Source organism: Candidatus Dormiibacterota bacterium (assembly GCA_036495095.1).
Taxonomy (GTDB): domain Bacteria; phylum Chloroflexota; class Dormibacteria; order Aeolococcales; family Aeolococcaceae; genus CF-96.
Map to the genome: position 1 here is coordinate 54,974 of DASXNK010000194.1, position 45,719 is coordinate 100,692.

The window sequence follows — 45,719 nt, forward strand, 5'->3', positions numbered from 1 at the left end:
GCGCTTGACCTCGCCCTCGAACGCCTTCTTGATCTCGGCCTCGCGATCGACGAAGCGCGGCGCCAGCTGCTCGACGGTCTGCTTCTTGAGCTCGTCGAGGGCCCGCTCCCGGGCCGCCTTGTCGGCGTTGCGGGCGGCCTCGCCGATGCTGCCGGCGATCGCCTCGGCCACCGCGGCCTTGACCTCGGGGTCGACCGCGTTGGAGGGATAGGTCATCGGCGCCTTGCCGACCTTCGCCTTGATCTCGTTCTGGAAGGCGACCAGGCGGCGGATCTCGTCGTGGGCGAGGTGGAGCGCCTGGAGCATGACCGCCTCGGGCACCTGCATGGCCCCCGCCTCGACCATGCCGATGGCGTCGTCGGTGCCGGCCACGATCAGGTCGAGGTCGGACTCCTGGAGTTCCTGCAGGGTGGGATTCAGCACCAGCCGGCCGTCGATGAGGCCGACCCGGACGCAGCCCACCGGGCCCGCGTGGGGGACGTCGCTGATCGCCAGGGCGAGCGATGCGCCGGTGACAGCGAGCGTGACCGGGTCGTTCTCCTGGTCGGCGCTGACCACGGTGGCGACCACCTGGACGTCGTTGCGGAAGTCCTTGGGGAAGAGCGGCCGCAGCGGCCGGTCCATCAGCCGGCAGGCGAGCGTCGCCGCCTCGGTGGGACGGCCCTCACGGCGGGGGAAGCTGCCGGGGATGCGACCCGCGGCGTAGAGCTTCTCCTCGTAGTCGCAGGTGAGCGGGAAGAAGTCGATGCCCTCTCGGGGCTGGTGCGCGCCCACCGCGGTGACCAGCACCATGGTGTCGCCGGAGCGGATGAGCACGGCGCCGCTGGCCTGCTCTGCGATGTGGCCGGTCTCGACGGTGAGCTTTCGGCCGGTGTAGTCCATTTCGAATTTCTGGTAGGGCATGGGAACCTCGGATGTCGGGTGATGATCCCGGTCCGGGTATCTCCGCCACGGGCACCTGCGCCACCGAGGGTGAGGTGTTGGGGATGAGAGAGCGACGGTGCGGTCGCGCCGTTGGGCAGCGGTCCGTTGCCGATCTCCGATCGCCAACGTCTCACCGCGTCGGCCGCGCAGCGCGTCCTGTGAAGGGACACCCGCGACCGGGTGGGACGTGGACGGTGTGGGTTACAAAGTGTTGTAGTGGTGATGCCCACGCATCAGCGGGGCGAAACGCCCTCCCCGAGGAGGGCGGCGGCCATTGAGCGCTGGCAGCTCAGCGGCGCAGTCCCAGGCGGGCGATGATGGCACGGTAGCGCGACACATCGGTCCGGGTCAGGTAGTCGAGCATCCGCCGGCGGCGTCCGACCAGCTTCAGCAGACCGCGCCGGGAGGCGTGATCCTGCGGGTGCTCGCGCAGATGCTCGGTGAGCATCCTGATGCGCTCGCTGAGGATCGCGATCTGCACCTCCGCCGAGCCGGTGTCGGTCTCGTGCTGGCGGTGCTCGGCGATGATCTCGGACTTCTCGCGGATGTCGGGCACTGGGTTCTCCTGGGGCCCTGGAGCGGGCAGTCACCGTGCGGAGGGCCGTTCGCCGCGCATCGCTGGACGCGTCACCACGGCGGGGGCTCCCCGCAGGTCGTGAGGGAGTGTACAGGAAGGCGGGGGTCGGCACCCGGCGCCGGGCCTCAGCCGGGGGCGCAGAGGCGGACCGCCCCGGGCAGGATCTCCAGCGTGGCCGGCGCCGGGCCCACCTCCTCCCCCTCCATCTCGAAGCAGAGCGGCGGCTGCTCGAGGGGGGTCACCCGCACCCTGCGGCCGTGGAGGAGGCGGATGCCGGGCTGCCCGATGTGGGTCCCCGCGTAGATGCGGCGGATCCCGGTGAGCGAGCGCAGCCGGGGCAGGTCGCCGAAGAGCACCACGTCGAAGAGACCGTCGGCGGGATCCGCGCCCGGGGCGACGCACATGCCGCCGCCGAAGTAGCGGCCGTTGGCGATCACCACGTTCTGGTAGCGGCCCTCCTCGGCGACGCCGTCGATCTCCACCCGCGCCGCCCTCGGCCGGTAGCTGAGCAGCGAGGCCAGCGAGTGCCAGAGGAACGTCGCCGTGCCCCCGGCCCGCTTGCTGCTGCGGTTGACCCGGCCGACCACCTCGCCGCCGATGCCGCAGTCGGCGATGTTGATGAAATGCCGGGGCGCGGCGCCGTCGAGGGTGATCCGGCCCACGTCGACGGGCCGGCTGGCGCCGGCGGCGAGCACCGCGGCGGCGCCGGCCGCGCTCGCGGGGATCCCGGCGGTGCGGCGGAAGTCGCCGCCGGTGCCGCTGGGGAGCAGCCCGAGCACCGCCAGCGGGGCGATCGCGCTCCCGTCGGCGTCGAGGAACCCGTTGACCACCTCGTTCAGGGTGCCGTCGCCGCCCACCGCCACCACCCGCTCGCAGCCCTCGCGCAGCGCCGCGCGGGTCAGCTCGGTGGCCTCCCGCGGGGCGGTGGTGAGACGCTCCTCGACCTCCACCCCGGCGGCGGCGAGCACCCGGCGCGTCTCCGGCCAGCTCCGGCCGGTGCGCCCGGCGCAGCTCGCGGGGTTGACGACGGCGACGGTGGTCACCGCGGCGCCTCCGCCGTGCCGAGGTGGGCGGCAACCGCCTCGGCCAGCTCGAGCACCGGCACCGTCGCCGCCCCCTCGAGCCGGGCGGCGCAGCGCGCACAACCGGTGACCACCGCGCTGGCGCCGGCCGCGGCCGCGGCGGCGACCTCGGCGGCGAGGCGGTCGCGGTACCCGCCCGCGATCGTCGGGTGGGTGAGTGGCAGCCCGCCGCCGCCTCCGGAGCAGGCGGTGGTGGCGCCCCGGCCGCGCAGCTCGACGACCTCGAGCCCGAGGCCGCTCAGCACGGCCCGCGGCGGGGCGGTGCAGTCGAGGTGGCGGGCGAGGAAGCAGGGGTCGTGGTAGGCGACCCGGCCGGTGGCCCCGGCGGGGCGGCCGGCGAGCGCCGCGCCGAGAACGGCGGCGAGCGGCTCGACGGTCAGGCCGGCGCCGAGCTGCGCCGCCCGGGTCGCCAGCAGGTGGGCGCACGACGGCGACTGCACCGCCACCCGGCGCGCCCCGGTGGCGGCGACGGCGGCGCACAGCCGCTCCAGCATCGCGGTGAGCGCCCCGGTGTCGCCGAAGCTGCGCGCCGGCGCGCCGCAGCAGCGGTGCTCGTCGAGCACGGTGAAGGCGACGCCGAGGGCGTGGAGCGCCCGCCCCGCGGCCAGCGCCGCCGCCGGACGCAGGCCGAGGGCCCCGCAGCCGGGGAGCAGCAGCATCCCGGCACCGGGGGTGGCGAGGCGGCGGAGCCCGGCGAGCGTCCCCGCCGGGTCGGTCCAGGCCGGCGTGCCCGTCTCGGCGGCGGGAACCCGGCCGGCGGCGGCCTCGGCCACCGCGCGCAGCCCCACCGGCGGGGTGGCCCCGGCGGCGAAGACGGCGGCACGCACCGCCCAGCTCAGCTCCGGGGTCTCCACCCCGTCCACCCGGCAGGGTGGCGTGCAGGCGCCGCAGGTGGCGCAGGCGAACGCGGCCTCGGCGGTGGCCGGCGCGGCGAATCCGCCGGGGGTGCGCAGCGCCGCGAGCACGCTGCGGGCGTGGCCCCAGGGCTGGTGGCGCTCGTTGGCGGTCACCGCCAGGGTGGGGCAGGCACTGCGGCACATCTTCGGACAGGCGGCGCAGCGCCCGGCGGCGATCGCCTGCGCCTCCGGCAGGGGGAGGGCGGTCATCGCGCCGGCGATGAGCGGCCGGGGGGAGTCCCCCACGACAGGCCCGCGCTCACAGCCCCCACTTCCCCGGGTTGGCGACCCCGCCGGGGTCGAGCGCCAGCTTCAGCCGGCGGAGCACCTCGAGCCCGCCCTCCCCCAGCTCCGCGGCCATGTGGGGAGCCCGGGCGAGGCCGGCGCCGTGATGGTGGCCGATGCTCGCCCCGGTCTCGGCGGCGGCCGCCATCACCTCCTCCCAGAGCCGCTCGTGGAGGGGGACCGCCGCCTCCTCCTCGGCGGCGACGCCGGCGAAGCTGAAGTACAGGCAGGCCCCGTCGGGGTAGCCGTGGCTGAGGTGGCAGAGCACGATCAGCCGTCCCCCCAGCCGACGGCGCACCGCCTCGTGGAGGGCCACCAGCCGCGACCAGGGAGCGGCGAGCTCGACGGTGTCGATCACCGCGCCGGGCAGGGGCAGGTAGCGCGCCTGGGCGAAGCCGATGTCGTCGCGGCGCGCGTACCAGGCGGCGACCGCGCCGGGGTCGCAGGCACGGGCGCCGTGGGCGGCGCAGATCGCGGCGAGCTCGGCGGCCTCGGCCCCGGCGACCCCGGCGCGGCCCTCGCAGGAGGTGAGCAGGAGCGCATCATCGTCCAGCCCCTCCCCCGCCCCCGCACCCACCCCCAGCTCGGCGGCCTGGAGGGCGGTGTCGGCGGGGTCGTAGAGGCGGAGCAGCGAGGGCCGCAGCCCGGCCTGGAGGAGCTCGCGCACCGCCGCCACCCCGGCCGCGAAGGTGGCGAACACGGCGGCGTGGTCGACCCGCCGCTCCGGCAGCGGACGGAGCCGGAGGGTCACCTCGACCACCACTCCGAAGCCGCCCTCGCTGCCCAGGAACAGGCGGCGCAGATCGGGACCGGCGCCGCTCGCGGGCTGGGCGCGGAGGGAGACGGCGGTGCCGTCGGGGAGCACCGCCTCGAGGCCGGCGACGAGGTCGTCGATGCGCCCGTAGCGGGTGCTCAGCTGCCCCGCCGAACGGGTGGCCACGAAGCCGCCGACGGTGGACAGCGCCAGCGAGGAGGGGTGGTGGCCGGTGGTGCGGCCACGCTCGCGGCAGGCGTCCTCGAGGCGGCTGCCGAGCACCCCGGGCTCGACCACGACCCAGCCGCTCTCCAGATCCCAGTCGAGGATGCGGTCGAGCCGCTTGAGGTCGAGCACCACCCCGCCCCGGACCGGGACCGCGGCGCCGCACACCCCGGTGCCGGCGCCGAAGGGCGTGAAGGGCACCCCGGCACGGTGGCAGGTGGCGCAGACGGCTGCGACCTGTTCGCGGTCGGCGGGCCAGACCACTGCGTCGGGGCCGGGCAGGGGGTGGCCGCCGCGCTCGGCGATCAGCGCCCGCGGCCAGAGGTCGTGGGCGACGGCGTCGCGGTCGGCGGGCTCGGTGCTGAGCCCGCGGTCGCCGACGGCCTCGCGGAGCTCGTCGAGAAACCCCGCAGGCAGAGCGCTCACGCCGCCGCGACGCCGCGCAGGCGCGCCGCGGCCCGGCCGGCGCGCGCCCCCGTCCAGGCGGCGACGCCGAGGCCGCCGCCGCGCAGGGTGGTGTCGAGGCCACCGAGCAGAGCCCCGCAGGCGAGGAGGTTGTCGAGCACCGGGGCGCCGAAGCCGTCGACGGGGCGGCCCTCGGCGTCGGTGCGCACCCCGGCGGCGAGAAACGGCTGGGGCGTGAAGCGGGTTCGCTCGACCAGGTCGCGCGGGCTCTGCGCCTCGAGGGCGAGACCGCCGGCGAAGAGGGGCAGCCCGAGCAGCGGCTCGCGCGGCCGGGGCTCGCCGGTCAGCCCTCCACCGAGGAACTTCCCGGTGGCGAGGATCAGCACCTGGCAGCTCAGGGTGTCGCCGTCGGCGGCCACGACCGCGGTGACCCGGCGCCCGCCGCGGTGCACCCCCGTCACCGTGCCGGTGATCACCTCCACCCCGGCGCGGCGGGCCATCGCCTCGGCGGCGCGGGCGAGCCGCCATCCCGGCGCCGACGGCGGCGGGCTGAGCAGCTCGGCGACCCGCACCCCGGCGGCCGCCTCGACCCGGGCGCGGACCCCGTCGGCGTCCTCGAGGCCGAGCACGGCGGGGAGCAGCGCCAGCTCCACGTCGCCGTCGCCGAGCCCGGCGCGGAGTGCCGCGCCCAGCGCCTCGGCCCCGCCCGGGCCCTCGACGGCGCGGGCGACGGTGGCGTCGTCGAGGTCTCCGGCGAGGCTCTCGTCGATGCCCGGAAGCTCCGGGTCGAGGGTGACGGCGCGGGCGGAGACGGCGTCGCCGAGGCGCTCGGCGATGGCCGCCGCGACCGCCGGGGCGTCGACGCGCAGCAGCCCGCGGATGCCGGCGACCGCGACCCGCCCGCCGCCGTCGAGGTCGCCTGCGCCAATGGTCTCGAGCACCACCCCCGCCCGGCGCAGCTGGCCGGTCACCGCGGCGAGCAGGGCCGGCCGGTCCAGGCCCACCCGCAGCCGGAGGCCGGCCCCGCCGAGCTCGGCGGCGAGGCGGCGGGCCTCGGCCTCGAGCTCGAACCGCGGGGGCGGCGCGGCGCCGCCGGCGACGTAGGGGTGGTCGGGCGCGTCGCGGGCGAGGCGGCCGAGCCAGCCTCCGGGGTCGGCGGCCTCGGCCGGAGGGACGAGGTCGAGGGCACCGGAGGAGACCGCAGTCGCAGCCGGGCCGCGCCGGACCAGGACGACCTGGAGCCCGGCACGGGCGGCGGTCACCGCCGCCCAGGCGCCCGCGAGTCCCCCGCCGACAACGACGACCTCCGGCATGTCGCGGATGCTACCGGGCGCCGGCCCTCGGGCGGCCGCTCCGGCTGGGTGTGATCCGCTACCCGAGCTCGGCGGGCGCGCTCCCCGGACGCAGCCGCAGCCGGGTCTCCACCACATCCCGCCGCATCTGCTCGCTCAGCGCCTCCGGCGTGGCATAGCGGACGTCGTCCCGCAGCCGCGACATGAACGCCACCCGCACCGGCTGGTGGTAGATGTCGCCGGAGAAGTCGAGCAGGTGGGGCTCGACGGTCAGCTTCGTCCCCCCGAAGGTGGGGCGGTAGCCGACGTAGGTCGCCGCCGCGTGCCACTCCCCGCGCACCCTCACCCAGGTGGCGTAGATGCCCCGCGGCGGCAGGCACTTGCCCGGGGTGATCGCCAGGTTGGCGGTCGGAAAGCCGAGCCCGGTGCCGATCCTCTCGCCGTGCTCGACCCGGGAGTCGACGAAGTAGGGGTGTCCGAGCACGCGGTTGGCGCTGTCGAGGTCGCCGTGGGAGAGGGCGGCGCGCACCAGCGAGCTGGAGAACACCTCTCCCCCCTCGCGCTCGGCGTCGACCACGTCGACGTCGAAGCCCCGGGTGGCGCCCCAGGAGCGCAGGAAGGGGATGTCGCCGCTGCGGCGGTGGCCGAGGGCGAAGTCGTGGCCCACCACCATTCGGCGCAGGTTGAAGCCCTGGCTGAGCCGCTCCAGGAACTGCTCGGCGGTCCAGCGGCTGAGCTCGTGGGTGAACTCGAGCACCACCAGCCGGTCGAGCCCGGCGGCGGTGAGCAGGTCGGCCTTCTCGTCGAGGGTGGTCAGCCGCGGCGGGCAGTGATCGGGGTCGAGCACGCAGCGCGGATGGGGGTCGAAGGTGACCAGCACCGACTCGCCGCCGTGCTCGGGAGCGGCGGACACCATCCGGTCGACGATGCGGCGGTGACCCCGGTGAACCCCGTCGAAGTTGCCGATGGTGACGAACGCGAGCGGGTCGCCCTCGCCGGCGCCGTCGGGCAGCCCGAACTCGGTCCTCACCTCAGCACCCGGCCAGCACCTTGGTGGGGCGGTAGAGATTGCCGGTGAGCTCGCCGACGGCGAGCAGCTCGCCGAGCGCGCTGTGGGCGCGGCAGGCCCCGCGGGGACGCGGATCGGGCAGCTTCGGCACCCACACCGACTGCCCGCGCTGCACCTGGAGCGCCTGGGCGGGGCCGAGGTCGAGCCGGGGGAGGAAGGCGACGGCGAGGTCGAGCGGGCGGAGTGCGGCGGCGGGGTCGTCCATCGCCTCCAGCTCCGCGACGGTGATCGAGTCGGCGACGGTCATCGGGCCGTAGGCGGTGCGCTCGAGCCAGGCGAGCAGCCCGCCGGTTCCGAGGGCGTCGCCCACGTCGGAGGCGAGCACGCGCATGTAGGTGCCCTTGCCGCAGAGAACGTCGACCTCGGCCTCGGCGACCTCGCCGGGGCGGAACTCGAGCAGCCGTGCCTCGAGGATCGTGACCGGGCGCGGCTGCCGCTCCACCTCCACCCCCTGGCGGGCGAGCTCGTAGAGGTGGCGCCCGTCGTGGCGCACCGCCGAGTGCATCGGCGGCACCTGCTCGATGTCGCCGACGAAGCGCGCCAGCGCCGCACGCACCGCGTCGGCGTCGACCGCGCTCGCATCGCCGGTGCGGGTGACCTCGCCCTCGAGGTCCATGGTGGTGCTGCGCTCGCCGAGGCGGAGCACGCAGTGATAGCGCTTGGGCTGCTGGTGCAGGTAGTCGACCAGCCGGGTGGCCTGGCCGACACAGATCGGGAGCAGCCCGGTGGCGGCAGGATCGAGCGTCCCGGCGTGCCCCACGCGGCGCTCGCCGAGGATGCGGCGCACGTCGCGCACCGCCTGGAACGAGGTCACCCCCCGCGCCTTGTTGAGCGGCACGATGCCGTGATGGCGCGCGGGTGGGCGCCCCCGCCGGGTGGGGGCCGCCGTGACCGTCTCGTTCACGGCGCGCTCAGCAGCTCGCGAGCGAGCTGCAGCACCCGCTCCTGGGCGGCCGCCAGCGGCAGCTGCAGCTCCGCGCCGGCGGCGCGGCGGTGGCCGCCACCCCCGAAGGGGGTGCAGAGGTCGGTGGCGTCGGCGTCGCCGCGGGAGCGCACGCTGATCTTGGTCAGCTCGGGCTGGAGCTCCTTGAAGAGCACCGCCAGGGTCATCGTGCTCACCGACTGGAGGACGTCGATGACGCCGTCGGTCTCCTGCCAGGTGCCGCCGGCCTCCGCCAGCATGTCCCGGGTCACCTCGGTCCAGACCAGCCGGCCGTCGAGCTCGCTGTGCATGCGGGCGACCGCGAGCGCCTCGAGGCGCAGGGTGCTCACGGCGCGGGACTTGTAGCTCTTCAGCGCGATCCACGCCGGATCGGCGCCGAGCTGCACCAGGTCGGCGCCGAGACGCAGCGCCGCCTCGGTGGTGTTCTCGTGACGGAAGCCGCCGGTGTCGGTGAGCAGCGCCGCGTAGAGGTTGGTCGCCGCCTCCGGCGGGATCGGCAGGTCGAGCTCGCGCAGCAGCCGGAAGACCACCTGGCCGGTGGCGCTGGCGTCGGCCTGGACCAGGTTCACCGAGCCGTAGGCGGTGTTGCTCACGTGGTGGTCGATGTTCACCACCGGGTGGGCGCCGGATTCGAGCAGGCTGCGCTTCTCGCCGAAACGGCCGGTGGTGGCGCAGTCGAAGGTGAAGATGGCATCGATCTGCTGCGGCTCCTGCTCCAGGGTCTCGAACCCGGGCAGGTAGTCGAGGGTGAACGGCACCGGGTCGGGGACCACGGTGTGGGGCTCCTTGCCGATCGCACGCAGCGCCGCGGCGAAGGCGAGGGCGGAGCCGAGGCTGTCGGCGTCGGCGTCCTTGTGGGCCATGCAGACGATGTGGTGACTGCTGTCGATGATCCTGCGGACGTCGCCGGCGACGTCGGACAGCGAGGGCCATGTGACAGCGGTGGTGGCCGTCATGCCGGTGTCTCCTGAGGGGTGCGGCGGCCGCGCGACGGCCGGCGGGGTGGGGGGGGCGGGCGGGCTGTGGGGGGTGTCGTCGAGCCCGCGCAGCATCGCGCTGACCCGCACCGCGTAGGCGATGGAGTCGTCGAGCACGAAGTGCAGCCGCGGGATGTTCTTGAGGTTCTCGAGCCGGTCGCCGAGGGTCGAGCGCAGGAAGCCCTCGGCGTGGCGCAACCCGGCCATCACCGCCTCGCGCTCGGCGTCGGTGCCGATCGCGCTGACCTTGACGGTGGCGCTGCGCAGGTCGCGCGAGGGGCGCACCTCGGTGACCGAGGCCATCCGGATGCGCGGATCCTTCATCTCCGTGAGCATGAGCATCGACAGCTCCTCACGGAGCTGCTTGGCGACGCGCAGCATCCGCTGCGGCCCACCGCCGCCGCGGCCGGCCGGGGCGGTGGCGTCTCCCGGTCTCCAGGTCACAGGTTCTGCTGCTCGACCACGTACGCCTCGAGGATGTCCCTCTCCTGGAAGTCGGAGAAGTCCTCGAGCGTGATGCCGCACTCGTAGCCCTGGGCCACCTCGCGCACGTCGTCGCGGAAGCGCCGCAGCTGGGCCATGCGTCCCTTGGCCACCTCCCTGCCGTCGCGCAGCACCCGGACGATGGCGTTGCGGGTGATCCTGCCCTCGGTGACGTAGGAGCCGGCGATCGAGGCGCGGCCGTCGACGGTGAAGACCTTGCGGACCTCGGCGCGGCCCTGGAGGACCTCGACGAAGGTTGGCTCGTAGAGACCCCGGATCGCCTTCACGATGTCGTCGGTCACCTGGTAGATGACGTCGTAGTAGCGCACGTCGACGCCCTGCGACTCCGCCGCCGCGCGGGCGGCCACGTCGGGCTTGACGTTGAAGCCGATCACGATCGAGTCGCTCACCGCGGCGAGGTTCACGTCGGACTCGCCGACCTCACCGACGCTGTCGGCGACGATCTTGATGCGGACGGTCGGGTCCGAGATCTGGAGGATCTGCCCCTTCAGCGCCTCGAGCGAGCCGTTCGCCTCCGCCTTGATGATCAGGTTGAGGGTCTTGAGACCGCCCTCGTTGATCTGGCTGGCGAGGTCCGCGAGGGTGATCCGGCGCACCGGCTGGGCCCTCTGCTTGTCCGCCTGGAAGCCACGCTGCTCGGCGAGGTTCCTCGCCGCGCGCTCGGTGTCCATCACCTGGAAGATCTCGCCGGCGACGACCACATCGGAGAGGCCGGTGACCACCACGGGAAGGCTCGGTCCCGCCTCCTTGACCCGCTTGCCGGTGTCGTCGATGAGTGCGCGGACCTTGCCGAAGACCGAGCCGGCGACGATGTTGTCGCCGATCCGCAGGGTGCCGTTCTGCACCAGCGCGGTGGCGATCGGGCCGCGGCCGCGCTCGAGGTGGGCGTCGATCACCGTGCCCACCGCCGGACCGTTCGGGTTGGCCTTGGGATCCTCGATCTCGGTGAGCAGCAGGATCATCTCGAGCAGGTCGTCGATGCCCTGGCCGGTGCGCGCGCTGGTGCGCACCACCGGGGTGGTGCCGCCGTACTCCTCGGGGATCAGGTCGCGCTCGGCGAGCTGCTGGAGCACCCGCTCCGGGTTGGCGTTGTCGCGGTCGATCTTGTTGAGGGCGATCAGGATCGGCACCCCGGCGGTGCGGACGTGCTGGATCGCCTCCTCGGTCTGGGGCATGACGCCGTCGTCGGCGGCGACCACGAGGACGGCGACGTCGGTGACGTCGGCCCCTCGGGCGCGCATCGCGGTGAAGGCGGCATGGCCCGGGGTGTCGATGAAGGTGATCTTCCGGCCGTTCTTCTCGATCTGATACGCGCCGATGCGCTGGGTGATCCCGCCCGCCTCACCTGCGGCCACCTTGGTCTGGCGGATGGCGTCGAGCAGCGACGTCTTGCCGTGGTCGACATGGCCCAGCACGGCGACGACCGGCGGGCGCGGGACCAGCGACGCGGGGTCCGCCTTCGAGAGGTCGAGGAGGGGATGGCGCACCCGGCGCCCCTCGGCCGGGGCTGCAGCCGGGGCCGCATCCTCGTTCTCCGCCTCGAACCCGAAGTGGTCGGCGGCCAGGGCCATGGTGTCGAAGTCCAGGGCCTGGTTGACGTTCGCCATCACCCCGTTGCCCATCAGGTACTTGATGAGCTGGGGGCCGGAGACCGAGAGACGGTCGGACAGCTCCTTCACCGTGAGCGTCGCGGGCAGGGTCAGCTTCTTCACCGTGGCGATGTCAGTACCTCCTGAGTGACCGTGTCCAGGCCGCCGGCGAGGCTGTCCCAGTCGATGCGGTCGGATGTTGTGCGCAGGGCGCGGACGAGCGCATGACGGCGCCTCGCCTGCGCCAGACAGGTTGTACCCCGATCACGGCACAGGTATGCACCGCGGCCGTTCCGCTTCCCGGTCGGATCGAGGGCGGCCGGACCCTCGGCGGGGAGGACGATGCGCAGCAGCTCGCGCTTGGGCCGCACCGTGCGGCAGCCGATGCAGGTGCGCTCGGGGCGGCTGGGGGCGGCGGCGAGGGGAGCGTCACTCATGACTGCTCCAGGTCGTCGCTGCGGATGTCGATGCGCCAGCCGGTGAGCCGGGCGGCGAGCCGGGCGTTCTCTCCCGAGCGGCCGATGGCCAGGGAGAGCTGCCCGGCGGCGACGGTGATGTGGGCGGTGCGGGTGGTCTCGTCGAGCTCGACGGCGACCACCTCGGCGGGGGCGAGCGCCCGGGCGCAGAAGACCGCCGGGTCGGCCGACCAGCCCACGATGTGGAGCTGCTCGCCGGCCAGCTCGGCGACCACGGCGCGGTGGCGGACGCCGCGCGGCCCGATGCAGGCGCCCTCGGCGTCGAGGGTGCCGCCGGCCGCGTAGACGGCGACCTTGGTGCGCCGCCCCGGCTCGCGGGCGATGGCGCGGATGGCGATCTGCCCCGAGGCCATCTCCGGCACCTCCTGCTCGAGCAGGCGGCGGACCAGGTTGGGGTGGGAGCGCGAGACCACCACGGCGGCGTCACGGCCGCGGCGGCGGACGTCGACCACCACCACCTTCAGGTGGCGGTTGCGCTCCGGGATCTCGCCGGGGATCTGCTCCTCGATGGGCAGCAGCGCTGGGAAGCGGTCGTTGCGCAGCCACCAGGCGTCGCCGTCGGGGCGCTCGACGATGGTGTCGATCAGCTCGCCCCGCCGGGCCGACCCCTCGCGGAGCACACGGTCGCGCTCGGCCTCGCGCAGCCAGCCGCCGACGGCGCCGCGGACGGCGAGCGCCGCCTGGCGGGAGAAGTCGGGCCCGGGGTCGTCGACTCGCTCGCGGCCGCCGCTCCGGGTGGGCCGGAAGAGCTCGACGGCCCCGGAGCCGAGGTCGACGTGGGCGCGCACCTCCGCGTCGGTCGGGGCCACCCGGTGGTAGGCCTCGGTGACCGCGCGCTCCATCACCGCGAGCAGCTCGGCCTCGCCGACCTCGGCGGTGGAGCCCAGCTCGGCGAGGGCGGAACGCAGCTCGCTCACCACCGAATCGGCCACATCAGATCTCCACCGCGAGGCGGCCGGCGAGGAGGTCGGCGAAGGCCACGTGCACCGTGCCGGGATTGCGCTTCACCCGCACCTCGACGTCCATGCCGTCGTCGGAGACGGCGAGCAGGCGGCCCTCGACGACGGTGTCGGCGTCGCCGTTGCGGAAGCGCACGTTCACCCGCGAGCCCACCGCGCCGAGCCAGTGCTCGTGCTCGTGGAGCGGACGCTCGGCGCCCGGCGAGGAGACCTCGAGGGTGTATTTCGAGCTGATCGGGTCGTTCGCGTCGAGGACGGCGGCGACCGCGTGGGAGACGTGCGCGCAGTCGTCGAGGTTCACCCCGCCCGGCTTCTCGATCAGCAGGCGAAGCGTCGGGGGCGTGTGCTGACCGTCCCACTCGGCTCCGTACAGCTCGACGCCGCAGAGCGCCAGGGAGGGCAGGACCAGCTCGGTGATGCGCGCAAGCGCGTCGTTCGACACTTCAGGACGCTGTGGTGGAGCGGGTGGAGGCCCGTTCCGGGGGTTGGGTCGGGTGCTGCGGCACCCCGACACCGCCGGCGGCAGGAGCACGGTGGTGGGCAGCCCCTGAGTATAACGCGAACACCTGCTCGCCGCAGGAGCCCCTTTCCCGAGCGGGCGCGGGGGAGGCGTCGCCCTCTCCCGCGCGGCGTCAGGAAGCCGCCCGCTTCGCCTGCACCCGGCGCACGCCCGGGCCGGTGGTCTGCGACGGCCGCTCCCGGTCGATCGACTGCCAGGCGATCAGCAGGGTGCTGGCGTTGAAGATCGAGCTGAACGTCCCGGTCACGATGCCGATGAGCAGTGCGAGCACGAACCCGCGGATCGTCGAGCCGCCGAAGAGCACCAGCGCGAAGAGCACGAAGGCGACGGTGAGCGCGGTGTTCAGCGAGCGGGTCATGGTCTGCACCGTGGACAGGTTCACGATCTGGTCGAAGGTGAGCCGGGGGCCGCTGCGCAGGTTCTCGCGGATGCGGTCGAAGACCACGATGGTGTCGTGGATGGAGAACGAGACCGAGGTGAGGATGGCGGTGACGAAGAGGGTGTCGACCTCGGCGACGGTGCTGAAGTGCCCGAGGATCGCCCAGATGCCGGCGAGCACGAACACGTCGTGGAGCAGCTTGAACAGGGTGGCGACGCTGAACCGCCAGCGCGAGATCGTCTGGGTGCGGAAGCGGACCGCGAGGTAGACGGAGATCAGCACCGACGAGAGGACGACGAGCAGGATCGCCTTGCGCACCAGGTCGGTGGCGATGGTCGGGCCCACCGTCTGGGTCTGGACGATCGGGGCGCCCTTCGAGTCCTTGACGTAGCCGAAGTCCTTGCCCAGCTTGTCGACGATCAGCTGCTCCTGCTCGAGCGACGTCGGCAGGGTGCGGATCGAGAAGCGGTTGCCCGACTCCGACTGGATGCTGGGCTGCAGGGTGGAGGCCACGCTGGTCACCGACTTCTCCACCTGGGCCTGGGTGGCGGGGGTCGCCAGGGTGGCGTCGATGCGGTTGCCGCCGGCGAAGTCGAGGCCGAGGCGGAATCCCCAGAAGAGGATCGCCAGGATGCCGGGGACGATGATCACCAGCGAGCCGAGGAAGTACCAGTTCCGGGTCTTGACGATGTCGAAGCGGCCCTTCGGCGGCGACGCCTCGTACTCCTCGTGGATCTCGGTGTACAGCTTGGGATTGCGCGCCCGGCGCCAGCTGAGCACGCCGACGAAGAGCGACTGGGTGATGAGGATGGCGCTGAACATCGACACCGCCACGCCGAGCCCGAGGGTGAGCGCGAATCCCTTCACCACGTCGGTGCCGAAGATCCACAGCACCACGCAGGCGATCATCGTGGAGATGTTGCTGTCGCGGATCGCCGGCCAGGCGCGGCGGAAGCCCGCCTCGACGGCGAGAGGCGCGCTGCGCCCGTGGCGCAGCTCGTCACGTGTTCGTTCGAAGATGAGCACAATGGCGTCGACCGCCATGCCCACGCTGAGCACGAAGCCCGCCAGGCCGGCCAGGGTCACGGTGACCGGGATCAGCTTGTAGAGGGCGAGGACGATCGCCGCATAGCAGAGCAGGGCGACGCTGGCGAGCAGGCCGGGGAAGCGGTAGTACCCGACCATGAACAGCACCACGATCACCAGCCCCACGAGGCCGGCGATCAGGCTCTTGCGGACCGTGTCCTGGCCGAGGGTGGCGCTCACCTCGTTGGCCTGGACGGTGGCGATCTCGGCGGGGAGGGCGCCGGCGGTGATCGAGCTGGCCAGCCGGGTGGCTCCGTCGGCGGTGAAGTTGCCGGTGATCTCGGTGGTGTTGCTCGAGGGTGAGCGGACGCTGGGTGCGCTGATGATGGAGTCGTCCAGGAAGATCGCGATCCGGTTGGGCGGGGTGTCCTGGGTCGCCGCGAAGGCCTGGTTCGTGATCCGCGACCACTCGGCGGCGCCATGACCGTTGAAGGTGATGTCGACGGCGTACTGGTTCGACTGGGTGCTGAACCCCGCGTCGGCCTTGGAGACGTCGGTGGCGAGGATGTTGTCGTCGATCTTCCAGTGGTAGCCCGGCGGATACAGGCTGGTGTCCCCGAGCTGTTTGAGGTCGTAGTGCCGCTCCTGATCGCGGATGAACGCCGGATCGGCCGGGTTGGCCGGCCCCGGCACCGACGTGGCGAAATGGAGGCGCGCGGTGGTGCCGATGACCTCCTGCGCCTTGGCGAGGTCGACGCCGGGGATCTGGACCAGGATCTGGTCGCTGCCCTGCGCCTGCACGCTCGCCTCGGCGACACCGAGGCTGTTCACGCGCTGGCTGAGGACGGTGATGGTGGCGTTCTGCACGTCGCCGAGGTTGGCGCCCTTCGGCGGACCGTTCCGGCAGCTCGTCCCCGGCGGATCGTTGAACCCCTTGCAGATGGCGATGGTCAGCTCGGTGCCACCGCTGAGGTCCAGACCCTTGTGGATGAAGACGGGGAGGCCGCCGATGTGGGGGTCGCTGCTGAGCGTGGCGCCCAGCGGCTTGCGCTCCACGAGGAAGCGGTAGGTGTACCCATAGGTGTCGATGAACAGGGCGGCGAGGATGATGAACAGGACCCCGCCCATCATCCAGCGGTTGAGGCGGATCACGGCCGGGGAGTGTAGCGGAGGCCGGCGGGTCGAGGACTGCCGGCCCCGCGCCGGCATCGGCCGGTCAGTTGCAGATCGGGTCGTGGAAGCGATCCTTCCAGGTCCACGGGCCCTCGGTGCCTCCCTTGCCGCCGATGTACGACGCCCGATAGGTGCGGTTCCGGGCGTCGCGGTAGCTCCAGCCGTAGATGTACAGCCAGTCCTCATAGGACCCCGACGGGTTGCTGCGGAAGTTCACACAGGCGGGGTCGCAGCACGCCTGGCCCAGGTCGATCACACCTCGGTCCTCGAAATGGGTGCATGGACCAGGGATGTTCTGCCACGGGCAGTCCGGGCATGGTGCCGGTGCCTGGGCGCCGGGCGGACAGTCGCTCCGGGCGGCGCGGGCCATCTCGGACCCCACCGCGAGGCTGGCGGCGACCGCGAATGTGGCGCTGGCGAGCACCCGGGCCGCCGTCTGCAGAGCTCTCACGGGGACGTTCCTCCCAGCGGGATCCGGCGGATGCCGGTTCCCTTGGACATTCCTCGATGAGACGACCGACCGGACGGAAAACCTACGCGGAAACCGCGACTTGAATGACCCACACGCGCCAGACGAGGCGAGGCGTTCCTACTCCGGACCGGTGCCGCAGACCACCGCGGCGCTCCGCCTCGCCTCGGCCACCGCCGCTGCCTCGGAGTCGATCCCCCCGGCCAGCCCGGCCAGCACCACCCTCCGGTACTCGGCGAGGCGCCCCCCGGCGATCGCGGCCCGGGCACCCTCCATCAGCAGGCCGAGGTGGGTGAGGTTGTGGAGCGAGAGCAGCCGGTGGGCGAGGATCTCGCCCGCGGCGAAGAGGTGGCGGAGGTAGGCCCGGCTGAACCCCCCGGCGCAGGCCGGGCAGGGGCAGCCCTCCTCGAGCGGGCGGAGGTCGTCGCGGTGGGCGGAGCGGCGCAGCGGCAGCCGGCCGCCGCAGGTGAGCGCGGTGCCGTTCCGGGCCAGCCGGGTGGGGAGCACGCAGTCGAACATGTCGACGCCGGCGGCGACCATGGCGAGGAGCTCGGCGTCGGTCCCGAGCCCCATCACGTAGCGGGGCAGTTCCTCGGGGAGCCGCTCCAGCGCCGCCGCCGCCATCGCCTCCATCACCGGCGGGGGCTCGCCGAGGGCGAGGCCGCCGATGGCGACGCCGTCGAAGTCGAGACCGGCGATCAGCTCCGCCGAGCGCCGCCGCGCCGCCGGGTCGAACCCGCCCTGGACGATGCCGAAGAGGAGGTGACGGTCGCGGCCGGGATGGGCGCGGCGGCAGCGCTCCGCCCAGCGGTGGGTGCGGGCGGTGGCCTCGGCGGCGGCCGCCTCGGGGGCCCCGTAGGCGACCGGGTGGTCGAGGCACATGATCACGTCGGCGCCGAGCCGGGCCTGGAGCGCGACCGCGTCCTCGGGGGTCACCCGGAGCCGGCTGCCGTCGTAGGGGGAGACGAAGGTCGCGCCGTCGTCGTCCAGCGACGCCACCCCCTCGAGGCTGACCAGCTGGTAGCCGCCGCTGTCGGTGAGGATCGGTCCGTCCCAGCGCATCAGCTCCTGCAGCCCGCCGAGCCGCTCGACCAGCTCGACGCCGGGGCGCAGGGCCAGGTGGTAGGCGTTGCAGAGCAGGATGTCGGCCCCGCAGGCGCGCACCTCGGCGGGATGGACCGCCTTGACCGCGGCGTGGGTGCCCACCGGCATGAAGGCGGGCAGCCGCACCTCGCCGTGGGCGGTGCGCAGCATGCCGGTGCGGGCGGCGCCGTCGCGGCCGGTGATGGTGAGCGCGCTCATGGGCCCGGGCTGCGCCAGCAGAGCATGCAGTCGCCGAACGAGAGGAAGCGGTAGCCGGCGCCGAGGGCGTGATCGTAGGCGGCGCGCCACCGCTCGGTGCCGATCAGCGCGGCGAGGAGCACCAGCAGGCTGGAGCGCGGCTGGTGGAAGTTGGTGAGCAGCCCGTCGACCACCCGCACCGGCACCCCCGGGCGCAGGTAGAGGCGGGTCGTCCCCTCCCCCGCCTCGACGGTGCCGTCGTCGTGGGCGCGGCTCTCCAGCACCCGGACCGCGGTGGTGCCGACGGCGATCACCCTGCCGCCGCGAGCCCGGGCGGCGGCGACCGCGGCGGCCGCGGCGGCGGGCAGCGCGTAGCGCTCCTCGTGCATGGGGTGCTCGTCGACCCGCTCGTGGCGGATCGGCGCGAAGGTGGCCAGCCCGACCTCGAGCCGCACCTGGGTGCGCTCGACCCCGGCGGCGTCGAGGGCGGCGAGCACCGCCGGGGTGAAGTGGAGGCCGGCGGTGGGCGCCGCCGCCGAGGCCGGGCCGCCCGCGGCGTAGACGGTCTGGTAGCGGCCGGGATCGTCGAGGGTGGCGCGGATGTAGGGCGGCAGCGGCACCCGGCCGGCCGCCTCGATGGCCGCGTCGACGTCGCCCCCGGCGGCCTCGAGCCGCACCGAGCGCGCCCCGGGGTGACCCGGCACCCGGCCGCCCATCACCGCCTCCAGCCGCGGCCGGATGGTCAGCCGGGTGCCCTCCGGGAGCCGCCGGGCGGGACGGACGAGGCACGCGTACCCCCCCTCCGCGAGGGGATGGAGCACGAGCAGCTCGGCGGCGCCGCCCCCGGGCCGCCGGGCGGCCAGCCGGGCGGCGCGCACCCGGGTGTCGTTGACCACCAGCAGGTCGCCGCGGCGGAGCAGGGCGGGCAGCTCGCGGAAGCCGCGATCCTCGGGAGGGCCCTGGAGCGGGAGGTGGAGCAGCCGGGAGGCATCGCGTTCGGCGAGCGGCCGCTGGGCGATGCGCTCCGGCGCCAGCGGGTAGTCGAAGGCGGCGGTGGCCGTCTCCGCCGCGGTCCCGGCCGCGTCCGTGCTCAGAGCAGCTCCGGCTGCACCGCGACGGCGCCGGGCGCCCCGGGGGGCACGGGCAGGCCGAGGTGGCGGTAGGCGCCGGCGGTGGCCAGCCGCCCGGAGGGGGTACGGGCGATGTAGCCGAGGCGGATGAGGTAGGGCTCGACCACGTCCTCGACGGTGTCGCTGTCCTCCTGGACGCTGACGGCGAGGGTCTGCAGCCCCACCGGCCGGCCCGAGTAGGCGCCACAGAGCACCCCGAGCACCCGACGGTCCATCTCGTCGAGACCGCCCGCGTCGACCCCGAGCACGCGCAGCGCCCGCTCGGCGACGGCGGCGTCGATGTGGCCCGCGGCGCGCACCTGAGCGTAGTCGCGGGCCCGGCGCAGCAGCCGGTTGGCGATCCGCGGGGTGCCCCGGGCGCGAGCCGCGAGAAGGAGTGCGCCGTCGCCGTCGATCTCGATCCCGAGCAGCCCGGCGGAGCGGCGGATGATCGCGCAGAGCTCGGCGACCTCGTAGAAGTCGAGCCGGATGGTGATGCCGAAGCGGTCGCGGAGGGGGCCTCCGAGCGCCCCCGCCCGGGTGGTGGCCCCGACCACGGTGAACCGCTGCAGGCTGAGGCGCATCGCCTGGGCGCCGGCGCCCTTGCCCGCCACCCAGTCGAAGGCGAAGTCCTCCATCGCCGGGTACAGGGCCTCCTCGACGGTGCGACTGAGGCGGTGGATCTCGTCGACGAAGAAGACGTCGTTGGCCTCCAGGTTGGTGAGGATCGACGCCAGGGTGCCCTGGTGCTCGATCGCCGGCCCGCTGGTGGTGCGCAGCCGCACCCCCATCTCGGCCGCGATGATCTGGGCGAGGGTGGTCTTGCCCAGCCCCGGAGGGCCGTGGAGGAGCACGTGGTCGAGCGCCTCCCCCCTCCCCCGCGCCGCCTCGAGGAGGATGCCGAGCTGCTCGCGTACCGCCGGCTGGCCGACGAAGTCGGCGATCCGCCTGGGGCGGAGCGCGGACTCCTCGGCGCGATCCTCCTCCACCTCGGCCGGAGCTACCACCCGGGGGTCGGGATCGGTCACGTCGGCACCCGGTCGAGGCGGCGCAGGGCGGCGGCGACCAGGGCGCCGACGGCGACCTCGGTGCCGCTCTCGGCCACCCCCGCGGCCACCGCGGCGCGGGCCTCGGGCTCGCGGAAGCCGAGCGCCACCAGGCCCTCGACCGCCGCCGCCACGGTGCGCTGCTCGGGAGCGGTGGCGGTGGCGTCGCCGGGCAGGGCCATGTCGTCGAGCCGGTCGCGGAGCTCGAGCACGATCCGCTCGGCGGTCTTGCGACCGATCCCCGGCACGGTGGCGAGGAGGGCGACGTCGCCGCTGCGCAGCGCCCGCACCAGGGTGGGCAGGTCGGCGCGGCCGAGGATGCCGAGCGCCGCCTTGGGCCCGATCCGCTCCACGCCGAGGAGCAGCCGGAACAGCCGCAGCTCGGCGGCGCCGAGGAAGCCGTAGAGGCGGATGGCGTCGGCGCTCACCGAGGTGTGGATGTGGAGGGTGACCGGCACCTCGCCCACCGACCACTCGTGGAGGGCGGCGACGGTGCGCAGGTGGCAGCCCACCTCGTAGCCGACCCCGCCGGTGTCGATGATCGCGGTCGAGCCGTCGAGCGCGGCGACCCGGCCGCTGAGCAGCGCGATCATTTTCGGGGGGCCTCCCCCCACCCCCCCGGCGCCGCCCCCGCCCGGGCCACGGCGGCGGCGAGACCGGCGGTCATCCCCGCCCCGGTCACCGCCGGCGCCCGAGCGGCGCCGGAGAGCCGGGCGCGGTGGTGGTGGCAGACCGCCACCGCGCAGGCGTCGGCGACGTCGTCGGGGCCCTCGACGGCGGCACCGCCGAGCAGGGTGCGCACCATCCGGGCCACCTGCGGCTTCGGCGCCGCCCCCCAGCCGGCCACCGCCTCCTTGACCTGCAGCGGGGTGTACTCGGCGACCGCGAGGCCGGCGCGGGCGAGCCCGCAGAGGATCACCCCCCGCGCCTCGCCGACCCGCATCGCGGTGCGGCGGTTGGTCGAGAAGAAGAGCTGCTCGACCGCGGCCGCCTCGGGGCGCTCCCGGGCGATCAGCAGCTCGAGAGCGCCGAGCAGGAGGGCGAGCCGGTCGGGGTCGGGGGTGCCCGCGGGGGTCTCGATGCACCCGGCGTGGCGGAGGCGGAGCCGGCCCGGCGAGCCCTCGACCACGGCGACGCCGGTGCGGGCCAGGCCGGGGTCCACCCCCAGCACGATCATCTCGGAGCGGTCACCTCAGCCAACCGACTCGAGGACCTCGTCGGGGATCTCCACGTTGGCGTAGACCTGCTGGACGTCGTCGTGCTCCTCGAGCGAGTCGAGCAGCCGCAGCACCGCCGGCGCCTGCTTGGCGTCGACCGCCACCGAGGTGCTCGGGGCCATCGTGACCTCGGCGTTCTCGATGGTGTAGCCACGGTCCTCGAGGGTGCGGCGGACCTCCTCGAAGCGGGTCGGCGCGACCGTGACCTGGACCGAGCCGCCGTCGACGGCGACGTCGCCCTCCTCACCCACGTCGACGGCGTCGAGCACCTCGAGGGCGAGCTCCTCGGGGTCGGCCGCGCCGGCGTCGAGGCGGAGCACGCCCTCCTGGCGGAACATCCAGGCGACGGTGTTGCTCTCTCCCAGCGACCCGCCGGAGCGGGTGAACATGTTCCGCAGCGCCGCCACGGTGCGATTGCGGTTGTCGGTGAGCACATCGACCATGACCGCCACGCCGTGGGGCCCGTAGCCCTCGTAGCGGATGTCCTCGAGCTGGGCGCCCTCCTTGCCACCGACGCCGCGCTGGATGGCGCGCTCGATGTTGTCGGCGGGCATGTTCACCTCACGCGCCTTCTGGATGGCGAGGCGGAGCCGGAAGTTGCCGTCGACGTCGTTGCCGCCCTCACGGACCGCGACGGTGATCTCGCGGGCGACCTTGGTGAAGACCTGTCCGCGCTTGGCGTCGACGATCGCCTTCTTGTGCTTGATCCCCGCCCATTTGCTGTGACCGGACATGTGGTCCTCCCCGCGCCGCCCTCCGCCCCCCGGTTCGGCGCGCCGAACAGACGTTCCGAAATTCTAGCCTCTCCTGCCATCGACAGTGTACTGAGACGCCGGTCGCGCGCCCCCTTGCGACTCAGCCGGCGACGCACCGGACGAAGGTCTTCCTGCCGAGCTGGAGCACCGCCCCCGGCCGCACCGTCACCCCACCCTCCCCGACCACCACCCGGGGCTCCGAATCGCCGTTGGCGGCGAACCGGATCGGCGTCTTCGGATCGGTGAGGAGGTGGCGCAGGCCGGCGGGCCGGTCGTGGAGGGAGACGCCGTTCTGGGCGAACGTGCGCCGCAGGTCGCTGTTCGAACGGCCTCCCTCCCCGGCGGCCCGGAGCGCGTCGGCGACGAACGCGACGGCGTCGCGGTCGCCCTCGCCGGTGGGCAGCGCCGCCTCCGGCATCTCCTCGGGGAGGCCGCCGCCCGCGTGGACCCGTCGGAACGCCGCCTCGGCCGCCTCCGCGGCGGCGTCGCCGTGGAACTGGGCGACGATCGCCCGGGCCAGCCGGGCCTTGGCGTCGCGGGGATTCACCTCCGCGGCGGCGAGCTCGCGGGCGATCTCCTCCACCTCGGGCGCGGGCACGTCGGTGGCCAGGGTCAGCCAGCGGACGATGAGCCCGTCGGGGATCGACATCGCCTTGCCGTACTGGTCCTCGGCGGGCTCGGCGACCCCGATGTAGTTGCCCAGGCTCTTGCTCATCTTCCGGACCCCGTCGGTGCCCTCGAGGATCGGGAAGGTGGCCACGTCCTGGACCGGCCTCCCGTACCAGCGCTGCACATCCCGGGCGGCGAGCAGGTTGAAGAGCTGGTCGGTGCCGCCGATCTCGAGGTCGGCGTCGACGGCCACGGAGTCGTATCCCTGGAGCAGCGGGTAGAGCAGCTCGTGGACGCCGATCGGCCGCTCCGCCGCCATCCGCTCGGAGAAGTCGGCGCGCTGGAGCAGCTGGCCGACGGTGCGCCCGGCGCAGAGGCGGAGGATCTCGGAGAGCCCGATGCCGTCGAACCACTCGCTCTGGAAGCGCACCTCGGTGCGCTCCCGGTCGAGGATCGAGAAGAGCTGGTCGAGGTAGGTCTGGGCGTTGGCCGCCACCGTCTCCGGGGTCAGCGGTGGACGCGTCTCCGAGCGTCCGGTGGGATCGCCGATCCGCGCCGTCCAGTCACCGATGATGATCACCGGCAGGTGGCCCGCCTCCTGCCACGCCCGCAGCCGCCGCATCGGCACGGTGTGCCCGAGGTGGATATCCGGAGCGGTGGGGTCGACCCCGAACTTGATCCGCAGCCGATCACCCCGGTCGAGCCGCGCCGCGAGGTGGGCCCGGTCCTCCAGGTGCTCGGTCCCCCGCGCGAACTCGTCGATGCTCTGACCCATGGCGGACGAACTCTACAGGCTGGCCGCATCCACCGAGACCGTGGCCGCCGTTGCAGAGAAGGGACCGGCCCCACGATGGGCCGGTCCCCCGGTGCCGAGTACCTCGGCGCCCGACCTGACGGCCGGGCTGGTCGCCGCCCCCGAAGGGGCAACGGAGGGTGCGGAGCCCACTGGTCGACGTCGGGCGATGCTGCGCCGGCGCTCCCCGCACGGAGCCTGCCGCTCCGCGAGATACGGTTGCCGGTGGTCGGCCACCGGCGGCACGCGGCGGGAGCCCGCGCCGTCGACCGGGGCGCTAGCCCTCCGCCCGTCCGCGCCTCAGGCGCTGCCAGACGGTACGCATCACAGAGTTCGTCAACCTCCGTCTGCGAAACCGATGCGGTCGTGGTCAAAGATACCGTGCGCGCACCGGCTGTCAAGGCCCTGCGGTCGGGGGACTCGCGCGTCCGCGGTGCCCGCCGCCACCCCGGGGGTCCTCGACCTGCGACTCGGGTAATGGTTCCGCAAGGTCGTGGGTCGGATATTGTGTCCGCCGCCACCGCACCAGGGGAACACACAGCATGCGCATCCTCGTCGCCGAGGACGAGCCCGGCCTTCTCGACGTTCTGGTGCGCGGGCTCAGCGAGAGCGGCTATCTGGTCGACGCCGTCGACCGCGGTGACGACGCCCTCCAGCAGCTGAAGTTCTACGACTACGATGTCGCCATCATCGACTGGCGGATGCCGGGGATGGCGGGGGTCGAAGTGGTCGCGGCGGCGCGCCGGCTCAAGCGTCCCACCGCGATCATCATGCTGACCGCGATGGACCGGCCCCCGGACCGCATCGCCGGCCTCGACGCCGGGGCCGACGACTACCTGGTCAAGCCGTTCGACTTCGGCGAGCTGCTCGCCCGCGTGCGTGCGGTGCAGCGGCGGCCGCGGGGGGTCGATGAGCCGGTGCTGGCGCGGGGCCGGCTGCGCCTCGACCCGGCGCGCCGGGAGATCGAGCTCGACGGGCGCCCGGTCGCCCTCACCGTCACCGAGTTCAACATCCTCGAGCTGCTGATGCGCCGCTTCCCCGCGGTCGTCGACCGCCGGCTGATCGCGCAGCACGCATGGCCCGACGAGACCGACCCGCTCGGGTCCAACGCCATCGACGTGGCGATGAGCCGGCTGCGGGCGAAGATCCCCGACTCGGGCACCCGCATCGCCACCGTGCGCGGCACCGGGTACCGGCTGGAGGAAGCGTGAAGGAGCGCCTGAGCGGCTGGGTCGAGGATGGCCGCAGCTGGGTGCAGACCGTGCCGACCCAGGTGGCGCTACGCTCGACCGCCGCGGTCGCCGCGGTGTACCTGGTGCTCAGCGCGGTGGTGGTGCTGATCGTCAGCCACAACCTCACCGCCGGCCTCGACCAGCACGTCGCCAACGCGCTGACCTCGATGCAGCAGTATGGCCGGCCCATCGACACCACCCCCGGCGACGGCCAGCCGAACCTCGGCGACCCCCTCGGCCGCCGCTACGGAGCCCCGGTGGTGGTCTGGCTGGTGAACGCCCAGGGCGACGCCGCCCCCTATGGCAGGAACGCGGCCCAGGTCCCCAACCTCCCCACCGCCGACCGGCACGTCACCGGGCCGGAGACGATCTCGATCGCCGGCACCCAGGTGCGGGTGCAGGGCGGCCCGGAGGCGCTGGTGAGCGTCAACGGCAGCCCTCCGGCCGACGGCTGGGTGGTGGTCGGCCAGCCGACCTCGGGGATCACCTCGGCGCGGGACACCATCCTCGTCGCCGAGGTGGTGGTCTTCCCCATCCTGGTGGTGCTGGTGTTCCTCGGCGCGCTGGCGGTCGGCCGCCGGGTCGCCGCCCCCCTGGAGCGGGCCCGGCTGCGCCAGCTCGAGTTCACCGCCGACGCCTCGCACGAGCTGCGCACCCCGCTCTCAGTGATCGAGGCGGAGGCGACGCTGGCGCTCAGCCGGCCCCGCGACGCGGAGTCGTACCGGGTCAGCTTCGGCCGGGTCGAGGTGGAGAGCAAGCGGCTGCGGCGGCTGGTCGACGACCTCCTCTGGCTGGCCCGCTTCGACGCCGCCCCCGACCCGCCCGACGCCGAGATGGTCGACCTCGGGGTGCTCGCCGCCGGCGCGGTGGAGCGATTCCGCCCCGTGGCCGAGCGCCGCTCCCAGCGCATCTCCGGGACGGTGACCGGTCCAGCGGCGCCGACGATCAGCGCGCCGCCGGACTGGCTCGACCGCCTTCTCGGGGTGCTCCTCGACAACGCCTGCCGCTACAGCGGCGAGGCTGGCGAGGTGCGGGTGAGCGTGGCCACCGACAGCTCCCACGTCCGCCTCAGCGTCGAGGACTCCGGGCCGGGCATCCCCCCCGAGCAGCGCGCACAGGTCTTCGACCGCTTCCACCGCGCCAGCACCATGCCGGGCGGCGCCGGGCTGGGGCTGGCGATCGGCGACGCGGTGGTCCGCGCCACCGGCGGCCGCTGGACGGTCGGCGAGTCGCCCACGGGCGGTGCCAGCATGACCGTGGTCTGGCCCCGCGCCGGCGGCGAGAAGAACGCGCGCTCCGGCGACGGCCGCCCCGTCGCGGAGGCGCCGGCCCCCTGGGTGACCGCTGTCACCGAGTCGAAAGGAAGCGGCTCGTAGCCTGGGCTCATCGACGACCTTCCGCTCAGGGGACAACCATGGGGTACCGCGACTTTCCGAACGGGCCGGCCGGCCACCTCCAGTGGGTGCAGGGGCTCTTCTCCCTCCTGGTGGTCGCCGCCATCGTCGCCGGGGTGGTGCTGATCGCCCGGAACTGGCGCCGCACCCAGCCGCCGCCCGCCCCCGGCGCGACCCCGCCGAGCCCCGCCCTCCACGAGCTCGACCTGCGCTACGCGCGCGGCGAGATCGAGCGCACCGACTACCTCGAGCGCCGCGCCGACATCAGCGGCGCCGCCTCGCCCCCCGGCCCATAGCTCGCACATCCGATCCTCCTCGCGTCGAGGGGCGGCCACCGCGGCCGCCCCTCTTCCCTTTCCCGGCATCCGGCAATCGCAGGTGACAGCTCGGTCACGCCGGTGGACTGTCATGGAGTTGAAAGAGACCGGCGGCGAGCATGGCGGCGCAGACCACAGCCCGCCCCGCCGGCGGGCCGCTCACAGGGGCCCTCGATGAAGCTGACCGTCCGCCGCCGCCTGGTGGTGCCCGCCGCCGTCGCCGTCGCCGTCGCAGGTGGCGGTGCGGCGCTGGTGGCGCAGCACGGCGCCTCCGGGTCGACCCAGTACCGCACCGCGGTTGCGACCCTGGGCACGGTGACCCAGACGATCTCGCTCTCCGGGAGCCTCGCCCCGGTCGGCGAGACCGACCTCGACTTCGGCTCCTCGGGACGGGTGACCGCGGTCGACGTCCACCCCGGGCAGGCGGTGACCGCCGGCCAGGCCCTCGCCACCATCGATCCCGCCGCGCTCCAGGCGGCGCTCACCCAGGCCCAGGCCACCCTCTCCAGCGCCCAGGCGCGACTGTCGCTCGACCAGGCGGGGCCGACCGCGCAGAGCCTCGCCCAGGCCCAGGCGGCGGTGCGCACGGGACAGACCCAGGTGCAGGGTGCGCAGACCGCGCTCGCCGACACCCAGGTGATCGACCAGACCTCGATCACCTCGGCGCAGAACGCGCTCACCGCCGCCCAGGCGAAGCTGGCCGCCGACAGGGCCAACAGCTGCCCGGCCGCCCCCACCCCGACCCCCGCCCCTTCGGCGAGCCCCTCGCCCGGCAGCTGCGCCAGCGCGCAGCAGATCAGCGGCGACACCGCCGCAGCGACCGCCGCGCGGGACGGCGTCAGCTCCGCCCAGGCCAAGGCGCAGCAGAGCGAGCACCAGGCGCAGAGCCAGCTGAGCGCGGCGCAGGTGCAGCTCCAGAACGCCCAGGGCTCGCTCACCGCGCTGCAGCAGGGCACCACGACCCAGCAGGTGCAGATCGACCAGAGCCAGGTTCAGATCGACCAGATCAACGTCGACAACGCCCAGAAGGCGCTCACCCAGGCCACTCTCACCGCCCCCCTTGCCGGCGCGGTCGCGCAGGTGAACGTCACCGTCGGCCAGATCGCGGCCAGCGGCGGATCCACGTCGACCGGCTCGTCCAGCGCCGCGGGCGGCGGGTCGAGCAGCACCGGCTCCAGCACCACCCACGCCATCGTCATCCTCACCCCCGGCGCCTTCCAGGTGGTCGGCGCGGTGAGCGACGCCCAGGTCAACCAGATCGCCGTCGGCCAGCTCGCCCGCGTCAGCGTGGCCGGGGCCAGCCAGGCGATCAGCGGCAGGGTGACCGGCATCGCCCCGGTGGCGACGGTCACCTCCGGCGTGGCCACATTCCCGGTGACGGTGGTGCTCGACGGCACCAATCCGTCGCTGCACTCGGGCGTCTCCGCCTCGATCGCGGTGGTGGTCAACCAGGCCGTGCACGTGATCACCGTGCCGTCCAGCGCGATCCATCCCAGCGGCGGCACCGACAGCGTCCAGGCCCTGGTCAACGGCCAGCCGCAGGCCGTCCCGGTGACGATCGGCGCCTCCGACGCGCTGCGCACCCAGATCGTCTCCGGTCTCAACGAGGGCGACACCGTGGTGATCGCCACGGTGAGCGGCACCGTCCCCACCCCCAACGCCAGCACCCTTCTCGGCGGCGGCCGGGGCGCCGGCGGCGGCCGTGGCGGCACCGGCCGCGCCGGAGGCTGAGGCCGCGATGAGCTCGGCGAGGCTCCGTGGCCGCGCCGGCGCCGCGCCCGGACCGATCGGTGGCATGCTGGAGGCCGGCATGGCCCGGCTCGCCGGGCGCCGTCCCCCCACCCTGCTCCCCATCGGTGTCACGATCACCGCCGCGCCGCGTCCGACCGCCAGGAGAACCCGTTGAACCGCTGCCTGCACACCGCCTGGTCGTGGCGGCGATGAGCGTGGCGGGCCGCCGGAAGCTGCTCTCCCGGCCCTGGCGCGACCTCATCGAGGTGGCCGCGCTCGCCCTCGGGCTCTACGTGGTGGTCTCGCTGGCGCTGCAGACGGTCCGCGTCGACGGCGTCAGCATGGTGCCGACCCTGACCAACGGCGACCTGCTCTTCGCCGACAAGCTCTCCTACCACCTGCACGCGCCCCAGCGCGGCGACATCATCGTGCTCAAGCCGCCCGGGGACATCAACCAGGACTTCATCAAGCGGGTGATCGGGGTGCCCGGCGACACCATCGAGATCGACACCTCGTCGTCGAGCGACGGCAGCCGGCGCGCCGCGGTGCTGATCAAGCCCGCCGGGGCCACCTCCTTCGAGCGTCTCTCCGAGCCCTACCTGGCCGCCAGCGACCCCTGGACCGACAACGGCTACTGCTGCGACGCCGCGGGCCGCGCGACGGTGCAGCCGCAGCCGCTCACCATCCCCAGGAACGAGTACTTCGTGATGGGCGACAACCGGAACATCTCCGAGGACTCGCGCGCGCTGGGGCTGATCCCCCGGGCGAACGTCCTGGCGCGCGCCTGGGTGCGGGTCTGGCCGGCCGGCCACCTCGGCGCCCTCGGCACCGGCCCCGCCCTGGTCGCCGCCGGAGTTCCCGTGCTCCCCGGGATGCTGCTCTGGCGGCGGCGCCGCCGGCTGCGGAGAGCGCTCGCGGATCCGCCGTCCACGCGCCGGCGGCAGGGGGAGGGCGGTCAGCGACGAAGGAGCTGATGGCCTGGGGGAGGCGGCCTCCGTTCCGCGCGTGAGCGCGGAGAGCCTGGAGAGAGCAGGCGCGGCGCCGACACCGCCGGGTCGCCGCTCCAGGCGAAGCGGAGGAGCGGGTCGGCGTTGCGGGTGATCCCGACCCGCGGGCCCACCGCCACCGGCACCGGGTCGCCGCCCGGCAGCACCACCAGCCGGCCGCCGGCGGCGCAGACGTCGATGCCGTTGTCGGCACGGTCGATGCCCAGCCCGCTGCAGAGGTTGCCCGGGCCCCGCAGCAGCCCGGCGACGGGGATGTCGGGGCGGCGGCGGCGGCGCACCGCGGGCTCGCCGGCCTCGACCCGGGCGGCGCGGAGCAGCACCGCCCCGGCCCTCCCCTCCACCTCGGTGACCAGGTTGGCGCAGTGATGCACGCCGTAGCTGAGATACACGTAGAGGTGGCCGGGAGCGCCGAACATGATGCCGGCGCGTGGCGTGGGTCCGCGGTGGGCGTGGGAGGCCTCGTCGTCGGTGCCGAGGTACGCCTCGACCTCCACGATGCGGGCCCGCACCTCCTCGGCGGTGCCGGCGTCGACCAGCAGGATGCAGCCGAGGAGCTCGCGGGCCACCGTCACCGTGGGACGGGCGAAGAAGGCCCGGGGCAGGCCCGCCGGGTCTATGGGGCGGTCAGCTCGGCCAGGTGCCCGGGGAGGTCGCTGGGCAGCGCCGGCTTGAAGAGGTCCTGGACCCCCGGCTCGATGGTGTAGATGCGACCGCCGACGATGCCGTTGTGAACGGCGTTGGCCGCCGCGGTGCGGTTGCCGGGGAGGTTCTGCTGCCCGGGGGCACCCTTGACGTTGCCCACCGACACCGCCACCAGACAGATGAGGGCGATCTCGAAGAACCCGACCACGCCCCCGGCGATCAGGCCGGCGGTGCGGTCGAAGGCGAGGGCGGTGAGCGAGCGGACCTTGTCGCCGTAGAGGGCGGCGAGGATCTCGACGAGGATGACCACCACCACGAGCACGCCGAGGAAGGTCCAGGCCGAGGTGTAGAGGTCGGTGGCGGAGCCGCGGCCGAAGAAATAGTGGGCGATGCCGTTGCCGAGGAAGCTGGCGGCGGCGACGCCGGCGTACAGCCCGGCGAAGGCGATCATCCGGCCGACGATGCCGTAGCGCCAGCCGGCGACGGCGTTGACGAAGATGATCAGCACCGCGGCGATGTCGATGGCCAGGGTCACCGGCGAACCTCTGCGCCGAGGCGCATCTCGAGCGCGGCGGCGACCGCCTCGTGCCGGGCCTGCGCCTGATTGCGGGTCAGGGTGCGATCGGGGGCGCGGAAGGTGAGCCGGAAGGTCCAGCTCTTGCGCGCGCCGACGGCGTCGCCGCGGTACTCGTCGAGGGTGTCGACGCTCTCGAGCAGCGGACCGGCGGCCTCGGTGGCGATCGCCAGGGCGCTCCCGACGAGCGCCTCGGGGGGCACGGTGACGGAGAGGTCGAGCACCACCGCGGGGTACTTCGGCGGCTGCCGGAACCGCGGCGTGGGCGGCACCTCGGGCACCAGGCCGTCGAGGCGCAGCTCGGCGGTGGCGACCCGGCCGCGCAGCTCGAAGCCCTCGAGGACGTCGGGCTCGAGCTCGCCGATGACGCCGACAGGGCGGCCGCCGGCGACGATGCGGCCGGAGCGTCCCGGGCGCAGGCCGGGGATACGGTCTGGCTCGATGGTCATGTCGACACCGGCAAGGTCATGGCCGGCGAACGCTAGCACCGACTGGAGATGGCGGAGCCGGCCCGCCACCGTGTCGGCACGGCCATCACCGCTCTGCGACACCAGGGCCAGCAGCAGCGGCTCCTCGGGCAGCGACGGCAGGGCGGCGTCGACCCCGTCGCGAGTCGAGCCCGGGGGCGGCGCGGTGCGCTCGCCCTCCCAGTAGGCGCGGCCGATCTCGAAGAGCGAGACGTCGGTGAGGCCCTGATTGAGGTTGAGCGCGAGGGCGCCGCAGAGCCCGGGGAGGAGCGAGGTGCGCATCACGCTCCATTCCTCGCTGAGCGGGTTGCGCAGCGGGATCGGCGAGCGCCTCTCGCCCGCCCCGCCCAGCCGGGCCGCCGCTGCGGGGGCGGTGAATGAGTACGTGATCGCCTCGTCGAGGCCGGCGCCGACGAGCACGTCGCGCACCCGGTCCTCGACCGGGGGATGGGGGGCGAGGTCGCCGATCGGCCGCCGCCGCCCCGGCAGGGTGCTGGGCACCCGGGCGTAGCCGAGCGAGCGCCCCACCTCCTCGGCGACGTCGACGGGGATGCGCACGTCGCGGCGGAAGTGGGGTGGGGCGACCCGCAGCCTCCCCCCCTCCTGCTCGACGCTGAATCCCAGCCGGGCGAGCGCGGTGGCGGCCTCGCTGGGGTCGACGGGGCAGCCGAGGATCTCCTCCAGCCGGCCGTCGGGCACCACCACCGGCGGGATCGGCGGCAGCGCCCCGCCGTGCTCGTCGACGGCGCCGCGCAGCACCCGCCCGGCGCCGAGCTCGGCGATGAGCGCGGCGGCGCGGTCGATCGCCGCCGGGGGCAGGGTGTCGCTCAGCCCCCGCGAGAAGCGCATCGACGCGTCGGTGGGCTTGGCGAGGATCCGCCGCGAGGTGGCCCGGATGCTGGGGCCGTCCCACGCGGCCGCCTCCAGCAGCACGGTGCGGGTGCCGGGGAGCACGCCGGTGTCGTCGCCGCCGATCACCCCGGCGACCGACACCGGGCGGCTGCCGGCGCAGACCACGAGGTCGTGCTCCTGGAGCTGGTGCTCGCGGCCGCCGAGGTCGACGATGCTCTCGCCGGCGCGGGCGCGGCGCACCACCACCTGGACGGCGGCGCCGCCGCCGGGGGTGGCCTGGCGGAAGCGGTCGAGGTCGAAGGCGTGGAGCGGCTGGCCGAGCTCGAGCATCACGAAGTTGGTGACGTCGACGACGTTGTTGATGGGGTTGAGGCCGGCGGCGCGCAGCCGCCGCTGCATCCATCCCGGCGAGGGGCCGATCGCCACGTCCTCGACGACCCGCGCCATGAAGCGGTGGCAGCCCTGCGGGTCCTCCACCCGAACGGTGACCCGGCTCTCGACCGGTGACACCGAGGTGAGCGCCTCGGGCACGGTGGCCGGCGGCTCGTTCAGCGGCTCGCCGAGGGCGGCGCTGAGCTCGCGGGCGATGCCCACGTGGCAGAGGCAGTCGGGGCGGTTGGGGGTGACCTCGACCTCGAGGACGGCGTCGAGGTCGAGGACCTCGGCCGCCGGCTGGCCGGGGACGCCGCGCTCGAGCAGGAGGAGGCCGTCGGCGTCGTCGCCGAGGCCGAGCTCGACCGCCGAGCAGAGGAAGCCGGGCGAGTCCATCCCGAACATCACCCGGGTGCCCACCGGCTGCTCCCAGCCGGGCAGGCGGGTGCCGGGCGGCGCCCAGACCACCAGGTCGCCGACGCCGACGTTGGGCGCGCCGGTGAGCAGCCGCACCGGTTCGGCGCGGCCGGCGTCGATGTCGGCGATCCGCACCCCGCGCGTCGACTTCGGCACCGGGGTGAGGGCGAGCACCTCGGCGACCACCGCACCATCGGCGTCGCGGTGGACGTCGTCGACCTCGGTGCCGGTGTCGACGAGCGCCTGCACCAGGGTGGACAGCGGGGCGTCGAGGGCCGCGTAGTCGCGCAGCCAGCGCAGCGAGATCCTCACTGGCGGATGAAGCGGACGTCGTTCTGGAAGAGAGGGCGCCCGTCCTCGATGCCGTAGGCGAGCTGGGCGATCCGCTCGATGCCCATGCCGAAGGCGAAGCCGCTGTAGCGGTCGGGGTCGACCCCGCCGTTGCGGAGCACGTTGGGGTGCACCATGCCGCTGCCGAGGATCTCGATCCAGCCGCTCTGCCGGCAGGTCCCGCAGCCCCCGCCGCCGCAGACCATGCAGGAGACGTCGACCTCGAGCGAGGGCTCGGTGTAGGCGAAGTGGTGCGGTCGCAGCCGGATCGCGCGGTCGGGACCGAACATCGACCGTGCGAAGTACTCGAGCGTGCCCTTGAGGTCGCTCAGGGCGATGCCCTCGTCGACGCAGAGACCCTCGACCTGGTGGAACATCGGGAAGTGGGTGGCGTCGTAGTCGCGGCGGAAGGTCTTGCCGGGCACGATGATCCGGAGCGGCGCGCCCCGCTCGATCATGCTGCGGATCTGCACCGGGGTGGTGTGGGTGCGCAGCAGCCGGGCGTCGTCGATCCAGAAGGTCTCCTGCACGTCGCGGGAGGGATGGCCCGGCGGCATGTTGACCAGCTCGAAGTTGTAGCGGTCGTACTCCACCTCGGGGCCGCCGACGGCGGTGTAGCCGAGGTGGCCGAAGATGCGGCGGATCTCGCGGGAGCAGCGGGTGACCGGGTGGAGGTGGCCGCGGCGCAGCGGCGGGGCCGGCCGGGTGAGGTCGATCGCCTCGGCGCCCGTCCGTGCCGACTCGGCGGCGCGCTCGAGGTCGCGGCGGCGCTCCTCGATGGCGTCGTCGACGCGGCCGCGCAGCTCGCCGAGGGTCTTGCCGACCTGCCGGCGGGCCGCCTCGTCGGGGATCTGGCCGATGCCGCGCAGGCGCGCGCTGATGAGGCCGTCGCCGCGGCCCAGGTAGCGGTTCCTCACCTCCTCGAGGGCGCCCGGGTCGGCGGCGGCGGCCACCTCGTCGAGGGCCCGGGACCCCAGGGTGTGGAGGTCGTCCAGGTTCTCGCCGCCGGCGGGGGCCACCGTGCCCCCCGTCGCCGAGGCGTCGGGGCTCACGCCGGCGCCAGCGCCCCGCGAGCCACCTCGACGAGCTGGGTGAAGGCGGCCGCGTCGTGCACGGCGATCTCGGAGAGCATCTTGCGATTGACCTCGACGCCGGCCGCCTTCAGGCCGTGCATGAAGGTGTTGTAGGCGAGGCCGTTCTGCCGTGCCGCCGCGTTGATGCGCGCGATCCACAGCCGCCGCATGTCGCCCTTGCGCTGCTTGCGGTCGCGGTATGCGTACGCCAGCGAGTGCATGACCGCCTCGTTGGCGGGCTTGAACAGGCGGCGATGCGTCCCCGAGAAGCCCTCGGCGAGCTCGAGAATCTTCTTGTGACGGGCGCGTGCGGTGACGCCCCGCTTGACCCTGGCCATGAAACCGGTCCTCCGAGGTTACTTCTTGTCGAGGTAGGGGGCGAGCCGGGTCACGTGCCGCGCGTCCACGGGAGCCACCTGGTGCATGCGCCGGTAGGCGCGCTTGCGCTTGGCGCTCTTGTGCTCGAGCAGATGGGACCGGAAGGCCTTGCGACGCATCAGCTTGCCCGTGCCCGACACGGTGAAGCGCTTCTGCGTGCCCTTATGGGTTCTGATCTTCGGCATCGTTCCTGCTGGTGCTCCCGTTCGAGGACTGGTCGGAGGCCGGAGGGCTGGTGACCGCCGCGGCCTCCGCATCGGTCTCCTCCTGGTCGGTCGGGGCGGAGCCCTTCTCCGGTATCACCCTTGCGTGCTTCTTGGCCAGCGGGCTCAGGATCATGATCATGTTCCTGCCCTCGACGAGCGGCATCCGCTCGACGATGGCGACGTCCTTGAGCTCCTGGGCCATGCGGTCGAGGAGCCGCCGGCCGTACTCCTGGTGGACCAGCTCGCGACCGCGGAACATGATGGTGAGCTTCACCTTGTCGCCGTCGGCGAGGAAGTGCCGCACGTAGCCGTACTTGGTGTTGAAGTCGTGCTCCGAGATCTTCGGGCGCAGCTTCATCTCCTTGAGACGGACGACGTTGTGCTCGCGGCGGCTGTCCTTCTCCCGCTTGAGCGCCTCGAACTTGAAGCGCCCGTAGTCCATGAGCCGGCAGACCGGCGGTTGTGCCTGCGGGGCCACCTCGACCAGGTCCAGTTCCCGCTCCACGGCGAGCTGGCGTGCCTTCTCGATGGCCACGATGCCGAACGCCTCCTGGGTCGTGTCGTCGAAGAGACGCACGTGCGGGATTCGGATCTGCTCGTTGATACGGAGCTCACGAAAGGCGATGGTTCCTGACCCTCCTGACATACAAAAAACTGGACAGCAGCCGCTATCCAGTAGACGGTTTCTGGACCTCCAAGGCGGACCCGGAAGGTGGGGTCCGCACCGGTACGGGCCCTCTTGGCTGCCCGAACGGGCGTCCGGCGGCGAAGCATACCACCGAGCCGGGCTGCGAAAACAGACCCGCGCGGGCCGCGGCCCGGGCCGCTGGCGCGGACACCAACGCTGCACCCGTCATCAGACTTGACACGCTCACCGGTTGGTGTAAAGTTCAGAGCATCGATGGCGGGTCCTGTCAGGGCCTCAGACAGGAGGGCTCAGGATGACCACGGCGCTGGTGGTGGAGACCGAGGAGACCACGGCGGTGGACGCCGCGGGATGGCGCGACCGCAAGCGCTACCTCTGGCCGCTCGGGCTGGTGGTGCCGGTGCTGCCCCTTCTCGCCGGCGGGCTGGCGATGCTCACCGGGCTCGGGGTGCTGTGGTGGCTGGGACCGCTGTTCGCCTACGGGCTCATCCCCCTGGTCGACGCCCTCGCCGGCAGCGACGCCGCCAACCCGCCGGAGAGCGTGCTGCCCGCCCTCGAGGCCGATCGCTGGTACCGCTGGTGCACCTATGCCTACCTCCCCCTCCAGTACGCCGCCCTGGTGTGGGCCTGCTGGGAGTGGACCCACGGCGACCTCTCGGTGGTCAGCGCCATCGGGCTGGCGGCCACGGTCGGCGTCACCAGCGGTATCGCGATCAACACCGCCCACGAGCTCGGTCACAAGAAGGATCGGGTGGAGCGCCGGCTCTCCAAGATCGCCCTCGCCCAGACCGGCTACGGGCATTTCTACACGGAGCACAACCGCGGCCACCACGTCCGCGTCGCCACCCCCGAGGACCCGGCCAGCTCCCGCCTGGGCGAGACCTTCTGGGAGTTCCTGCCCCGCACCGTGATCGGCAGCCTGCGCTCCGCGCTGGAGATCGAGCGCACCCGCCTGCGGCGTCGCGGCCGGAGCCCCTGGACACTGCGGAACGACGTGCTCAACGCCTGGGCGCTGAGCGTCGTGCTGGTCGCCGCCCTGGTCGCCGGCTTCGGGCCCCGGGTGCTCCCCTACCTCGCCGTCCAGGCGGTGTTCGGCCTCTGCCTGCTCGAGGTGGTGAACTACCTCGAGCACTATGGCCTGGCTCGCCGGCGCGAGGCGAGCGGCCGCTACGAGCGGGTGCGCCCCCGCCACAGCTGGAACAGCAACCACGTCGCCTCGAACCTCCTCCTCTACCACCTCGAGCGGCACAGCGACCACCACGCCAACCCGGCCCGCCGCTACCAGGCGCTGCGCCACTTCGACGAGGCTCCCCAGCTGCCCTCGGGCTACGGCACGATGATGGTCCTCGCCTACATCCCGCCGCTCTGGCGCCGGGTCATGGACCCCCGGGTGCTCGCCCACTACGGCGGCGACGTCACCCTCGCCAACCTCCACCCCCGGCTCCGCGACCGCTACCTCCGCCGCCACGGCGCCCCCACCCGGGGCGTGGCCTCCTGACATGATCGGGACCATGGCCCCGACCACGCGGCGACGCCCGACCTACGCCGAGGCGGCGCGGACGCTGCTCCGCGACACCCTTCTCGACGCCGCCGGCGACCTGATGCGCGAGCGGGGCTGGGCGGAGACCACGATGGCCGACGTGGCCGCGGCCGCCGGGGTCAGCCGGCAGACCCTGTACCACGAGTTCGGCTCGCGCAACGACTTCGCCCAGGCCTACGTGCTGCGGGAGACCGGCCGCTTCGTCGCCGCGGTCGAGGCGGCGGTGACCGCCCGGGCACCCGACCCGCGGGCCGCACTGACGGCGGCGTTCGAGGTCTTCCTCGGCGCCGCCGCCGGCCACCCCCTGATCCGCGCGATCGTCTCCGGCGACGGCAATGACGGGCTCCTCGCCCTGGTCACCACCCAGGGCGGACCGGTGCTCGGGCTGGCGACCAATCGGCTGGCGGCGCTCTTCACCGCCTCCTGGCCGCAGCTCGAGGCGGCCCGGGCGCGGCTGGTGGCCGACTGCGTGGTGCGGCTCGCGATCAGCCACGCCGCGCTCCCCGGCGGCCCGGCGGACGCCACCGCCGCCACCGTCGGCGAGGTGCTCGGCCCCTACCTCGAGCAGGTGGTCGGGAGCCAGCCCTAGCGGGGCCGCTTCTCCTCGACCTCGGCGCGCAGCCGGGCGACCAGCTCGTCGACGGCGACGTCCTCCTTGACGCCGCGGCGGGCGTCCTCCACCCTGACCACGCCGTCGCCGCGCTCCACGTCCTGCTTGCCGACGACGACGATGTAGGCGACGCGCTGGAGCTTGGCCTCGCGGATCCGCGCCCCCATGCGCTCGCCGGGCTTCGCCGAGACCTCGCCGCGGAGCCCGGCCGCGGCCAACCGCGCGACGATCGATCCGGCCAGCTCCACCACCTCGGGAACGTCGTCCTGCACCGGGATGACGGTGCACTGCACCGGGGCCAGCCACAGCGGGAAGTGGCCGGCGTAGTGCTCGATCAGCACCCCGAAGAAGCGCTCCATGCTGCCGAGAAGGGCGCGGTGGACCATCACCGGCCGGTGGCGCTCGCCGTCCTCGCCGATGTACTCGATGCCGAAGTTCTCCGGCTGGGAGAAGTCGAACTGCACGGTGGCGCACTGCCACTCCCGCCCCAGCGCGTCGAGCACCTTCATGTCGATCTTGGGTCCGTAGAAGGCACCGTCGCCGGGGTTGACCACGATGTCGATGCCGCGGATGCGCAGCTGGCGCTCCAGCGCCGCCTCCGCCGCCTGCCACTGCTCGTCGGTGCCGATCGCCTTCTCCGGCCGGGTGCTGAGATAGATGCTCACCTCCTCGAACCCGAAGGTGCGGAACATCTCCATCGAGAAGTCGATGACCTTGCCGATCTCGTCCTCGATCTGGTCGGGGCGGCAGAAGATGTGGGCGTCGTCCTGGGTGAAGCCGCGCACCCGCAGCAGCCCGTGGAGCACCCCGCTGCGCTCGTAGCGGTACACCGTCCCCAGCTCCGCGAGCCGGATCGGCAGCTCGCGGTAGGAGCGCAGGCGGTCCTTGTAGATGAGGATGTGGAACGGGCAGTTCATCGGCTTGAGCTGGTACGGCCGGCCGTCCACGTCCATCGGCGAGTACATCGAGTCCGCGTAGAAGTCGACGTGCTTGCTGGTCTCCCAGAGGGTGCGCTGGGCGATGTGGGGGCTGAAGACCTGCTCGTAGCCGCCGCGGCGATGGGCCTCGCGCCAGTGGTCCTCGATGAGGCCGCGGACCAGGCCGCCGCGGGGGTGCCAGAGCACCAGCCCGCCGCCCAGCTCCTCGCTGACGCTGAAGAGGTCGAGTTCGCGGCCGATCCGGCGATGGTCGCGACGCTCCGCCTCGGCGAGCCGCTCGAGGTGGGCCTCGAGCTCGTCCCTGGTGAACCAGGCGGTGCCGTAGATGCGCTGCAGCTGCGGATTGCGCTCGTCGCCGCGCCAGTACACGCCGGCGACCCGGAGCAGCCGGGTGGCCTTGAGCATCCCGGTGTCGCGCACGTGGGGCCCGCGGCAGAGGTCGACGAAGTCGCCGGTGCGGTAGATACCGACACTGTCGACCGAATCAGGCATGCGGTCGATGATGTCGACCTTGAACGGCTGACCCATGTCCGTGAACAGGGCGCGCGCGTCCTCGCGGCTCAGCAGCTCGCGCTCGAAGGGGATGCGCTTCTTCACCAGCTCGCGCATCCTCCCCTCCACCGCGGCGAGCTCGGTCTCGGAGAGGGTGGCGCCGCCGGGCAGCTGGAAGTTGTAGAAGAAACCGTCCTGGATGGCGGGCCCGACGTCGTACTGCGCGCCGGGGTAGAGGTCGACCACGGCCGCGGCCATCAGGTGGGCGGCGCTGTGACGCAGGATGTCCAGGGTCGGGCTCTCGGGCGCCTCCAGCGGCGGCCCGGCCTCCGCGGCGTCGTCGACAGGATCGTCGGCCATGGGGCCGCATTGTAGACGGCGGCTTCAGCCGGCGAATCTGGACATGCCCGCGGGCACGTCCTCGCGTCCCTCACCGAGGCGGGCGATCGAGTCCTCCTGGTAGGAGATCGGGCGGCCGCCGAAGGGCATCGGCAGCTGGCGTGACATCGGCACCATGGTGCGGCCGGCGCGCAGCGCCTGGGCACGGAGCTTCTCGTGCCGCTCCGGATCGATGCGGCAGCAGTCGCGGCTGCAGTACTTGGCGGTGCGCTTCTTCACCGTCGACAGGCAGCCCCGGCGCGCACAGGTGCGCGCCAGGGTGGTCTGTGTCTGCACGCGAGTCGTCCCGTCCCCATCCATGTCGCCCGCGCATTGTCGACGGCCTCTGCGCGGGTTGTCAACCGCGTCTGAAGGGTGGATCTGCACATCCGCTTCGGCCACTGCAGACATGCGATTGTCCCAGGCTGTCGACGTTGTGGATAACGCGCACCCGGTGAACTGCGCACCCACCGCCGCCCTGTGCAGAACACTGTGCGTGACCCCAGCCCGATGAGGATCCTGGGGGCGAGGTCGAGCGGCCTGAGGGTCGACGGGGTGGTGGGCACAGACGGGATCGAACCGCCGACCTCTGCGATGTCAACGCAGCGCTCGTACCAACTGAGCTATGTGCCCGCACCACGGAACCGCACGGTGACAGGGGCGGACCCCCGATCCCAGCGGAGCCCGCATGATACCAGCAGGAGTCTCAGGCGGCCGCGGCCCGGTCGGCGGACGCCGACCCGGGAGTCCGGGCGGCGGCGCTCAGGTCCTCGCGGCTGACGTCGATCCGAAGGCTGCGCTCGCACTCGTGGCAGACCAGGTGGAAGGTGCCCGGCTGCTCGATGGCTCGCGCGACCGTCTGGCGGTGGCCGCAGCACTCGCAGGTGACGATGGCTCGCATGGACAGCCGCTCCGGAAACAGGGTGATGTGACCGGCACAGGGTGCCAGCGGCCGCCCCCTCGGACCCGCTCGCGCATCGCCTCTTGTCGAGCCCGCGACGCCACCGTTGCACGATGGGGCGCTCGGTTCGTTCGGAGCCGGGTCAGCCCGGGGGGTGGGTGGTGGCGGACACGTCGAGCACCCCGAGCTGGCCCCGCGCGAGGGTGCCGGCGACCACCCCGGCGAGGAGCAGGCCGCCGCCGAGCACGGAGACCACCCGGGCCACCCCGAAGCCGTCGGCGAACCCCCCGGCGAGCACCAGCGGCAGGGCCACGGCGGCGTTGACGATGGTGAAGATCCCCCCGAAGATCCGCCCCCGGGTGGCCTCGTCGGTGCGCTCCTGGAGGACGGTGAAGGCCGGGATCAGCAGCGCCCCGAGCGACCACCCGAAGGCGACCGCGAGGCCGATCGCCGCCGGGGCGGCGAGCACCGAGGCGGAGCTCTGCCGCAGCGTGCCCGGCACCAGACCCAGGCCGAGCAGCGCGGCGCCGGAGGAGGCCATCGACCAGGCCGCCAGCCGGGACCGGGACGGCTCGCGGCGGTGGCTGGCCCGGCCCAGCACCACGGCGCTGCCCACCAGCCCGGTGGTGAGCGGGATGAGGAGCAGATAGGTGTCGGTGGGCTGGAGCCCGAGCAGCTGCGACATGTAGCCCGGCCCCAGCCCGAAGACGCTGAAGACCACGATCAGCGCCACCGTGCTGATCCCCAGGGCGACCCGCAGGGCGGGATGGCTCCACAGGATCATCAGCCCCTCGCGCAGCTCCCGGCCGATGTTCCGGGCGGGCGGATGCTCGACCGCGGCGGCGCGCAGGCTGGTGCCCACCCGCCAGATGCAGAACGAGGCGGCCGCGAACAGCGCCGTGGCCACGTAGAAGGGGGCGGTCGCCCCCAGCACCCGGACGCTGATCGTGGCCAGCGGCACCCCCACCACCAGGGTGACCACGGCGGTGGTCATGAACAGCGAGGTGGCGGTCATGATCTGCTCGCGGCGCACCAGGAAGGGCAGGCTGGCGGCCTCGGCGGGGGCGAACACCTGGCCCACGGCGCTGAAGAGCAGGGTGATGACCAGCAGCGGCCAGGCCCGGTCGGACAGGAGGGGCACGTGCTGGCTCAGGGGGATGAGCAGGATCAGGCCCCCGCGCAGGAGGTTGGTGCCGAGCATCAGCGACCGCTTGTCGTGGCGGTCGGCGTACACCCCCGCGGGGGCGCTGAGCAGGACGCTGGGGAGGGTGTACGCGACCATCACCAGCGAGGAGCCGGTGCTCCGCCCGCTGAGGGTGTAGACCAGCACCAGCAGGGTGAACATCAGGAACTTGTCGGCCAGCTGGCTGCACACCTGGGCCGCCCAGAGCAGCCGGAAGTCGGTGCGGCGGAGCACGCCCACGAAGCCGTCGGCGTCCTCCGGACGGAGGCCGGGGGCGATGCGGGCCGCCGGGGGCGGGGTCTCGTCGGCCGGCCACGGGCCGGCGTCCGGCTCCGGAGCCGCCCGCCGGCTCACCCTTGCGCTCCGGCGGCCGCGATCGCCAGCTCCCGCCACTCCTCGAGGCTGAGCGAGCCGGGGCGCCGCCCGGGGTCGACACCCGCCGCCCCGAGCACCGCGAGAGCCCGCGCGCCGTCGCCGTCGAGGGCGTGGGTGATCCCGTGGCGCAGGGTCTTGCGGCGCATCGTGAAGGCGCGGCGGGCGAGGGTGAGCACCGCCGCCCGGTCTGCGGGGCCGAGCACCGTCCGCGGGGTGAGCCGGAGGATGCTGGAGTGGACCGCCGGCGGCGGCGTGAACGCCTCCGGGGGCACGTCGCCGAGCCGCTCGACGCCGGCGAGCGACCGCACCGCGAGGGTGGCGAGGCTCCAGTCCCCGGGGCCGGCGGCGAGCCGGGCGGCGACCTCGCGCTGCATCAGCAGCACCGCCCGCCGGGGCGGCGACTCCGCCTCCAGCAGCCGCTGCAGCAGCGCCCCGGTGATGTTGTAGGGGATGTTGCCGGCGGCCAGGTATCCGGGGGCCAGGCCGAGCTCGACGGCGCCGGTGCGGAGCGCGTCGGCGTGCACCGCCTCGACGTTGGGATGGCGGTGCTGGGTGATCGCCAGAGCGCGGATGCAGGCCTCGTCGAGCTCGACGGCGACCACCCGCCCGGCGCGGGCGCACAGCGCCGAGGTGAGGGTGCCGATCCCCGGGCCGATCTCGTACACCTCGTCCTCGGGCCCGGGGTCGAGGGCCTCGACCAGCCGCTCGACCACCTCGCGGTCGACGAGCAGGTTCTGGCCGAGGCGGCGCTTCAGGCCGAGCCCGGCGCGGCGGGCGACGGCGAGCGCCGTCCCCGGGTTGCACAGATCGAGCTCGGCGGCGGCGCCGGCGGTGGGCCCGGCGGTCATCCGGCCGGCTGCCGGCCGCCGAGCACGTCGCCGCCGCCGGGGTCGGGGAGGCCGAAGAGCCGGCGGGAGGTCGCGGTCGCGCTCCGCGCCACCGCCGCCGCGGGCTCGCCGCGCAGGCCGGCGACGGCGGCGGCGGTGGCGGCCACGTAGGCGGGCTGGTTGGGCCTGCCGCGGTAGGGGACGGGAGCGAGGAACGGCGCGTCCGTCTCGACCACGTAGCCACCGTCGCCGACGGTGCGGGCGGCGGCGCGGATCCCATCGGTCTTCGGATAGGTGACCGTGCCCGCGAAGGAGCAGGCCATCCCCAGGCCGGCGGCGGTGCGGGCGAGGGCGGCGTCGCCGCTGAAGCAGTGGAGGACCCCGCGGTCGGCGTGGTCGCCGGCGCCGAAGGCGTCGCGGAGCTCGGCGACGACGTCGTCGTGGGCGTCGCGGTCGTGGACCACGATCGGCTTGGCGTGGGCGGCGGCGAGCTCGAGCATCAGCCGCAGCGAGCGCCGCTGCACCTCCGGATCGACCTCGTGGTACCCGGGCCGCCAGTACCAGTCGAGGCCGATCTCGCCGACCGCGACGGCGCGGGGATGGCGGAGCATCTCCTCGAGGCTGCGGAGCTGGGCCGCGTCCGGCGGGGCCTTCTCGTGGGGGTGCCAGCCCACCGTGAAGAACACCCCGGGGAGGCGCTCGGCGAGCTCGCGGTTGCGGTCGGTGTCCTCGACGTTGAGGCCGATCGACACGATCTGCTCGACCCCCGCGTCGGCGGCCTGCTCCAGCGCCTCGTCGAGCATCCCCCGCTCGTCGAGGAGGACGAGGTGGCAGTGGGTGTCGACCAGCCGCAGTGCCTCCTCGATCATCCAGCCTCCAGGTCCTGGTCGCGGTCGAGCCGGGGGAAGAGGATCGCGCCGACCCCCACCGGCGCCCCCGGGGTGAGCGCCGGCCAGGTGCGCAGGCCGGCACCGGCGTCGCCGTCGAGGCCGACCCCGAGGTCGGCGGCCACCGCGGCGGTGGCCCGGGGCAGGGTGGGATGGAGCAGCAGGGTGCTCACCCGGATCGCCTCGAGCAGGCTGCCGAGCACCGTGCCCAGGCGCGGGTCGCCGGTCTTCGACATGCTCCAGGGGGCGGTCTCGTCGATGTACTTGTTGGCCCGGGCGACCAGCCGGCGCACCTCGGCGAGGGCGCCGCTGAGGTCGAGCCGCTCCATCGCCGCCTCGTGGGCGGTGACCACCTCGGCGGCGACCGCGGCCAGCTCCGAGTCGATCGGCTCGGCGGCGCCGGGCTCGGGCACCCGGCCCTCGAAGTACCGGGCCACCATCTTCTCGGTGCGCGACACCAGGTTTCCGTAGTCGTTGGCCAGATCGGCGTTGTAGCGGTCGACGAAGGTCTCCATCGAGACGTCGCCGTCACGGTCGAAGGGCACCTCGGCCATCAGCACGTAGCGCACCGCGTCGCTGCCGAACCGGGTCACCAGGTCGAACGGGTCGATGCGCACCCCGGTCGACTTGCTCATCTTGCGGCCGCCGAGGGTGACGAAGCCGTGGGCGTGCACCCGCCGGGGCAGGGGCAGCCCGGCGGCGAGCAGCATCGCCGGCCACATCACGGTGTGGAAGCGGGTGATGTCCTTGCCGATGATGTGGACGTCGGCGGGCCAGAAGCGCTCGAAATCGGCGCCGTCGGGGAAGCCGATGCCGGTGATGTAGGAGAGCAGCGCGTCGAACCAGACGTAGACCACCTGCTCGGGGTCGAAGGGCAGCGGGAAGCCCCAGTGGGAGAACCCGCGGGAGATGCTGATGTCGTCGAGGCCGCCGCGGATGACGTTGAGGATCTCGTTGCGGCGGGGCTCCGGGGTGAGGAAGCCGGGGTTGGCCTCGAAGTGGTCGAGCAGCGGCTGCTGGAAGGCGCTGAGGCGGAAGAAGTAGTTCTCCTCCTTCACCCACTCCACGGGGCGGCCGTGCACCGGGCAGCTGCCCTCGACCAGCTGCTTGTCGGTGTAGAACTGCTCGCAGGAGGGGCAGAACCAGGCCTCGTACGGCCCCTTGTAGATGTGGCCGCCGTCGTACATCGCCTGCATGAAGCGGTCGGTGCTGCGCCGGTTGGCGTCGCTGCTGGTGCGCACGTAGGCGGTGTACCCGACGTCGAGCGCGGCGAAGGCCCGCTGGAACACCTCCGCCTGCCGGAGCGAGAACTCCTCGGGGTCCATCCCCTGCTGCTGCGCCGCCCGCTCCACCGACTGGCTGTGCTCGTCGCTGCCCACGGTGAAGCGGACGTCGCGACCGCGGAGCCGGTGGTGGCGGCGCACCACGTCGCAGCCGATCTTCTCGTAGGCGTGCCCCAGGTGGGGGTTGCCGTTGACGTAGTCGATGGCGGCGGTGAGGTAGAAGCGGGCGGGGGACGTCATGCTGCGTGGGTTCCCACATCGGAGCCGCCCACCAGCACGGTGCACTCGCCGCGCGGGGGGGTGGCGGTGAAGAGCGCCGCCAGCTGCTCGGCGGTGCCGGTGTGCAGGGTCTCGTGGCGCTTGGTGAGCTCGCGGGCGACCACCACCTCGCGGGTCCCCAGCAGCGGGGCGAGCGTGGCCAGGGTGCGGGCGAGTCGGAAGGGGGACTCGAGGAAGGCCAGGGTACGCCCCCCGTCGAGTGCGGCGCCGACCGTCCGGGTCAGCTTGCCCGGGGTGCGCGGCAGGAACCCGAGGAAGACGAAGCCGCCGCCCCCCAGCCCGCTGGCGGAGATCGCGGCGGTCACCGCCGAGGCGCCGGGCACCGGGATCACCGCGTGCCCCGCCTCCCGGGCGGCTCGCACCAGCAGCGACCCGGGGTCGCTGATCGCGGGGGTGCCGCCGTCGGTGACCAGGGCGAGGTTCTCGCCGGCGTCGAGCCGGGCCACCAGCCCGGGCACCCGGCGGCGCTCGTCGAAGGCGGGCAGGGAGAGCACCCGCTTCTCGCCGATGCCGTGGGCGGTGAGCAGGGCGCGGGTGCGGCGGCTGTCCTCGGCGACCACGGCGTCGCACTCGCGCAGGGTGCGCAGCGCCCTCAGGGTGATGTCCTCGAGGTTGCCGATCGGCGTCGCCACCACCGACAGGGTGCTCACCGTCCCCAGTCCCTGGGGTAGCGGAAGTCACGGTCGATGGTGCGTGCGCTGAGCTTGGCGATCAGCGGCAGGCGGCGCTTGTACTGGTTGTCGCGCAGCCGCCGGCCGACCAGGTCCATGAACTCGTCGTCGAATCCGAGCACGCGCAGCTCCTCGCGGGTCCGGCGCTCGTCGACCAGGTGGTACAGGAGCATGTCGACCACCGCGTACTGGAAGCCGAGCTCCTGCTCGTCCGACTGGCCCTCCCAGAGGTCGGCGCTCGGCGGCTTCTCGACCACACGCTGCGGAAGGTCCAGGGCGCGCGCCATCGCGAACACCTGGGTCTTGTACAGGTCGCCGAGCGGGTTGAGCGCGTGCGCCATGTCGCCGTGGATGGTGCCGTACCCGAGGAGCAGCTCGGTCTT

Annotated in this window: 45 protein-coding genes, 1 tRNA gene and 1 pseudogene (1 of these 47 cut by a window edge); 8 read left to right on the forward strand and 39 right to left on the reverse strand. The window is 73.7% G+C overall.

The annotated features are described in order from the left end of the window. The 22 genes and pseudogenes from pnp to tyrS form a co-directional block, all read right to left on the reverse strand. Nucleotides 1-882 carry the 5' portion of a polyribonucleotide nucleotidyltransferase gene (gene pnp / locus VGL20_19405; protein HEY2705855.1) on the reverse strand. It extends 1,236 nt beyond the left edge of the window, so only the first 882 of its 2,118 coding nucleotides appear in the window; it begins with the start codon at nt 880-882; the stop codon falls past the left edge of the window. Between the two features lie 331 nt (nt 883-1,213). After that, nucleotides 1,214-1,480 carry a 30S ribosomal protein S15 gene (gene rpsO / locus VGL20_19410; GenBank protein HEY2705856.1) on the reverse strand — a complete coding sequence of 89 codons (267 nt, stop codon included), beginning with the start codon at nt 1,478-1,480 and terminating at the stop codon, nt 1,214-1,216. 146 nt (nt 1,481-1,626) lie between these two features. Beyond that, nucleotides 1,627-2,544, reverse strand: coding sequence for a diacylglycerol kinase family protein (locus tag VGL20_19415; GenBank protein ID HEY2705857.1), 918 nt, complete (start codon nt 2,542-2,544; stop codon nt 1,627-1,629). Further along, nucleotides 2,541-3,689, reverse strand: a complete 1,149-nt coding sequence (locus tag VGL20_19420) for a (Fe-S)-binding protein (protein ID HEY2705858.1) — start codon at nt 3,687-3,689, stop codon at nt 2,541-2,543. The genes VGL20_19415 and VGL20_19420 overlap by 4 nt, the downstream gene beginning before the upstream one ends. 49 nt (nt 3,690-3,738) lie before the next feature. Next, on the reverse strand, nt 3,739-5,169 hold the full coding sequence (locus tag VGL20_19425) for an FAD-binding oxidoreductase (GenBank protein HEY2705859.1): 1,431 nt from the start codon (nt 5,167-5,169) through the stop codon (nt 3,739-3,741). Next, nucleotides 5,166-6,461 (reverse strand): FAD-dependent oxidoreductase, encoded by a 1,296-nt coding sequence (locus VGL20_19430; GenBank protein HEY2705860.1) that lies wholly within the window; start codon nt 6,459-6,461, stop codon nt 5,166-5,168. The genes VGL20_19425 and VGL20_19430 overlap by 4 nt, the downstream gene beginning before the upstream one ends. A gap of 58 nt (nt 6,462-6,519) precedes the next feature. Further along, entirely contained in the window at nt 6,520-7,470 is a 951-nt protein-coding gene (locus VGL20_19435; protein HEY2705861.1) for a bifunctional riboflavin kinase/FAD synthetase, read from the reverse strand. A gap of 1 nt (nt 7,471) precedes the next feature. Then, a complete protein-coding gene (truB, locus tag VGL20_19440) occupies nt 7,472-8,413 on the reverse strand; it encodes a tRNA pseudouridine(55) synthase TruB (protein HEY2705862.1) in 942 nt (313 codons plus the stop codon). Continuing rightward, nucleotides 8,410-9,873, reverse strand: coding sequence for a 30S ribosome-binding factor RbfA (gene rbfA / locus VGL20_19445; protein ID HEY2705863.1), 1,464 nt, complete (start codon nt 9,871-9,873; stop codon nt 8,410-8,412). The genes truB and rbfA overlap by 4 nt, the downstream gene beginning before the upstream one ends. After that, complete coding sequence (infB, locus tag VGL20_19450; protein HEY2705864.1) at nt 9,870-11,645, reverse strand: translation initiation factor IF-2; 1,776 nt, start codon at nt 11,643-11,645, stop codon at nt 9,870-9,872. The genes rbfA and infB overlap by 4 nt, the downstream gene beginning before the upstream one ends. Continuing rightward, nucleotides 11,642-11,959 (reverse strand): YlxR family protein, encoded by a 318-nt coding sequence (locus VGL20_19455; GenBank protein HEY2705865.1) that lies wholly within the window; start codon nt 11,957-11,959, stop codon nt 11,642-11,644. The genes infB and VGL20_19455 overlap by 4 nt, the downstream gene beginning before the upstream one ends. Beyond that, entirely contained in the window at nt 11,956-12,915 is a 960-nt protein-coding gene (locus VGL20_19460; GenBank protein HEY2705866.1) for a transcription termination/antitermination protein NusA, read from the reverse strand. The genes VGL20_19455 and VGL20_19460 overlap by 4 nt, the downstream gene beginning before the upstream one ends. Nucleotides 12,916-12,931: 16 nt before the next feature. Next, nucleotides 12,932-13,399, reverse strand: a complete 468-nt coding sequence (gene rimP, locus VGL20_19465) for a ribosome maturation factor RimP (GenBank protein ID HEY2705867.1) — start codon at nt 13,397-13,399, stop codon at nt 12,932-12,934. A gap of 190 nt (nt 13,400-13,589) precedes the next feature. Next, on the reverse strand, nt 13,590-16,034 hold the full coding sequence (gene secD / locus VGL20_19470; protein HEY2705868.1) for a protein translocase subunit SecD: 2,445 nt from the start codon (nt 16,032-16,034) through the stop codon (nt 13,590-13,592). Nucleotides 16,035-16,098: 64 nt separating this feature from the next. Beyond that, complete coding sequence (locus VGL20_19475) at nt 16,099-16,506, reverse strand: hypothetical protein (protein HEY2705869.1); 408 nt, start codon at nt 16,504-16,506, stop codon at nt 16,099-16,101. Between the two features lie 138 nt (nt 16,507-16,644). Continuing rightward, on the reverse strand, nt 16,645-17,826 hold the full coding sequence (gene tgt, locus VGL20_19480; protein ID HEY2705870.1) for a tRNA guanosine(34) transglycosylase Tgt: 1,182 nt from the start codon (nt 17,824-17,826) through the stop codon (nt 16,645-16,647). Then, nucleotides 17,823-18,899, reverse strand: coding sequence for a tRNA preQ1(34) S-adenosylmethionine ribosyltransferase-isomerase QueA (gene queA / locus VGL20_19485; protein ID HEY2705871.1), 1,077 nt, complete (start codon nt 18,897-18,899; stop codon nt 17,823-17,825). The genes tgt and queA overlap by 4 nt, the downstream gene beginning before the upstream one ends. Continuing rightward, entirely contained in the window at nt 18,896-19,942 is a 1,047-nt protein-coding gene (gene ruvB, locus VGL20_19490; protein HEY2705872.1) for a Holliday junction branch migration DNA helicase RuvB, read from the reverse strand. Before ruvB ends, queA begins: the two co-directional genes overlap by 4 nt. Further along, on the reverse strand, nt 19,939-20,553 hold the full coding sequence (ruvA, locus tag VGL20_19495) for a Holliday junction branch migration protein RuvA (protein ID HEY2705873.1): 615 nt from the start codon (nt 20,551-20,553) through the stop codon (nt 19,939-19,941). Before ruvA ends, ruvB begins: the two co-directional genes overlap by 4 nt. A 125-nt stretch (nt 20,554-20,678) precedes the next feature. Continuing rightward, a pseudogene (ruvC, locus tag VGL20_19500) lies at nt 20,679-21,137 on the reverse strand (crossover junction endodeoxyribonuclease RuvC). 15 nt (nt 21,138-21,152) lie between these two features. Continuing rightward, the gene (locus VGL20_19505; protein ID HEY2705874.1) at nt 21,153-21,911 is read right to left on the reverse strand and encodes a YebC/PmpR family DNA-binding transcriptional regulator; all 759 of its coding nucleotides are present in this window, start codon (nt 21,909-21,911) and stop codon (nt 21,153-21,155) included. Between the two features lie 121 nt (nt 21,912-22,032). Continuing rightward, complete coding sequence (gene tyrS / locus VGL20_19510; protein ID HEY2705875.1) at nt 22,033-23,316, reverse strand: tyrosine--tRNA ligase; 1,284 nt, start codon at nt 23,314-23,316, stop codon at nt 22,033-22,035. A gap of 560 nt (nt 23,317-23,876) precedes the next feature. Between tyrS and VGL20_19515 the strand changes: the two genes are divergently transcribed. The 6 genes from VGL20_19515 to lepB all read left to right on the forward strand — a co-directional run bounded on the left by VGL20_19515 (nt 23,877) and on the right by lepB (nt 28,982). Next, nucleotides 23,877-24,545 carry a response regulator transcription factor gene (locus VGL20_19515; GenBank protein ID HEY2705876.1) on the forward strand — a complete coding sequence of 223 codons (669 nt, stop codon included), beginning with the start codon at nt 23,877-23,879 and terminating at the stop codon, nt 24,543-24,545. After that, nucleotides 24,542-25,942: a HAMP domain-containing sensor histidine kinase gene (locus VGL20_19520; GenBank protein HEY2705877.1), complete on the forward strand. Its 1,401-nt coding sequence runs from the start codon at nt 24,542-24,544 to the stop codon at nt 25,940-25,942. Before VGL20_19515 ends, VGL20_19520 begins: the two co-directional genes overlap by 4 nt. Nucleotides 25,943-25,980: 38 nt before the next feature. Beyond that, nucleotides 25,981-26,256, forward strand: coding sequence for a hypothetical protein (locus tag VGL20_19525; GenBank protein HEY2705878.1), 276 nt, complete (start codon nt 25,981-25,983; stop codon nt 26,254-26,256). Between the two features lie 195 nt (nt 26,257-26,451). Next, nucleotides 26,452-28,008, forward strand: a complete 1,557-nt coding sequence (locus VGL20_19530) for a biotin/lipoyl-binding protein (GenBank protein ID HEY2705879.1) — start codon at nt 26,452-26,454, stop codon at nt 28,006-28,008. Nucleotides 28,009-28,015: 7 nt separating this feature from the next. Next, on the forward strand, nt 28,016-28,183 hold the full coding sequence (locus tag VGL20_19535; GenBank protein ID HEY2705880.1) for a hypothetical protein: 168 nt from the start codon (nt 28,016-28,018) through the stop codon (nt 28,181-28,183). A 34-nt stretch (nt 28,184-28,217) separates the two neighbouring features. After that, nucleotides 28,218-28,982 carry a signal peptidase I gene (gene lepB, locus VGL20_19540; GenBank protein ID HEY2705881.1) on the forward strand — a complete coding sequence of 255 codons (765 nt, stop codon included), beginning with the start codon at nt 28,218-28,220 and terminating at the stop codon, nt 28,980-28,982. On the opposite strand, the gene VGL20_19545 is transcribed toward lepB, so the two are convergent. From VGL20_19545 to infC, 7 genes are read right to left on the reverse strand one after another with little or no spacing between them, the layout of a single operon-like run. After that, nucleotides 28,964-29,632: a DNA-3-methyladenine glycosylase gene (locus VGL20_19545; GenBank protein ID HEY2705882.1), complete on the reverse strand. Its 669-nt coding sequence runs from the start codon at nt 29,630-29,632 to the stop codon at nt 28,964-28,966. The two genes, lepB and VGL20_19545, sit on opposite strands and share 19 nt — an antisense overlap. Beyond that, a complete protein-coding gene (locus VGL20_19550; protein HEY2705883.1) occupies nt 29,629-30,192 on the reverse strand; it encodes a CvpA family protein in 564 nt (187 codons plus the stop codon). Before VGL20_19550 ends, VGL20_19545 begins: the two co-directional genes overlap by 4 nt. Beyond that, nucleotides 30,189-32,651 carry a phenylalanine--tRNA ligase subunit beta gene (pheT, locus tag VGL20_19555; GenBank protein ID HEY2705884.1) on the reverse strand — a complete coding sequence of 821 codons (2,463 nt, stop codon included), beginning with the start codon at nt 32,649-32,651 and terminating at the stop codon, nt 30,189-30,191. Before pheT ends, VGL20_19550 begins: the two co-directional genes overlap by 4 nt. Beyond that, nucleotides 32,648-33,664: a phenylalanine--tRNA ligase subunit alpha gene (gene pheS, locus VGL20_19560; GenBank protein ID HEY2705885.1), complete on the reverse strand. Its 1,017-nt coding sequence runs from the start codon at nt 33,662-33,664 to the stop codon at nt 32,648-32,650. Before pheS ends, pheT begins: the two co-directional genes overlap by 4 nt. Before the next feature lie 53 nt (nt 33,665-33,717). Beyond that, complete coding sequence (gene rplT / locus VGL20_19565) at nt 33,718-34,080, reverse strand: 50S ribosomal protein L20 (protein ID HEY2705886.1); 363 nt, start codon at nt 34,078-34,080, stop codon at nt 33,718-33,720. A gap of 18 nt (nt 34,081-34,098) precedes the next feature. Beyond that, nucleotides 34,099-34,305 (reverse strand): 50S ribosomal protein L35, encoded by a 207-nt coding sequence (rpmI, locus tag VGL20_19570; protein HEY2705887.1) that lies wholly within the window; start codon nt 34,303-34,305, stop codon nt 34,099-34,101. Further along, on the reverse strand, nt 34,283-34,972 hold the full coding sequence (gene infC, locus VGL20_19575) for a translation initiation factor IF-3 (GenBank protein ID HEY2705888.1): 690 nt from the start codon (nt 34,970-34,972) through the stop codon (nt 34,283-34,285). The genes rpmI and infC overlap by 23 nt, the downstream gene beginning before the upstream one ends. Before the next feature lie 295 nt (nt 34,973-35,267). Between infC and VGL20_19580 the strand changes: the two genes are divergently transcribed. Further along, on the forward strand, nt 35,268-36,470 hold the full coding sequence (locus VGL20_19580) for an alkane 1-monooxygenase (protein HEY2705889.1): 1,203 nt from the start codon (nt 35,268-35,270) through the stop codon (nt 36,468-36,470). Nucleotides 36,471-36,483: 13 nt separating this feature from the next. Beyond that, on the forward strand, nt 36,484-37,101 hold the full coding sequence (locus VGL20_19585; protein ID HEY2705890.1) for a TetR family transcriptional regulator: 618 nt from the start codon (nt 36,484-36,486) through the stop codon (nt 37,099-37,101). On the opposite strand, the gene thrS is transcribed toward VGL20_19585, so the two are convergent. The 10 genes from thrS to nadE form a co-directional block, all read right to left on the reverse strand. Continuing rightward, the gene (gene thrS, locus VGL20_19590; protein ID HEY2705891.1) at nt 37,098-38,912 is read right to left on the reverse strand and encodes a threonine--tRNA ligase; all 1,815 of its coding nucleotides are present in this window, start codon (nt 38,910-38,912) and stop codon (nt 37,098-37,100) included. The genes VGL20_19585 and thrS overlap by 4 nt on opposite strands. A gap of 24 nt (nt 38,913-38,936) precedes the next feature. Next, a complete protein-coding gene (locus VGL20_19595; protein HEY2705892.1) occupies nt 38,937-39,227 on the reverse strand; it encodes a hypothetical protein in 291 nt (96 codons plus the stop codon). Between the two features lie 259 nt (nt 39,228-39,486). Next, nucleotides 39,487-39,563: transfer RNA gene (locus tag VGL20_19600), tRNA-Val, on the reverse strand. Between the two features lie 73 nt (nt 39,564-39,636). Further along, complete coding sequence (locus VGL20_19605; protein ID HEY2705893.1) at nt 39,637-39,831, reverse strand: hypothetical protein; 195 nt, start codon at nt 39,829-39,831, stop codon at nt 39,637-39,639. Between the two features lie 142 nt (nt 39,832-39,973). Further along, nucleotides 39,974-41,368, reverse strand: coding sequence for an MFS transporter (locus VGL20_19610; protein ID HEY2705894.1), 1,395 nt, complete (start codon nt 41,366-41,368; stop codon nt 39,974-39,976). Further along, nucleotides 41,365-42,237, reverse strand: a complete 873-nt coding sequence (gene rsmA / locus VGL20_19615; GenBank protein HEY2705895.1) for a 16S rRNA (adenine(1518)-N(6)/adenine(1519)-N(6))-dimethyltransferase RsmA — start codon at nt 42,235-42,237, stop codon at nt 41,365-41,367. Before rsmA ends, VGL20_19610 begins: the two co-directional genes overlap by 4 nt. Further along, the gene (locus tag VGL20_19620) at nt 42,234-43,085 is read right to left on the reverse strand and encodes a TatD family hydrolase (protein ID HEY2705896.1); all 852 of its coding nucleotides are present in this window, start codon (nt 43,083-43,085) and stop codon (nt 42,234-42,236) included. The genes rsmA and VGL20_19620 overlap by 4 nt, the downstream gene beginning before the upstream one ends. Further along, a complete protein-coding gene (metG, locus tag VGL20_19625; protein ID HEY2705897.1) occupies nt 43,082-44,626 on the reverse strand; it encodes a methionine--tRNA ligase in 1,545 nt (514 codons plus the stop codon). The genes VGL20_19620 and metG overlap by 4 nt, the downstream gene beginning before the upstream one ends. After that, on the reverse strand, nt 44,623-45,315 hold the full coding sequence (gene rsmI, locus VGL20_19630) for a 16S rRNA (cytidine(1402)-2'-O)-methyltransferase (protein HEY2705898.1): 693 nt from the start codon (nt 45,313-45,315) through the stop codon (nt 44,623-44,625). Before rsmI ends, metG begins: the two co-directional genes overlap by 4 nt. Beyond that, a partial coding sequence (gene nadE, locus VGL20_19635) for an NAD(+) synthase (GenBank protein HEY2705899.1) occupies nt 45,312-45,719 on the reverse strand: 408 nt, incomplete at its 5' end. The genes rsmI and nadE, both read right to left, overlap by 4 nt.

What these genes read in the sequence shown, in the direction of transcription:
- VGL20_19420 (HEY2705858.1), bottom strand. Translation starts at nt 3,689, where the DNA reads ATGACCGCCCTCCCCCTGCCGGAGGCGCAGGCGATCGCCGCCGGGCGC.
- VGL20_19430 (HEY2705860.1), bottom strand. Translation starts at nt 6,461, where the DNA reads ATGCCGGAGGTCGTCGTTGTCGGCGGGGGACTCGCGGGCGCCTGGGCG.
- VGL20_19455 (HEY2705865.1), bottom strand. Translation starts at nt 11,959, where the DNA reads ATGAGTGACGCTCCCCTCGCCGCCGCCCCCAGCCGCCCCGAGCGCACC.
- tgt (HEY2705870.1), bottom strand. Translation starts at nt 17,826, where the DNA reads ATGAGCGCGCTCACCATCACCGGCCGCGACGGCGCCGCCCGCACCGGC.
- ruvA (HEY2705873.1), bottom strand. Translation starts at nt 20,553, where the DNA reads ATGATCGCGCTGCTCAGCGGCCGGGTCGCCGCGCTCGACGGCTCGACC.
- VGL20_19505 (HEY2705874.1), bottom strand. Translation starts at nt 21,911, where the DNA reads ATGTCCGGTCACAGCAAATGGGCGGGGATCAAGCACAAGAAGGCGATC.
- tyrS (HEY2705875.1), bottom strand. Translation starts at nt 23,316, where the DNA reads ATGGGTCAGAGCATCGACGAGTTCGCGCGGGGGACCGAGCACCTGGAG.
- VGL20_19515 (HEY2705876.1), top strand. Translation starts at nt 23,877, where the DNA reads ATGCGCATCCTCGTCGCCGAGGACGAGCCCGGCCTTCTCGACGTTCTG.
- VGL20_19525 (HEY2705878.1), top strand. Translation starts at nt 25,981, where the DNA reads ATGGGGTACCGCGACTTTCCGAACGGGCCGGCCGGCCACCTCCAGTGG.
- VGL20_19530 (HEY2705879.1), top strand. Translation starts at nt 26,452, where the DNA reads ATGAAGCTGACCGTCCGCCGCCGCCTGGTGGTGCCCGCCGCCGTCGCC.
- VGL20_19535 (HEY2705880.1), top strand. Translation starts at nt 28,016, where the DNA reads ATGAGCTCGGCGAGGCTCCGTGGCCGCGCCGGCGCCGCGCCCGGACCG.
- lepB (HEY2705881.1), top strand. Translation starts at nt 28,218, where the DNA reads ATGAGCGTGGCGGGCCGCCGGAAGCTGCTCTCCCGGCCCTGGCGCGAC.
- rplT (HEY2705886.1), bottom strand. Translation starts at nt 34,080, where the DNA reads ATGGCCAGGGTCAAGCGGGGCGTCACCGCACGCGCCCGTCACAAGAAG.
- rpmI (HEY2705887.1), bottom strand. Translation starts at nt 34,305, where the DNA reads ATGCCGAAGATCAGAACCCATAAGGGCACGCAGAAGCGCTTCACCGTG.
- infC (HEY2705888.1), bottom strand. Translation starts at nt 34,972, where the DNA reads ATGTCAGGAGGGTCAGGAACCATCGCCTTTCGTGAGCTCCGTATCAAC.
- VGL20_19580 (HEY2705889.1), top strand. Translation starts at nt 35,268, where the DNA reads ATGACCACGGCGCTGGTGGTGGAGACCGAGGAGACCACGGCGGTGGAC.
- VGL20_19585 (HEY2705890.1), top strand. Translation starts at nt 36,484, where the DNA reads ATGGCCCCGACCACGCGGCGACGCCCGACCTACGCCGAGGCGGCGCGG.
- thrS (HEY2705891.1), bottom strand. Translation starts at nt 38,912, where the DNA reads ATGGCCGACGATCCTGTCGACGACGCCGCGGAGGCCGGGCCGCCGCTG.
- VGL20_19605 (HEY2705893.1), bottom strand. Translation starts at nt 39,831, where the DNA reads ATGCGAGCCATCGTCACCTGCGAGTGCTGCGGCCACCGCCAGACGGTC.
- rsmA (HEY2705895.1), bottom strand. Translation starts at nt 42,237, where the DNA reads ATGACCGCCGGGCCCACCGCCGGCGCCGCCGCCGAGCTCGATCTGTGC.
- VGL20_19620 (HEY2705896.1), bottom strand. Translation starts at nt 43,085, where the DNA reads ATGATCGAGGAGGCACTGCGGCTGGTCGACACCCACTGCCACCTCGTC.
- metG (HEY2705897.1), bottom strand. Translation starts at nt 44,626, where the DNA reads ATGACGTCCCCCGCCCGCTTCTACCTCACCGCCGCCATCGACTACGTC.